Source organism: Rhodococcus sp. BP-160 (assembly GCF_019836205.1).
GTDB lineage: Bacteria > Actinomycetota > Actinomycetes > Mycobacteriales > Mycobacteriaceae > Rhodococcoides.
Map to the genome: position 1 here is coordinate 112893 of NZ_JABUEK010000006.1, position 57671 is coordinate 170563.

Annotated in this window: 50 protein-coding genes, 1 tRNA gene, 1 other RNA gene and 1 pseudogene (2 of these 53 cut by a window edge); 31 read left to right on the forward strand and 22 right to left on the reverse strand. The window is 68.3% G+C overall.

Annotated features, from left to right (window positions below):
• The 4 genes from HQ306_RS20370 to tgt form a co-directional block, all read left to right on the forward strand.
• Positions 1-326, forward strand: partial view of an MMPL family transporter gene (locus HQ306_RS20370; RefSeq protein WP_222633292.1) — the 3' end only. It extends 2005 nt beyond the left edge of the window; only the last 326 of its 2331 coding nucleotides appear in the window; its start codon lies beyond the left edge, outside the window; it ends in the stop codon at positions 324-326.
• A gap of 66 nt (positions 327-392) precedes the next feature.
• Positions 393-2126: an ABC transporter ATP-binding protein gene (locus HQ306_RS20375; protein ID WP_222633293.1), complete on the forward strand. Its 1734-nt coding sequence runs from the start codon at positions 393-395 to the stop codon at positions 2124-2126.
• Positions 2123-4057 carry an ABC transporter ATP-binding protein gene (locus HQ306_RS20380; RefSeq protein WP_222633294.1) on the forward strand — a complete coding sequence of 645 codons (1935 nt, stop codon included), beginning with the start codon at positions 2123-2125 and terminating at the stop codon, positions 4055-4057. The genes HQ306_RS20375 and HQ306_RS20380 overlap by 4 nt, the downstream gene beginning before the upstream one ends.
• Positions 4054-5271 (forward strand): tRNA guanosine(34) transglycosylase Tgt, encoded by a 1218-nt coding sequence (gene tgt / locus HQ306_RS20385; RefSeq protein WP_027506617.1) that lies wholly within the window; start codon positions 4054-4056, stop codon positions 5269-5271. Before HQ306_RS20380 ends, tgt begins: the two co-directional genes overlap by 4 nt.
• Before the next feature lie 88 nt (positions 5272-5359).
• Here tgt and HQ306_RS20390 read toward each other — a convergent pair whose 3' ends face one another.
• The 4 genes from HQ306_RS20390 to HQ306_RS20405 all read right to left on the reverse strand — a co-directional run bounded on the left by HQ306_RS20390 (position 5360) and on the right by HQ306_RS20405 (position 8822).
• A complete protein-coding gene (locus tag HQ306_RS20390) occupies positions 5360-6103 on the reverse strand; it encodes a queuosine precursor transporter (RefSeq protein ID WP_222633295.1) in 744 nt (247 codons plus the stop codon).
• A gap of 78 nt (positions 6104-6181) precedes the next feature.
• Positions 6182-6877: an RDD family protein gene (locus HQ306_RS20395; protein ID WP_222633296.1), complete on the reverse strand. Its 696-nt coding sequence runs from the start codon at positions 6875-6877 to the stop codon at positions 6182-6184.
• A gap of 104 nt (positions 6878-6981) precedes the next feature.
• Positions 6982-7872, reverse strand: coding sequence for a tRNA glutamyl-Q(34) synthetase GluQRS (gluQRS, locus tag HQ306_RS20400; RefSeq protein WP_222633297.1), 891 nt, complete (start codon positions 7870-7872; stop codon positions 6982-6984).
• Complete coding sequence (locus HQ306_RS20405; RefSeq protein WP_261770339.1) at positions 7869-8822, reverse strand: LysR family transcriptional regulator; 954 nt, start codon at positions 8820-8822, stop codon at positions 7869-7871. The genes gluQRS and HQ306_RS20405 overlap by 4 nt, the downstream gene beginning before the upstream one ends.
• Positions 8823-8950: 128 nt before the next feature.
• Here HQ306_RS20405 and HQ306_RS20410 point away from each other — a divergent pair, with 128 nt between their 5' ends.
• Positions 8951-10336, forward strand: coding sequence for an MFS transporter (locus HQ306_RS20410; RefSeq protein ID WP_027506622.1), 1386 nt, complete (start codon positions 8951-8953; stop codon positions 10334-10336).
• 60 nt (positions 10337-10396) lie between these two features.
• On the opposite strand, the gene HQ306_RS20415 is transcribed toward HQ306_RS20410, so the two are convergent.
• Positions 10397-11299, reverse strand: a complete 903-nt coding sequence (locus HQ306_RS20415; RefSeq protein ID WP_027506623.1) for an alpha/beta fold hydrolase — start codon at positions 11297-11299, stop codon at positions 10397-10399.
• 140 nt (positions 11300-11439) lie between these two features.
• On the reverse strand, positions 11440-11979 hold the full coding sequence (locus HQ306_RS20420; protein ID WP_027506624.1) for a hypothetical protein: 540 nt from the start codon (positions 11977-11979) through the stop codon (positions 11440-11442).
• A gap of 33 nt (positions 11980-12012) precedes the next feature.
• Here HQ306_RS20420 and HQ306_RS20425 point away from each other — a divergent pair, with 33 nt between their 5' ends.
• A complete protein-coding gene (locus HQ306_RS20425) occupies positions 12013-12921 on the forward strand; it encodes a DUF2797 domain-containing protein (protein WP_261770338.1) in 909 nt (302 codons plus the stop codon).
• 50 nt (positions 12922-12971) lie between these two features.
• The gene (locus tag HQ306_RS22415) at positions 12972-13106 is read left to right on the forward strand and encodes a hypothetical protein (RefSeq protein ID WP_261770337.1); all 135 of its coding nucleotides are present in this window, start codon (positions 12972-12974) and stop codon (positions 13104-13106) included.
• Positions 13107-13149: 43 nt separating this feature from the next.
• Here the strand turns inward: HQ306_RS22415 and HQ306_RS20430 are convergent.
• Positions 13150-13234: transfer RNA gene (locus HQ306_RS20430), tRNA-Ser, on the reverse strand.
• 82 nt (positions 13235-13316) lie between these two features.
• On the opposite strand from HQ306_RS20430, the gene ffs reads away from it, so the two are divergent.
• The 7 genes from ffs to HQ306_RS20465 all read left to right on the forward strand — a co-directional run bounded on the left by ffs (position 13317) and on the right by HQ306_RS20465 (position 22203).
• Positions 13317-13411: signal recognition particle sRNA small type (ffs, locus tag HQ306_RS20435), an RNA gene on the forward strand.
• Positions 13412-13452: 41 nt separating this feature from the next.
• Positions 13453-14739 (forward strand): aminotransferase class I/II-fold pyridoxal phosphate-dependent enzyme, encoded by a 1287-nt coding sequence (locus tag HQ306_RS20440; protein WP_222633299.1) that lies wholly within the window; start codon positions 13453-13455, stop codon positions 14737-14739.
• Between the two features lie 133 nt (positions 14740-14872).
• Positions 14873-15778: a type IV toxin-antitoxin system AbiEi family antitoxin domain-containing protein gene (locus tag HQ306_RS20445; protein WP_222633300.1), complete on the forward strand. Its 906-nt coding sequence runs from the start codon at positions 14873-14875 to the stop codon at positions 15776-15778.
• 12 nt (positions 15779-15790) lie between these two features.
• Positions 15791-16375 (forward strand): HhH-GPD-type base excision DNA repair protein, encoded by a 585-nt coding sequence (locus tag HQ306_RS20450; protein WP_027506627.1) that lies wholly within the window; start codon positions 15791-15793, stop codon positions 16373-16375.
• A gap of 46 nt (positions 16376-16421) precedes the next feature.
• The gene (locus HQ306_RS20455) at positions 16422-18656 is read left to right on the forward strand and encodes a DNA polymerase III subunit gamma and tau (RefSeq protein ID WP_222633301.1); all 2235 of its coding nucleotides are present in this window, start codon (positions 16422-16424) and stop codon (positions 18654-18656) included.
• A gap of 176 nt (positions 18657-18832) precedes the next feature.
• Complete coding sequence (locus tag HQ306_RS20460) at positions 18833-20044, forward strand: acetyl-CoA C-acetyltransferase (RefSeq protein WP_027506628.1); 1212 nt, start codon at positions 18833-18835, stop codon at positions 20042-20044.
• Positions 20045-20052: 8 nt separating this feature from the next.
• Complete coding sequence (locus HQ306_RS20465; protein WP_027506629.1) at positions 20053-22203, forward strand: 3-hydroxyacyl-CoA dehydrogenase NAD-binding domain-containing protein; 2151 nt, start codon at positions 20053-20055, stop codon at positions 22201-22203.
• 50 nt (positions 22204-22253) lie between these two features.
• Here HQ306_RS20465 and HQ306_RS20470 read toward each other — a convergent pair whose 3' ends face one another.
• Positions 22254-23393, reverse strand: a complete 1140-nt coding sequence (locus HQ306_RS20470; protein WP_222633302.1) for a lipase family protein — start codon at positions 23391-23393, stop codon at positions 22254-22256.
• A 108-nt stretch (positions 23394-23501) separates the two neighbouring features.
• Between HQ306_RS20470 and HQ306_RS20475 the strand changes: the two genes are divergently transcribed.
• The gene (locus tag HQ306_RS20475) at positions 23502-23690 is read left to right on the forward strand and encodes a hypothetical protein (protein WP_027506631.1); all 189 of its coding nucleotides are present in this window, start codon (positions 23502-23504) and stop codon (positions 23688-23690) included.
• Here HQ306_RS20475 and fadD5 read toward each other — a convergent pair.
• The 3 genes and pseudogenes from fadD5 to HQ306_RS20490 all read right to left on the reverse strand — a co-directional run bounded on the left by fadD5 (position 23687) and on the right by HQ306_RS20490 (position 28037).
• Positions 23687-25221, reverse strand: a pseudogene (gene fadD5 / locus HQ306_RS20480) (fatty-acid--CoA ligase FadD5). The gene HQ306_RS20475 and the pseudogene fadD5 overlap by 4 nt on opposite strands.
• A gap of 87 nt (positions 25222-25308) precedes the next feature.
• Complete coding sequence (locus HQ306_RS20485; RefSeq protein WP_027506633.1) at positions 25309-26628, reverse strand: class I SAM-dependent methyltransferase; 1320 nt, start codon at positions 26626-26628, stop codon at positions 25309-25311.
• On the reverse strand, positions 26625-28037 hold the full coding sequence (locus HQ306_RS20490) for an FAD-binding oxidoreductase (protein ID WP_222633435.1): 1413 nt from the start codon (positions 28035-28037) through the stop codon (positions 26625-26627). The genes HQ306_RS20485 and HQ306_RS20490 overlap by 4 nt, the downstream gene beginning before the upstream one ends.
• Before the next feature lie 228 nt (positions 28038-28265).
• Here HQ306_RS20490 and HQ306_RS20495 point away from each other — a divergent pair, with 228 nt between their 5' ends.
• Genes HQ306_RS20495 through recR form a run of 3 tightly spaced genes read left to right on the forward strand, consistent with a single transcriptional unit; the run spans position 28266 to position 29725 of the window.
• Positions 28266-28700 carry an SRPBCC family protein gene (locus HQ306_RS20495; protein ID WP_222633436.1) on the forward strand — a complete coding sequence of 145 codons (435 nt, stop codon included), beginning with the start codon at positions 28266-28268 and terminating at the stop codon, positions 28698-28700.
• A gap of 58 nt (positions 28701-28758) precedes the next feature.
• Positions 28759-29097 carry a YbaB/EbfC family nucleoid-associated protein gene (locus HQ306_RS20500; RefSeq protein ID WP_204869622.1) on the forward strand — a complete coding sequence of 113 codons (339 nt, stop codon included), beginning with the start codon at positions 28759-28761 and terminating at the stop codon, positions 29095-29097.
• A 16-nt stretch (positions 29098-29113) separates the two neighbouring features.
• The gene (gene recR, locus HQ306_RS20505; RefSeq protein ID WP_027506637.1) at positions 29114-29725 is read left to right on the forward strand and encodes a recombination mediator RecR; all 612 of its coding nucleotides are present in this window, start codon (positions 29114-29116) and stop codon (positions 29723-29725) included.
• Here the strand turns inward: recR and HQ306_RS20510 are convergent.
• On the reverse strand, positions 29722-30390 hold the full coding sequence (locus HQ306_RS20510; RefSeq protein WP_056444251.1) for a response regulator: 669 nt from the start codon (positions 30388-30390) through the stop codon (positions 29722-29724). The genes recR and HQ306_RS20510 overlap by 4 nt on opposite strands.
• Entirely contained in the window at positions 30387-32036 is a 1650-nt protein-coding gene (locus HQ306_RS20515; RefSeq protein WP_308115530.1) for an ATP-binding protein, read from the reverse strand. The genes HQ306_RS20510 and HQ306_RS20515 overlap by 4 nt, the downstream gene beginning before the upstream one ends.
• Before the next feature lie 136 nt (positions 32037-32172).
• Between HQ306_RS20515 and HQ306_RS20520 the strand changes: the two genes are divergently transcribed.
• The 4 genes from HQ306_RS20520 to HQ306_RS20535 all read left to right on the forward strand — a co-directional run bounded on the left by HQ306_RS20520 (position 32173) and on the right by HQ306_RS20535 (position 36178).
• Positions 32173-33159 (forward strand): tripartite tricarboxylate transporter substrate binding protein, encoded by a 987-nt coding sequence (locus HQ306_RS20520; protein WP_222633438.1) that lies wholly within the window; start codon positions 32173-32175, stop codon positions 33157-33159.
• An 88-nt stretch (positions 33160-33247) separates the two neighbouring features.
• Complete coding sequence (locus tag HQ306_RS20525) at positions 33248-34648, forward strand: citrate:proton symporter (RefSeq protein WP_222633303.1); 1401 nt, start codon at positions 33248-33250, stop codon at positions 34646-34648.
• A gap of 31 nt (positions 34649-34679) precedes the next feature.
• Positions 34680-35081: a universal stress protein gene (locus tag HQ306_RS20530; RefSeq protein ID WP_222633304.1), complete on the forward strand. Its 402-nt coding sequence runs from the start codon at positions 34680-34682 to the stop codon at positions 35079-35081.
• Between the two features lie 20 nt (positions 35082-35101).
• Positions 35102-36178, forward strand: a complete 1077-nt coding sequence (locus tag HQ306_RS20535; RefSeq protein ID WP_308115529.1) for an AbrB family transcriptional regulator — start codon at positions 35102-35104, stop codon at positions 36176-36178.
• Here HQ306_RS20535 and HQ306_RS20540 read toward each other — a convergent pair.
• From HQ306_RS20540 to HQ306_RS20555, 4 genes are read right to left on the reverse strand one after another with little or no spacing between them, the layout of a single operon-like run.
• The gene (locus HQ306_RS20540) at positions 36175-36876 is read right to left on the reverse strand and encodes a type 1 glutamine amidotransferase (protein ID WP_222633306.1); all 702 of its coding nucleotides are present in this window, start codon (positions 36874-36876) and stop codon (positions 36175-36177) included. The genes HQ306_RS20535 and HQ306_RS20540 overlap by 4 nt on opposite strands.
• Positions 36869-38155, reverse strand: coding sequence for a MurT ligase domain-containing protein (locus HQ306_RS20545; protein WP_222633307.1), 1287 nt, complete (start codon positions 38153-38155; stop codon positions 36869-36871). Before HQ306_RS20545 ends, HQ306_RS20540 begins: the two co-directional genes overlap by 8 nt.
• A 30-nt stretch (positions 38156-38185) precedes the next feature.
• Positions 38186-39097, reverse strand: coding sequence for an iron-siderophore ABC transporter substrate-binding protein (locus HQ306_RS20550; protein WP_027506646.1), 912 nt, complete (start codon positions 39095-39097; stop codon positions 38186-38188).
• Between the two features lie 38 nt (positions 39098-39135).
• Entirely contained in the window at positions 39136-40095 is a 960-nt protein-coding gene (locus tag HQ306_RS20555) for an EamA family transporter (protein WP_222633308.1), read from the reverse strand.
• 72 nt (positions 40096-40167) lie between these two features.
• Here HQ306_RS20555 and HQ306_RS20560 point away from each other — a divergent pair, with 72 nt between their 5' ends.
• Positions 40168-41061, forward strand: coding sequence for a LysR family transcriptional regulator (locus HQ306_RS20560; RefSeq protein ID WP_222633309.1), 894 nt, complete (start codon positions 40168-40170; stop codon positions 41059-41061).
• Between the two features lie 48 nt (positions 41062-41109).
• On the opposite strand, the gene leuA is transcribed toward HQ306_RS20560, so the two are convergent.
• Positions 41110-42930, reverse strand: coding sequence for a 2-isopropylmalate synthase (gene leuA / locus HQ306_RS20565; protein ID WP_027506649.1), 1821 nt, complete (start codon positions 42928-42930; stop codon positions 41110-41112).
• 168 nt (positions 42931-43098) lie between these two features.
• Complete coding sequence (locus HQ306_RS22695) at positions 43099-44775, reverse strand: FUSC family protein (RefSeq protein WP_222633310.1); 1677 nt, start codon at positions 44773-44775, stop codon at positions 43099-43101.
• Between the two features lie 128 nt (positions 44776-44903).
• On the opposite strand from HQ306_RS22695, the gene HQ306_RS20575 reads away from it, so the two are divergent.
• Both HQ306_RS20575 and HQ306_RS20580 read left to right on the forward strand, forming a co-directional pair.
• Positions 44904-46169, forward strand: coding sequence for an aspartate kinase (locus HQ306_RS20575; protein WP_027506651.1), 1266 nt, complete (start codon positions 44904-44906; stop codon positions 46167-46169).
• Positions 46170-46176: 7 nt separating this feature from the next.
• Complete coding sequence (locus HQ306_RS20580; RefSeq protein ID WP_027506652.1) at positions 46177-47220, forward strand: aspartate-semialdehyde dehydrogenase; 1044 nt, start codon at positions 46177-46179, stop codon at positions 47218-47220.
• Between the two features lie 70 nt (positions 47221-47290).
• Here HQ306_RS20580 and HQ306_RS20585 read toward each other — a convergent pair whose 3' ends face one another.
• Entirely contained in the window at positions 47291-47980 is a 690-nt protein-coding gene (locus tag HQ306_RS20585; protein WP_222633311.1) for a hypothetical protein, read from the reverse strand.
• 291 nt (positions 47981-48271) lie between these two features.
• Complete coding sequence (locus HQ306_RS20590) at positions 48272-48469, reverse strand: PspC domain-containing protein (RefSeq protein WP_027506653.1); 198 nt, start codon at positions 48467-48469, stop codon at positions 48272-48274.
• A 183-nt stretch (positions 48470-48652) separates the two neighbouring features.
• Between HQ306_RS20590 and HQ306_RS20595 the strand changes: the two genes are divergently transcribed.
• The 4 genes from HQ306_RS20595 to HQ306_RS20610 all read left to right on the forward strand — a co-directional run bounded on the left by HQ306_RS20595 (position 48653) and on the right by HQ306_RS20610 (position 53651).
• Positions 48653-49735, forward strand: coding sequence for a glycosyltransferase (locus tag HQ306_RS20595; RefSeq protein WP_222633312.1), 1083 nt, complete (start codon positions 48653-48655; stop codon positions 49733-49735).
• A gap of 69 nt (positions 49736-49804) precedes the next feature.
• Positions 49805-50416 carry a TetR/AcrR family transcriptional regulator gene (locus HQ306_RS20600; RefSeq protein ID WP_056443296.1) on the forward strand — a complete coding sequence of 204 codons (612 nt, stop codon included), beginning with the start codon at positions 49805-49807 and terminating at the stop codon, positions 50414-50416.
• 56 nt (positions 50417-50472) lie between these two features.
• Positions 50473-51948 (forward strand): NAD(P)/FAD-dependent oxidoreductase, encoded by a 1476-nt coding sequence (locus tag HQ306_RS20605; protein ID WP_051613577.1) that lies wholly within the window; start codon positions 50473-50475, stop codon positions 51946-51948.
• The gene (locus HQ306_RS20610) at positions 51945-53651 is read left to right on the forward strand and encodes a GMC oxidoreductase (RefSeq protein WP_222633313.1); all 1707 of its coding nucleotides are present in this window, start codon (positions 51945-51947) and stop codon (positions 53649-53651) included. Before HQ306_RS20605 ends, HQ306_RS20610 begins: the two co-directional genes overlap by 4 nt.
• 72 nt (positions 53652-53723) lie before the next feature.
• On the opposite strand, the gene HQ306_RS20615 is transcribed toward HQ306_RS20610, so the two are convergent.
• On the reverse strand, positions 53724-54872 hold the full coding sequence (locus tag HQ306_RS20615) for a hypothetical protein (RefSeq protein ID WP_027506657.1): 1149 nt from the start codon (positions 54870-54872) through the stop codon (positions 53724-53726).
• 200 nt (positions 54873-55072) lie between these two features.
• Here HQ306_RS20615 and HQ306_RS20620 point away from each other — a divergent pair, with 200 nt between their 5' ends.
• Together HQ306_RS20620 and HQ306_RS20625 are read left to right on the forward strand one after the other, a co-directional pair.
• On the forward strand, positions 55073-56158 hold the full coding sequence (locus HQ306_RS20620) for an SMP-30/gluconolactonase/LRE family protein (protein WP_222633314.1): 1086 nt from the start codon (positions 55073-55075) through the stop codon (positions 56156-56158).
• A gap of 161 nt (positions 56159-56319) precedes the next feature.
• On the forward strand, positions 56320-57671 hold the 5' portion of the coding sequence (locus HQ306_RS20625; protein WP_222633315.1) for a catalase. Its footprint extends 172 nt past the window's final position; 1352 of the gene's 1524 nt are visible here — the first part of the coding sequence; it begins with the start codon at positions 56320-56322; its stop codon lies beyond the right edge, outside the window.

Here is a 57671-nt window from a genome sequence, read left to right on the forward strand (position 1 = left end):
CCATCGTCACGGGCTTCAAGTACGGCGCCCGCGTCGTCGCTGCCGCGGCGGTCATCATGATCTCGGTGTTCGCGGCGTTCATGCTGGAACCGGACTCGTTCATCAAGTCCATCGGTTTCGCTCTCGCGGCCGCCGTGTTCTTCGACGCCTTCATCGTCCGCATGATCCTGATCCCCGCGGTCATGGCGCTGCTCGGCGACAAGGCCTGGTACCTGCCGAAGTGGCTGGACAAGATTCTGCCGAACGTGGACATCGAAGGTGAGAAACTCGTCCGCAGGACGGACGAGACCGCACCGGCGACCCAGCAGCCGGCGAACCGGAGCTGAGTCGATGAACTGCACCCACCACGCCTGTCGTCCGACGGGTCCTGTCGAGAAGGAAGGATGCACGACGTGTTGATCTCACTTCTCCGCCGGTATCTGGCGCCGTACCGCGGCGCGCTGACAGGCGTGGTGGTGCTGCAGTTCGTGGCCACCGTGGCCTCGCTGTACCTGCCCAGCCTCAACGCCGACATCATCGACAACGGCGTGACGACCGGCGACACCGGCTACATCCTGTCGACCGGCTCGATCATGCTGGCCGTCTCCGCCGCGCAGATCGCGTGCTCGATCGGCGGCGTCTACTTCGGAGCACGCGCCGCCATGGCGGCCGGCCGCGACATCCGCGGGGCGCTCCTCGACCGCGTCGGCACTTTCTCGGCGCGCGAGGTCGGGACGTTCGGCGCTCCGTCGCTCATCACCCGCAACACGAACGATGTTCAGCAGGTGCAGATGGTGGTTCTGATGGGCTGCACCATCCTGGTGATGGCGCCCATCATGTGCGTCGGCGGCATCGTCATGGCTCTGCGCGAGGACTTCGGACTGTCGTGGCTCCTCGGTATCGCCGTTCCTGCGCTGGCGCTGAGCATGGGCTTCGTCGTGGTCCGCATGGTTCCGGCGTTCAAGGTCATGCAGAAGCGCATCGACACGGTCAACCGCGTTCTGCGCGAGCAGATCACGGGCATCCGCGTGGTGCGCGCCTTCGTGCGCGAGCCGTACGAGGTGGAGCGTTTCGACGACGCGAACACCGCCCTCACCGCCACCGCACTGCAGGTCGGTCGTCTGATGGCGCTCATGTTCCCGGTGGTCATGCTCATCAGCAACGTCACCAGCGTCGCGGTGATCTGGTTCGGCGGTCACGCCGTCGACGAGGGACGCATGGAGATCGGATCGCTGACGGCCCTGCTGAGCTACATCATGCAGATCCTGATGTCGGTGATCATGGCGTCGTTCATCGCGATGATGATCCCGCGCGCCAGCGTGTGTGCCGAGCGCATCACCGAGGTGCTCGACACGAATTCGTCCGTCGTGCCCTCCGCGAAGCCCGTCGTCTTCGCCTCGGCGCCGTCGACGGTGGAGTTCGACAAGGCCGCCTTCGCGTATCCCGCGGCCGATCACCCGGTGCTCTGCGACGTGTCGTTCCGGGCGACGGCCGGAACCACCACGGCCGTGATCGGCAGCACCGGCTCGGGCAAGACGACGCTGATCAACCTGATCCCGCGTCTCATCGACACGACCGACGGAGTGGTGCGCGTGGGCGGAACCGATGTGCGAGAACTCGATCCGGAGGCGCTGCGAGCGGAGATCGGACTGATCCCCCAGCGGCCCTTCCTGTTCTCCGGCACCATCGCCTCCAATCTTCGCTACGGCAAGGAGGACGCCACGGAGGCCGAGATGTGGGACGCACTCGAGGTGGCGCAGGCCGCCGACTTCGTCCGCGAGATGCCCGAGGGTCTCGAGACCCCCGTCGCCCAGGGCGGCACCACCGTCTCCGGTGGGCAGCGTCAGCGACTGGCCATCGCCCGCGCCATCATCCGGCGGCCGAGCATCTACGTCTTCGACGACGCGTTCTCCGCTCTCGACCTGACGACGGACGCGAATCTCCGAGCGGCCCTGCGCCCCATCACACGTGACGCCTGCGTCATCGTCGTCGCGCAGCGGGTGTCCACCATCCGCGACGCGGACAGCATCGTGGTGCTCGACGACGGCAGGATGGTCGGCCTCGGTACGCACGACGAGCTGCTCGAGACGTGTCCCACCTATGCCGAGATCGTCGACTCGCAGCGCACCGCAGCGGGTGTCGCATGACGCGGCCCGGCGGTCCTCCCGGTCCCGGTGCTCCCGGCACGAAGGCGATGAGCTTCGGACCGTCCGTCAGGCGGCTGCTGCGCCGGCTCCTTCCGCAGCGCATGCTGCTCACGGTGGTACTCGTGTTCGCCGTCGCTAGCGTCGTTCTCACCGTTCTCGCCCCGAACATCCTGGGCAGAGCCACCAACCTCATCTTCGACGGCATCGTCGGCCGTTCGCTCGACCCCTCGTTGTCCAAGGAGCAGGTCGTCGACGGTCTCCGCGCCTCGGGTGAGGGCACACGCGCCGACATGGTGTCGAGCATGGACGTCGTCCCCGGTCGGGGAGTCGACTTCGACGCCGTCGGCAAGGTCCTGGTCCTCGTCCTGATCCTCTACATCGGGTCCGCACTGCTGTCCTGGGTGCAGGGCTACATCCTGAACATCGCGCTGCAACGCGTCATCAAGCGTCTGCGTACCGACGTCGAAAACAAGATCCACCGGTTGCCGTTGCGCTACTTCGACTCCCACAAGCGCGGCGACGTGCTCTCGCGAGTCACCAACGACATCGACAACGTCTCGCAGAGCCTGCAACAGACACTCAGCCAGCTCGTGGTCTCGGTGCTCACGGTCTTCGGCATCCTGGGCATGATGCTGTGGATCTCGCCGCTGCTCGCACTGGTCGCGATCCTGACGGTGCCGCTGTCGATCGTGGTGACGGCGATGATCGCCAAGCGCTCGCAGCCGCACTTCATCGCGCAGTGGAAGCAGACCGGCGCGCTCAACGCACAGGTCGAGGAGGCCTACACCGGGCACGAGCTGGTCAAGGCCTACGGCCGCCAGCACGAGACGGCGCGGGTGTTCCACGAGAGCAACGAGGAGCTGTACCAGGCGAGCTTCCGGGCACAGTTCATCTCCGGAATCGTCATGCCCGCCATCATGTTCCTGGGCAACCTCAACTACGTCGCCATCGCCGTGGTGGGCGGACTGCGCGTCGCGTCCGGCACGCTGAGCCTGGGCGAGGTGCAGGCCTTCATCCAGTACTCCCGCCAGTTCACACAGCCGCTCACGCAGATCGGCTCGATGGTCAACCTGCTCCAGTCGGGTGTCGCCTCGGCGGAGCGCATCTTCGAGATCCTCGACGCCGAGGAGGAGGGCGCCGATCCGTCGGCACCCGTCACCCCCACCACGCGCAGTGGACGCGTCGAGTTCCGGGACGTGTCGTTCCGCTACGAACCGGAGCGTCCGCTCATCGACGGGCTGTCCTTCGTGGCGGAACCCGGCCAGATGGTTGCGATCGTCGGCCCCACCGGCGCCGGCAAGACGACGCTCGTGAACCTCGTGATGCGGTTCTACGACATCGATTCCGGCTCGATCACGCTCGACGGTGTGGACACGCGTGACATGACGCGGGCGACGCTGCGATCGCGCACCGGCATGGTGCTGCAGGACACCTGGCTGTTCGGCGGCAGCATCCGCGACAACATCGCGTACGGCAACAGTGGCGCCACCGAGGAGTCGATCATGGAGGCGGCGCGGGTGAGTTACGTCGACCGTTTCGTGCACTCGCTGCCCGACGGGTACGACACCGTCATCGACGAGGAGGGCAGCAACGTCAGTGCGGGCGAGAAGCAGTTGATCACCATCGCGCGCGCGTTCCTCGCCGACCCGGCCGTGCTGATCCTCGACGAGGCCACCAGCTCCGTCGACACCCGTACCGAGCTGCTGGTGCAGAAGGCCACCGCGGCCCTGCGCAGCGATCGCACAAGTTTCGTGATCGCGCACCGCCTCTCCACGATCCGCGACGCCGATCTGATCCTGGTGATGGAGAACGGGTCCATCGTGGAGAAGGGCACGCACGACGAGCTCATCGCGGCGCGCGGCGCCTACCACCGTCTCAGTGCGTCCGGCCTGCAGGAGCAGCAGTTGGCGTCTGGTTCGATGGGGGCATGACCGACCTCTTCACAGTCGAGACCCGTATCGAGGACCATCTCGGTCGAACCGGCACCCTGCGGACGCCGCACGGCGACATCGAGACCCCCGCGTTCATCGCCGTCGGCACCAAGGCCACCGTCAAGGCGGTGCTGCCGGAGTCGATGAAAGAGCTGGGCGCACAGGCGGTTCTGGCGAACGCCTACCACCTGTACCTGCAGCCGGGGCCTGACATCGTGGACGAGGCCGGGGGACTCGGCACGTTCATGAACTGGGACGGCCCGACGTTCACCGACAGCGGCGGGTTCCAGGTGATGTCGCTCGGCGTCGGGTTCAAGAAGGTCATCTCGATGGACGCCACTCGGGTGGAGTCTGACGACGTCATCGCCGAGGGTAAGGAGCGCCTCGCGCACGTCGACGACGACGGCGTGACGTTCAAGTCCCACCTCGACGGATCGCGGCACCGCTTCACCCCCGAGGTGTCGATGCAGATCCAGCACCAGCTCGGCGCGGACATCATGTTCGCGTTCGACGAGCTGACCACGTTGATGAACACCCGTGCGTACCAGGAACAGTCGCTGGACCGCACGCAGGCGTGGGCGGTGCGGTGCATCGCCGAGCACGAGCGCCTCACGGCCGAGCGCGCCGACAAGCCGTACCAGGCGCTGTTCGGTGTGGTGCAGGGTGCGCAGTACGAGGACCTTCGTCGGAAGGCAGCACACGATCTCGAGACCATCGTCGGCGAGACCGGGCGCGGATTCGACGGCTACGGCATCGGCGGCGCTCTGGAGAAGCAGAACCTCGGCACCATCGTCCGCTGGGTGAACGAGGAACTGCCCGAACACAAACCGCGCCACATGCTCGGGATCAGCGAGCCGGACGACTTCTTCGTCGCCATCGAGAACGGTGCCGACACGTTCGACTGCGTGAATCCGTCACGCGTGGCCCGGAACGCGGCGATCTACACACCGGACGGGCGCTTCAACATCAACACCGCGCGGTTCCGTCGGGACTTCACGCCGATCGACGAGGAGTGCGACTGCTACACCTGCGCGCACTACACGCGGGCGTACATGCATCACCTGTTCAAGGCCAAGGAGATGCTGGCCTCAACCCTCGCCACCATTCACAACGAGCGGTTCACCGTGCGGCTGGTGGACGACATCCGCGCCTCCATCCGCGACGGGCGGTTCCAGGAGTTCAAGAAGGACACGCTGGCGCGCTTCTATTCCTGAGCCGCAACTCCCCGCGAGTACGCCCATAGTGTCGTGAAGTCGTGCTCGACAACGACAGTATCGACGTACTCGCGGGGGCGGGCGGGGGTCAGTCCGGGGAGTAGGTCGGCTCGCGCTTCTTGATGTACGCGATGACGGCGTAGGTGATCGGGAGCACGAGCACCTCGACGAGGGTCTTCCACAGGAAGCCGACGATGACGTAGTTCACGAAGTCGGCGCCCGTCGTGATGCCGATGACGCCGGCCGCGATGCTGCAGAAGATCAGGGTGTCGAAGAACTCGCCGACCACCGTCGAGCCGATGAGGCGGGCCCACAGGTGCTTCTCCTTGGTGCGTTCCTTGATCTTCACCAGCACGATGGAGTTCAACAGCTGTCCGACGGTGTAACCGGCGAGACCGGCGAGGACCAGGCGCGGCACGACGCCGACGACGGTCTCGAGTGCGGCCTGGTTCTCGTAGAACGACGCGGCGGGGAGTTCGATGGCGATCCAGAAGCAGACCGATGTGAGCAGGAGAGAGCCGAAGCCCAGGTAGATGGCGCGGCGCGTCGCCTTGAGCCCGTACACCTCGCTGAGCACATCGCCGAGGATGTACGCGAGGGGGAAGAGGAAGAACGCGCCGTCGGTGTTGATGGGGAGAATCTGGAAGGGCCCGAGCGAGACGTCGGACGCGGCGAAGAAGGCGACACCCTTGCTGGCGGCCACGTTCGAGATCAGCAGCGTCGCGACGAAGAGCGCGACGATGGCGGGGTAGAAGCCACGGCTGATTTGGGCGAACGAGGCCTGTCCAGACGGAGTGTCGTCGTCGGTGGCGGTGGAGTTGGTTGCAGTCACCGGTCGATCCAAGCACCGAGACGACGACGGGCGCGAATCCCCGAAGGGATCCGCGCCCGATGTCGGTGTGTGCGGAGGCTACTTCTTGACCACCTGGGTGCCACCGGCGAACTGATCGTGCTTGCCCTGCTTGGTGGGGCTCGAGTTGACCGTGACGGCGATGACGATCACGGCGATGAACGCGAGCAGGCTACCGAGGAACGGGATGATGTTGAGCAGCGTGAACGCGTTGCGGATCGCGGACTGCTGCAGCGTCGGCCGCGGCGTGCCGGCGGGACCGTGCACCTGGAGTCCGAGGATCTTCTTGCCGAGTGTCGCGCCCTGGCTGACCTCGAGGCCGACGAAGTACGCGAACGTCAGGACGCCGGAGAAGAGTCCGGTGACGAGGATGTTGTCGGTCGCACCGAAGATCGCGGCGAGGATCAGCGCGACGATGCCGACGATGATCCCGTCGATGATGCGCGCGCCCAGTCGAATGCCGAGCCCACCGGGCTGACCGCCGCCGGGCACTCCACCGAAGTTCGAGCCACCGTAGTTGGTGGTGTTGTCGAACTGCGGGGGCGTCGGGTAGCCACCCTGCTGGGGGTAGCCGCCCTGCTGGGGGTAGCCACCCTGCTGTGGCGGGTAGTTGCCCTGCGAGGGCGGGGGGTAACTGCCCTGCGAGGGCGGCGGGTAGGACCCCTGCGACGGGGGCGGGTAGGAACCCTGCTGCGGCGGCGGGTAGCTGCCGGGGTTCTGCGGATCCTTGCTCGGGTCGAAACCGCCTGTGGTCATGATGTCCTTCTCGTACGGGTTGACGTGTCGGAGTCTTCTCGCGGCCACCTTACGTCCGATGCGCCCCGACCGGTGTGCGATGTTCCGTTGCAACGGGGTCTCGATCAGTGACCGAGCACGAACCACGGCTCCCTCGGGAGCAGGTCCAGGGACCAGTGCGAGGCCAGGTCGGACAGCGATTCGTGCGTGCGCTCGGACGGAACCCCGATCGACGACGCGATCTCGGCGCGGACGTCGGACACGGTCTGCCCGGCGGCGAGTCGGTCGCGCAGGGTGACGGCGCCGTCCCGCTTGGCGAGGCGCTTGCCCGTCGGTCCGAGAGCGAGCGGGACGTGCACGTACTCCGGGATCTGCACGCCGAGCAGACCGGCGAGGTAGGCCTGACGCGGCGCCGACGCGAGCAGGTCGTCCGCGCGAACCACCTGGTCGACGCTCTGGAACCCGTCGTCGACGACGACGGCGAGGTTGTAGGCGGGAACGCCGTCCGTGCGCTGGAGGACGAGGTCGTCGACCACGCCCGTGAACTCGCCGACGAGGGCGTCGGTCACGGTGAACGACCGCGTGTCCGAACGCAACCGCAGCGCGGCGCGTCGGCCCTCGGCGCGGCGGGACGCGCGTTGCGCCTCGGTGAGGTTCCGGCAGGTTCCGGGGTACGCACCCTCGGGAGCGTGCGGTGCGGACGCGGCCTGCTGGATCTCGCGGCGGGTGCAGAAACACTCGTAGACACGGCCGTCGGCGGCGAGGGAGGCGATGGCCGCGGCATAGGACTCTCGGCGATCCGATTGCCGCACCACCGGCCCGTCGACGGTGATGCCGACGGCGGCGAGATCGTCGAGCTGACGGTGCTCGGCGCCCGGTCGCACGCGATCGAGGTCCTCGACGCGCAGGACGAATCCGCGTCCGGTTCCGCGGGCGAGGAGCCACGCGAGCACAGCCGTGCGGAGGTTCCCGATGTGGAGGTCGCCGGAGGGGCTCGGTGCGAAGCGGCCGTTCACTCGCCGCGACCCATGAGCTCGTCCCGTCGGGACGCGACCTCCGTCCGCAGCGCGTCGACCACCACCCCGACCTCGGGGCGGCGCAGCGTCTCGCCGCGCACGACCAGCCAGTAGGCCAGGGTGACCGACACCTCCGAGCGCAGGATGCGCACGAGATCGCGGTGCCGGTCGGCCATGAAGCACGGCAGCAGGCCTATACCGGCGCCCGCCCGCGTGGCCTCGACGTGCACGAAGACGTTGGTCGAGCTCACCGAACTCCGCATCACCGGGACGTCCGACGACGGGGGAGCGTCGCCGACGGCGACCGAGCGCGCGAGATCCAGGTCGTCGACGTGGAGCATCGACTCGACGAAGTAGACGAGGGGATGGCCGGCGAGGTCGCGTCGGGTGGTGATGGTGTCGTGGTGCTCGAGGTACTCCGGAGTGGCGTACAGACCGAGGCAGTACTCGCCGAGGTGCACGGCCTCGGCGCGGTGCACCTGAGGCGTGCCGACGACGATCTCGATGTCCATTCCCGACCGTTGTTGCGAGGCGCGTCGCGTCGCGGCGACCAGTTCCACGGACACCTCGGGGTGCCGTTCCTGCACACTGACGGCGGCGGGCGCCGCGATGTAGGCGCTGAATCCGTCCGTCGCGGAGATGCGGACGACACCACGCAGCGACGCACCGCCCGGGTCCACCAGGCCGCGCACCACGCTGTCGACCGTCTCGGCCGCGGCGAGTGCGTGTCGGCCCAGGTCGGTGAGTTCCCAGCCGCCCGAGGTGCGGACCAGTACCCGGCCACCGAGTGATTTCTCCAGTGAGGCGATGCGGCGAGACACCGTCGTGTGATTGACACCGAGGCTGTCCGCGGCGGCGGTGAAGCGGCCGCTGCGCCCGACGGCGAGGAGGACGAGAAGATCGTCCGCGCTGGGCGGCGTGTGCGCCGAGGAGCGTCCGGACGAGGTCATGTGTGCATCTTTGCAGTTCGGTCGTGCGCGCGCGGCCATTGTGCGGCGCGGTGATCTGCGTCGATACTCGACTCAGCGTGTGCCGTGGATCACTGTCCCGGCACCGGAGACTCAGCAAGGAGAATGTCATGTCGGTTGTCGACAGGGTGGATCGCGACGAGGAACCGTCGGGTCTGCGGAAGGTGGTCGCCGCATCCATGGCGGGCACCGTGGTCGAGTGGTACGAGTTCTTCCTCTACGGCACGGCGGCGACGCTCGTGTTCAGCAAGATCATGTTCGCGGAGGGAACCAGCGAACTCGACGCCATCCTGGCGGCCTTCGTCACGTACGCGGTCGGCTTCGTCGCACGACCGCTCGGTGGCATCGTCTTCGGTCACTTCGGTGACAAGTACGGACGTAAGAAGCTCCTGCAGTTCTCGCTGGTGCTGGTCGGCGCCGCCACCTTCCTCATGGGCTGCCTGCCGACGTTCAACCAGATCGGGTACTGGGCGCCGGCACTTCTGGTGACGCTGCGCTTCATCCAGGGCTTCGCGGTGGGCGGTGAGTGGGGCGGCGCAGTGCTTCTCGTCGCCGAGCACAGCCCCAACAAGAGCCGCGGCTTCTGGGCCAGTTGGCCGCAGGCCGGTGTCCCCGGCGGCAACCTGCTCGCGACGGTCGTCCTGTTGGTGCTCACCACCGTGCTCTCGGAGGACGCGTTCCTCAGCTGGGGCTGGCGTGTCGCGTTCTGGCTGTCCGCCGTCATCGTCTTCGTCGGCTACTACGTCCGCACCAAGGTCACCGACGCACCCATCTTCGTCGAGGCGCAGAAGCAGGCCGAGGTCATCAAGGCCGCGTCGTACGGCGTCTTCGAGGTCGTGAAGCGTTACCCGCGTGGCGTGTTCACCGCGATGGGCCTGCGCTTCGGCGAGAACGTCATGTACTACCTGGTGGTCACCTTCTCCATCACCTACCTCAAGGTCGAGGTGGGAACCGACACCAGCACCATCCTCTGGTGGATGCTCATCGCGCACGCCGTGCACTTCGCGGTGATCCCGTTGGTCGGTCGCCTGGCGGACACCGTCGGACGCCGTCCGGTGTACCTCGTCGGTGCGGTCACCGCCGGCACGTGGGGCTTCTTCGCCTTCCCCATGATGAACAGCGGCCACAACGTCGTCATCATGCTGGCGATCATCATCGGACTGGTGTTCCACGCCTTCATGTACGCCACCCAGCCGGCGATCATGTCCGAGATGTTCCCCACGCGTATGCGGTATTCCGGTGTGTCCCTGGGCTATCAGGTGACGTCGATCGTCGCAGGGTCGCTCGCGCCGATCATCGCGGTGAAGCTGCTGGACGTCTACGGCTCGTCCGTGCCGATCGCCTGGTACCTCGCAGCCTCCGCGCTCATCACGCTGATCGCCGTCGTGGTGGCTCGTGAGACCAAGGGCATCGCGCTCGAGAGCATCGACATCGCCGACGCGAAGAACCTGGCCACCGAGGCCGAGCTCGCGAAGGCCGGTATCCCGACGAAGTAGGCACGCACACAGCATCGCGCCCTCTCCCGCATGACGGGAGAGGGCGCGTTCGTGTGTGTGTCAGGCCTCGGCGACGAGGTGCGGACGCGAGGCACCGGCCTCGCAGTCACGCATGAACTCGGTGAATATGCGGTCGAAGCGGTCGGGATTGTCGAGATGCGGGAAATGCCCTGCCCTCTCGAAGATCTCGACGCGGCCGTGCGGCAACTCGGCCCGAGCGTTCTCGGTGTGCGAGTTGGGGATGATGCTGTCGCGCGCACCCCAGACCAGCATCGCCTGGATGTTGGGGAAGTTGGCGAAGTGCGGTGTCGCACTGATGGTCTGACCGCGGAAGCTGATGACGGAGCGGGCGGTCGCGAGGAACGCGCGGCGGGTGCCGGCGTCCTGGACCGACCCGAAGCTGCGCCACGCCTCGGAGGAACTGGCGCTCATCAGGGGGAGTCCCAGCTTGTCGAGCCGATCGATCGCGAGATCGGTGAGGCCGCGCACGGTGCGGTTCGCCATCAGCGGGAGAACGAATTCGCTGCCCGGCAGGGTGGCCGCACGCAGGAGCGGGCTCACCTCGGGGCCGAGTCCGCCGCTGGCGATGAGCACCATGCGCTCGACCAACTCGGGGAACAGGTACAGCGTCTGCATCGCGATGCCACCGCCGAGCGAGTGGCCCACGAACGTCGCCGACGTGATGTCCAGGCTGTGCAGCAGGTCGCGCACCGTCGCGGCGTGGGAACTGATGGAGTAGTCCCCGGCGGGCTTGTCCGATTCACCGTGGCCGAACAGGTCCGGCACGATGACGCGGTACCGCTGCGACAGGGTGTCGATCTGCGGTTCCCAGTTGTGATGGGAGCCCAGCAGTCCGTGGATCAGGATGACCGCGGGGCCGTGTCCGATGTCCAGGTACTTCAGTTCGTTGCCGTGCAGACTGAGTGTCTGCATGTCCGGCTGTGCGGTATCGAGTGCCGCCATGGGAGATCCCTCCGTTGTACTACCGCTCCAGTGTGCACGCTGATGGGCGGCGGGGAGCCGTTCCGCGAGCATGTGATCCCAGACATTCACTGCCCGGCGGCGGTGTCGGTCACAAGAGGTTTCGGTGGCGAACGACGCGATCAGTGTGTCAGATACACCTTCACCGCCACGACGATCGCGGCCAGCACTGCGGTGGCGATACCGGCCAGGACCAGGCGAAACGACAGTCCGCGGCCGCGCAGACGCTCGGCGACCACCGGGATCGACGCGATACGCAACGTCACCAGACCACCCGCGAGCCCCTGCGCGAGTGCGCCGGGCAGGATCTCGAGCCACGCCAGCGCCAGCAGCAACGACGGCGCGACGCCCGAGGAGGCGATCGGCAGCGAGTCCCGCAACTCCTCGCGCCAGTCGACGGTGTCGTCGTCGACGGTGCCGGCCGCGACGGCGTCCGCGAAGATGTGGGCGAGGAAGGTGGTGAGCGTGGTGCCGATCACCAACAACGCCGCCGTACCGTTCGCGATGGACGACGGACTGGCGGCGACCACCACGGTCATCACCAGGACGTTTCCGTAGACGTAGGCCGAGAGACGTCGGGTGGCGCGGTGCGGGGGCAGCACGCCGGCCTTGCGCGTCGTCACTCGGCGGTAGAGGGATCCGACGGGTCCGGGTGTGCTCATCCCGGGAATGCTGCCAGGTGGAGAGGAGTCGCGATGGCACTGGTCGTGCGCGGTGTCGGGTGGCCACGCGGGGAGCCGCTGCTCGGAGTCACCGACACGGACACCGGCGAGGTGACGTCCCGGCCGGTGCTGTCCTCCGCACTGCGATACCGCGCGCTCGATGCGCCGGGTGTGCTGTGGTGCATCGGTCGCCGCGCCGAGGACGGCCGTCCCGTGGCCTGCCCGAACGGTGCGCGCGCCACCTCCGGGGTGCACTGCGACGCCTGTGTCGCGGCGGATCCGTACCGGTTCGTCCACATCGTCCACCGGCAGGACTTCCTGTCGAAGGGGCTCGAGAGCGTCGTGATGCAACCGCACTGGCTCTACGTCGCGACCTTCGCCGACGGGACGGACAAGGTGGGAACGGCGGCGGATCCTCGGAAATGGGGGCGGCTCACCGAGCAGGGCGCCGTGGTCGGACGCTACGTCGCACGGGCGGTCGACGGACGCGTGGTGCGGCACCTCGAGGACGCGATGACCGACACTGCCGGTCTGCGCCAGGCCGTGCGCGCGGCAGCCAAGGCGGCGGGGTTGACCCGCCCGATCGACCTCGCCCGCCTCGACCGATCGAACGCCGACGCGGCGACACTGGCGCGCGAGGTGCTCGCCGACCTCGGTCCCGACTTCTCCGACGACGACTTCCGTGTCGTCGACGAGCAGTGGGAGCCGCCCGCGGGCCGAGAGGCGGCCTTCACGGGTCGGCGCACGGCCTATCCGCTGGACACTGCCGTCGGTGCGCACGGCCTGACCGTGCAGTGGTGCATCGGTTCCGCCGTCGGCGCGACGGTGGCGGAGGATCCGGATGCCGTCTACGTCGCCGACCTGGCCCGACTGCGGGGCCGCCGCATCGAGTGGGGCGAGTTCGACACCGCGCTGCCCGCCATGCAGGAAGCACTGTTCTGAGTTTGTCCCCGGCCGCCGCGTGGCATTCGTGAGCCATGCCGACCTATCGAGTGAGAGACACCAGCGACGACTCCATCCTGGCCACCGCCGAGCACGAGGACGTGTCGACGGCCGAGGCGTGGGCGGCCGGCGTCGTGGAAGGGCTCGACCCGGCTCCCGTGACCTGGGTGCTGGACAGAGAGTGAGAACGAAGAAGACCCCCGTGCAGTGCACGGGGGTCTTTCTCTGCGGAGGATAGGGGATTTGAACCCCTGAGGGCGTTAACCCAACCCGCGTTCCAGGCGAGCGCCATAGGCCACTAGGCGAATCCTCCGTCGACTACCTTACCGGCGACACCCCCGTTGAGACGAATCGGGTCGGTTCGGTGGTGCGCGGGGGATGTGGCTAGACTCGTCCACGGATCCCGCGCGGCGCGCATCCTGTGAACTCCCCCAGGGCCGGAAGGCAGCAAGGGTCAACGGGCTCTGCCGGGTGCGCGGGGTCCCCTTAACTTCCCGCCACGCGCAGTCGCCTCGAAAGGCCCTCCTCGCCATGACCGGCCAAGCTCAACTCGGACTGATGAACCCCGACGAGCTGGCCGCGGAGCACGAGAAGCGCACCGCCGAGTACGAGGCACTGGTCGCACGCGGACTCTCGCTGGACCTCACCCGCGGCAAGCCGTCACCCGAGCAGCTCGATCTCGCGGCCGGCCTGCTCACCCTGCCCGGTGAGGACTACCGGGACGGCAAGGGCACCGACTGCCGCAACTACGGCGGACTGCAGGGTCTGCCCGAGCTGCGCGCCATCTTCGGTGAGCTACTGAACATCCCGGCCGCGAACCTGATCGCGGGAAACAACGCGAGCCTCGAGATCATGCACGACCTCGTGGTGTGGGGGCTGCTGCACGGCACCGTCGACTCGGTGCGTCCGTGGTCGGCCGAACCCGTCGTCCGCTTCCTGTGCCCGAGCCCCGGTTACGACCGGCACTTCGCCATCACCGAGAGCTACGGCATCGAGATGATCCCGGTGACGATGAACGAGGACGGCCCCGACGTCGCCGAGGTCGAGCGGCTGGTCTCGGGCGATCCGCAGATCAAGGGCATGTGGTGTGTGCCGAACTACGCCAACCCCACGGGTGCGGTGTACTCGGAGGAGGTCACCCGCGCTCTCGCGACGATGCCCACCGCGGCCGCCGACTATCGGCTGTTCTGGGACAACGCCTACGCGGTACATCCGCTGGCAGACGAGTTCCCGCCCGCGTACGACGTGCTGAGCCTGGCAGCGGAGACCGGTCACGCGAACCGTCCGTACGTCTTCGCGTCCACGTCGAAGATCACCTACGCCGGTGCCGGCGTCAGCTTCCTCGGTTCGTCGTCGGCGAACCTCGACTGGTACCTGGGCCACTACGGCAAGAAGAGCATCGGCCCCGACAAGCTCAATCAGCTCCGCCACCTGCGCTTCTTCGGTGATGCCGACGGTGTGCGGTCGCACATGGCCAAGCACCGCGAGATCCTCGCGCCCAAGTTCGCGATGGTCCAGGAAATCCTCGACGACAGGCTCGGTGCCTCGAAGGTCGCATCGTGGACCGAGCCCGACGGTGGCTACTTCGTCAGCCTGGACGTGCTCGACGGCACCGCTGCGCGCACCATCTCCCTGGCGAAGGACGCCGGCATCGCCCTCACCGGCGCCGGCTCCGCCTTCCCGTACAAGCGCGATCCCGACGACCGGAACATCCGCCTCGCCCCCAGCTTCCCGTCCACCGACGAGTTGTCCGCGGCGATGGACGGCGTGGCCACCTGCGTGCTGCTGGCCGCGACGGAGAAGCTGCTCGGGTCGTAGTTCGGTCGGGTTCTCACACCGATTCCGGCAGGGTTCACCGGCTGCAACCCCTGTGAGTTGCGGAAACCGGTGACGGTTCGACGCCTGTGGATGGCCATGAGCAGCATTCCTGGATCTCGGCCACGATCGTCACATGAGCGACGAGGGCGAAGCCGCAGAACTGATCCGGCGCGCGGATCTTCTCGGCCGAGGTGTGTCCGACACCGAGATCCGCAGTGCACGCAGGTCCGGGTCCATAGTGGCCGTGCGGCGGGGGTGTTTCGTCGACAAGCGGCGTTTCACCGACTCCGCGCCGGAGGCTCGACACCTTCTCGCAGCCCGGGCAGCCCTGGCCGCAGGCGGACCGGGTCTCACGCTCAGCCACGAGTCGGCCGCGCTGGCGTGGGGCATGTCGTTGTGGCAGGGGCCGCCACCGCTGGTGCACCTGACGGTCGACAGGCCGACCGGCGGACGTGTCGACGCGGTACGGCACCTTCACACGCATCCACTCGCCGATATGGACGTGGTGATGCGTGACGGTGCGAGAGTGACCTCCGCGGCGCGGACCGTGGCGGATCTTGCGTGCGCCTTGAGCTTCGAAGCCGCTGTGTGCGTTGGTGATTCGGCGATGGCATGCACTCCGACATCGATCGACGACATCACCGAGGCCATCCGCGGGTGTGGCCGTCGGCGCGGCGTCGCGGGCGCTCGACGTGCCGCCGCATTCTTGGACGGTCGTAGCGAGAGCGTCGGCGAATCGCGCAGTCGGGTGTACCTCGATCGGCACGGGCTCCCCGCGCCCGAGCTGCAGATCGAGATCGTGATCGACGGGCGCACGTATCGGCCGGACTTCCTGTGGGAGGACCAGCGCGTGCTCGGCGAATTCGACGGACTGGCGAAGTACACACGCAACGGCGAGTCCGCGAACGCAGTCGTGATCCGCGAGAAGCTTCGGGAGGACGCTCTGCGTGCCGCCGGGTGGATCGTCGTGCGGTGGACGTGGGCGGACCTCGTCGACGGTCGGCTGGCGCAGCGCATTCGTGCTGCGCTGTCCGCGTGAAAGAATGACGCCATGGCCACGACGCTGCACTTGGTGGGGGATCCCGACGCCGACGCCCTGCTCGCCTCCGACCCGCTCGCGCTGCTGATCGGGATGTTGCTCGATCAGCAGGTACCGATGGAGTCGGCGTTCGCCGGTCCGAAGAAGCTGGTGGATCGCATCGGGTCGCTCGACGTCCGCGCGATCGCCGAGATGCCGGAGGACGACTTCCTCGCGATCTGCTCCACTCCACCCGCGGTGCACCGGTTCCCCGGGTCGATGGGCAAGCGGATCCAGTCGATGTGCTCGTACATCGTCGACGAGTGGGACGGCCGCGCCGACGCCATCTGGACGGACGGCGACCCGGACGGCAGAGAAGTGCTGAAGCGACTGAAGGCGCTGCCCGGGTACGGCGATCAGAAGGCGCGCATCTTCCTGGCTCTGCTGGGCAAGCAGATGGGTGTGGAGCCGGCCGGGTGGCGCGACGCCGCCGGATCGTACGGCGACGACGGCTCCCGACGATCCATCGCCGACGTGGTCGACGCGACCAGTCTGGGCGAGGTGCGCGAGTTCAAGAAGGCGGCCAAGCGGGCCGCCAAGGAGAGCGCAGGATCGTAGGTTCCCGCCGACCGTTCTGTCGGTCGACGTCGGTACTCTCTCTCGCGTGGCCCTGTACCGGAAGTACCGTCCAGCGACGTTCGCGGAAGTGGTCGGGCAGGAGCATGTCACCGAGCCTCTGTCCGTCGCACTGGACTCGAAGCGCATCAATCACGCCTACCTCTTCTCCGGCCCTCGCGGGTGTGGCAAGACGTCGTCCGCACGCATCCTGGCGCGGTCGCTCAACTGCGTCCAGGGTCCGACGTCGACGCCGTGCGGAGTGTGCGGCTCGTGTGTCGCGCTCGCTCCCGGCGGCCCGGGCAACCTCGACGTCATCGAGCTCGACGCGGCCAGCCACGGCGGCGTGGACGACACCCGTGAGCTGCGTGACCGCGCGTTCTACGCGCCTGCGGAATCGCGCTACCGCGTCTTCATCGTGGACGAGGCCCACATGGTCACGACGGCGGGCTTCAATGCGCTGCTCAAGATCGTGGAGGAGCCGCCCGAGCACCTGATCTTCGTGTTCGCGACCACGGAGCCGGAGAAGGTGCTGCCGACCATCCGCAGCCGCACCCATCACTACCCCTTCCGGTTGCTGCCTCCGCTCGCCATGCGCGGCCTGATGGAGCGCATCTGTGCGGAGGAGAAGGTCACCGTGCAGGATGCGGTGTACCCGTTGGTCATTCGTGCCGGTGGTGGCTCCCCGCGCGACACCCTCAGCGTGCTGGACCAGCTGCTCGCCGGAGCAGGTGACGAGGGTGTGCAGTACGCCCGCGCACTCACTCTGCTCGGTGTCACCGACGTCGCGCTGATCGACGAGGCCGTCGACGCACTGGCCGCCCGGGACGGTGCCGCTCTGTTCGGCACCGTCGAGAAGGTCATGGACGCGGGCCACGATCCCCGCCGGTTCGCGGTGGACCTGCTCGATCGACTCCGCGACCTCATCCTCATGCGCGCGGTCCCCGATGCGGGGGAGCGCGGACTCGTCGACGCCCCCGCCGACATGCTGGAGCGGATGCGCGACGAGGCGGAGCGCATCGGCCCGGCCACGCTGGCCCGATTCGCGGAGACGGTGCACGCCGGACTCGGTGAGATGCGCGGCGCCACGGCTCCCCGGCTGTTGCTGGAGGTCATGTGTGCGCGGATGCTGCTGCCGGCGGCGTCCGATGCGGAAAGTGCTGTGCTGCAACGGTTGGAGCGCCTCGAACGGCGCCTCGACGTGACCCTGCCCGCAGGCGAGGCCGCTGCGGTCGAGGCCGAACATCAGCACGACCGCCTCGAGGCGGCGGCGCAGCAGCAGACGTACCGCCGTCCGTCCGAGCGGGCGGCCGAGCCGGCCGCCGCTCCCGCGCCCGTCGTCGACGCCCCCGCAGCCAGAGTCGCTGCACCGGAACCGGTCACACCCGAATCTGCGCGTCCCGAACCGGCCGCAGCACAGCCGCCCGCAGCGCAGCCGGCCACCCCTGAACCCGAGCCGACCCCTGAACCCGAGCCGACCCCGGAGCCCACCCCCGTAGCCGTGGAACCCCCGGCCGCCGAACCGACGGCACCCGAGCCCGCCGAGAGGGCACCCGAGCCGGCAGAGACCGCCCCCGAGCCGGCAAAGACCGCCCCCGAGACAGCACCCGAGCCCGCCGCGCCGAGTCCCGCCGCGGCGGAGGGTCCGGATGCCGCGGACGTGCGCGCCGTCTGGTCCGAGGTGCGGACGAAGGTGCGGGAGCGCAGCCGCACCGTCGAGGTGATGCTCTCGGGCGCCACCGTGAAGTCTGTCGGCGACGGGGCGATCGTGTTGGCGCACGACTCGGTACCGCTGGCCAAGAGGCTGGTCGAGCCCCGCAACGCCGAGGTCATCAAGGACGCGCTGCGTGACGTCTTCGGCGTCGAGTGGACCGTGGTCTGCGAGGCGGGCGACGGCACCGCTCGGTCGGCGGCACCGGCGCCGGCATCCACCCCGGCCGAGCGCCCGGCGTCCACCGGCCCTCGGTTCTCGCGCCCGAGCAGGTCGGCGCCCACCCCGGAGCCGGCACGGCCGGCGCAGTCCGGCAGCGCCCCGGCGCGGTCGACGCCCTCGCGCCCGTCCGACGACGACATCCCCCCGCCGCCCGAGGAGCCCGACTATCCGGACGACCCGGGTCCCTCGCCGTACGACGGTCCACCTCCCCCGGAAAGCCCGGAGGAGCAGGAAGAGCTCATGAAGCAGGCGAAGGAGCCGGTCGATCCGTCGACGCGTCGCGATCCGGACGAGGTCGCGCTCGAGCTGCTGCAGTCCGAGCTGGGTGCCACCCCGCTGAAAGACGTCTGACCTGCTGCTGACGGTGTGAAACACCGGCAGGAGTGTCACAGTGCGCGCTCGTTTCGGTCCTTTCGGCAGCGCGGCTCCATGCCTAGGGTGAATGGCGTCGAGGTCTGTCCTCGTGGGCGCCGGTGTCTCCAGTGCACCGTGCTGCCCGAGTCTCACGTCGGAAGGAACTGTGTTCAGTGACCACAGAGGCATACATCTACGAAGCCATCAGAACACCGCGAGGTAAGGGCAAGAACGGGTCGCTGCACTCGGTCAAGCCGATCTCGCTGGTCACCGGGTTGATCGACGAGCTCCGCCGTCGTTTCCCCGACATGGACGAGGATCGCATCTCCGATCTGATCCTGGGCGTCGTCTCGCCCGTGGGAGATCAGGGTGCCGACATCGCCCGTACCGCGGTGCTCGCCGCGAAGATGCCCGACACGGTCGGCGGCTTCCAGCTCAACCGTTTCTGCGCGTCCGGCCTCGAAGCCGTCAACCTCGCCGCGCAGAAGGTGCGGTCGGGCTGGGACGAGCTCGTCATCGCCGGTGGCGTGGAGTCGATGTCCCGCGTTCCCATGGGATCGGACGGCGGCGCGTGGGCCATGGACCCGCAGACCAACTACGACACCTACTTCGCCCCCCAGGGCATCGGCGCCGACCTCATCGCGACGATCGAGGGCTTCACCCGTGAGGACGTCGACGCGTACGCCGCGCAGTCCCAGGAGCGCGCTGCAGCCGCATGGTCGGGTGGCTACTTCACCAAGTCCGTCGTGCCGGTCACGGACCAGAACGGTCTGCTGATCCTCGACAGTGACGAGCACATGCGCCCCGGCACCACCGTCGAGTCGCTCGGCAAGCTCAAGCCGGCCTTCGAGGGCATCGCCGCGATGGGCGGGTTCGACGACGTCGCGCTGCAGAAGTACCACTGGATCGAGAAGATCGATCACGTCCACACCGGCGGCAACTCGTCGGGCATCGTCGACGGTGCGGCCCTGGTCGTCGTCGGCAGCGAGGACGCCGGCAAGTCGATGGGCATGACGCCGCGCGCTCGCGTCGTCGCGACCGCCACCAGCGGCGCCGACACCACCATCATGCTGACCGGGCCGACGCCCGCGTCGAAGAAGGTACTGGCCGCGGCCGGCCTGACGGTCGACGACATCGACCTGTTCGAACTGAACGAGGCATTCGCCTCCGTGGTCCTGCGCTTCCAGCGCGACCTGAAGATCCCGGGCGAGAAGCTCAACGTCAACGGTGGCGCCATCGCGATGGGCCACCCCCTCGGTGCCACGGGCGCCATGATCACCGGCACCGTGCTCGACGAGCTCGAGCGTCGGAACGGCCGCTACGCACTGATCACCCTGTGCATCGGCGGCGGCATGGGCGTGGCCACCATCATCGAGCGAGTCTGAGGAACAGCATGAGTGACAACATGATTCAGTGGGACCAGGATGCCGACGGCATCGTCACCCTGACGATGGACGACCCGAACCAGGGCGCCAACACGATGAACGAGCTCTACAAGACCTCGATGGGCGCCACGGTCGACCGCCTCGAGGCCGAGAAGGACTCCATCACCGGTGTCGTCGTCACCTCGGCGAAGAAGACCTTCTTCGCCGGTGGCGATCTCAAGAACATGATCAAGGCCGGCCCCGCCGACGCCCAGCAGATCTTCGACGAGGTGCAGACGGTCAAGTCGCAGCTGCGTCGGCTCGAGACGCTCGGCAAGCCTGTCGTGTCCGCGATCAACGGCGCCGCACTCGGTGGCGGCCTGGAGATCACGCTCGCGACGCACCACCGCATCGTCGCGGACGTTCCCGGTGTCCAGCTCGGCCTGCCCGAGGTGTCGCTGGGCCTGCTGCCCGGCGGCGGCGGCGTCACCCGCATCACCCGCATGATGGGTATCCAGAACGGCTTCATGTCGGTGCTGTCCCAGGGCACGCGATTCCGCCCGGCCAAGGCGCTCGAGCTCGGTCTGGTGCACGAGGTCGTCGGCAGCGTCGAGGAACTCGTTCCCGCTGCGAAGGCATGGATCAAGGCCAACCCCGAGGGCGGCGTCGCCCCGTGGGACGTCAAGGGCTACAAGATTCCCGGCGGCACGCCGTCCAATCCCAAGCTCGCGCAGATCCTTCCGGCGTTCCCGTCGAACCTGCGCAAGCAGATCAAGGGCGCGCCGATGCCGGCACCGCTCGCGATCCTGTCCGCCGCGGTGGAGGGTGCGCAGGTCGACTTCGACAACGCGTCCACCATCGAGTCGCGCTACTTCACGTCCCTCGTCACCGGCCAGGTGTCGAAGAACATGATCCAGGCATTCTTCTTCGACCTGCAGGCGATCAATGCCGGCAAGTCCCGCCCGGACGGCTACGAGAAGACGCAGTTCACCAAGGTCGCCGTGCTCGGCGCCGGCATGATGGGCGCCGGCATCGCCTACGTCTGTGCCAAGGCCGGAATCGACGTCGTCCTCAAGGACGTCGAGCAGGCGTCCGCAGACAAGGGCAAGGCGTACTCCGAGGCCATCGAGGCCAAGGCGCTCTCACGCGGCAAGACCACGCAGGAGAAGTCGGACGCGCTGCTGGCGCGTATCCACCCGACTGCCGATCCGAAGGACGTCGAGGGTGCAGACCTCGTCATCGAGGCGGTCTTCGAGTCGCAGGACCTCAAGCACAAGGTCTTCCAGGAGATCGAGGACCTCGTCGCTCCCGATTCGCTGCTCGGCTCGAACACCTCGACGCTGCCCATCACCGGTCTCGCGACGGGTGTCAAGCGCCAGGAAGACTTCATCGGAATCCACTTCTTCTCGCCCGTCGACAAGATGCCGCTGGTCGAGATCATCCGCGGTGACAAGACCTCGGATGCCGCTCTGGCCAAGGCATTCGACCTCGTGCAGGCCATCAAGAAGACCCCGATCGTCGTCAACGACAGCCGTGGCTTCTTCACCTCGCGCGTGATCGGCACCTTCATCAACGAGGCCATCGCCATGCTGGGCGAGGGCGTCGAGCCCGCGACCATCGAGCAGGCCGGTCTGCAGGCGGGCTACCCGGCGCCGCCGTTGCAGCTCTCCGACGAGCTGACGCTGACGCTGATGCAGAAGATCCGCAAGGAGACCTACGACGCGATCGTCGCAGCCGGCGGAACTCCTCCCGAGGATGCCGCGGGCGCGGTCATCGACAAGATGGTCGACGAGTTCGAGCGTCCGTCGAAGGCCAAGGGTGCCGGGTTCTACGAGTACGTCGACGGCAAGCGCACCGGCCTCTGGTCGGGTCTGCGTGACGCCTTCAAGTCGGGTACCTCGGAGTCGTCGTTCGAGGACCTCAAGGAGCGCATGCTCTTCATCGAGGCGATCGAGACACAGAAGTGCTTCGACGAGGGCGTGCTGAACACGACGGCCGACGCCAACATCGGCTCGATCTTCGGTATCGGCTTCCCGGCGTGGACCGGTGGCGTGCACCAGTACGTCGTCGGCTACGAGGCCGCGGACGGCTCGATCGGCAAGGAGGCGTTCGTCGCCCGTGCCGAGGAGCTGGCCAAGCAGTACGGCGAGCGGTTCACTCCGCCTGCGTCTCTGCGCTAGTCACGAGTACACGACAGCCCCGCACCTCCTGGTGTGGGGCTGTCGTCGTCTCAGCTCAGGACGCGCGCGGCGAAGTCGAGTGATGCGGGCATGGAGGCCATCAGGGTGCCGATGTGATCGGGCGTCGGAAAGGTGACCAGCTGGAAGTCCGTACCGGCAGCGGTCATCCGGGCCGTGTGGACGAACGTGAGCGGAGCCGGAACCGTCTGATCGGAGAGGCTCTGAGTCACGAGGAGCGGCCGGTCGTAGCCGCTGACGGGGACGGCCTGCATCTGCGCGAGCACGGGGGCCAGCGGCGTCAACGGGCGCGTGAGGAGCTCCCCGAACTGGGCCGGGTGCGCCGAGCGATAGTCGCGGAACTCGGTGCCGCACAGCGTGGTCGCAGCGTCGAGATACTCGACGCCCTTCGGCGTCAGGTACTGCCGGACGTCGACTTCCGGACGCTGGTCCGCCAGTCCGGCGAGGGTGTAGAAGACGTAGCCGAGAAAGCCGCTGGGGACGACCGGCGGGAGAACCGGACCGACCAGCGGGAGCACGGTGTCGAGCCCCGTCGGGCCGGCCACGGACACGGCGCCGCGGAAGTCGAGGTCCGGTGCGCGGGTGGATGCCGCTGCGGCGGTGAAGAAGGACGTGTTGCCGCCCTGGGACAGGCCGGTGGTGATCCATTCCGGCGAGAGCCGATCGCCGAGCATCGTGTGTGCTGCGCGGACGATGTCGATCGCGTTGGCACCGGCGGCGGGTCCGTCCAGATAGGCGTGCACACCCGGAGTCCCCATGCCCGCGTAGTCGGTGGCCACCACGGCGTGGCCGGCGGCCAGCCACGCCTCGATCGCCGGACGCTCGTACTGTGCGGTGCCCGTCGCCGACGGTGCACACGAGTCGGCGACACCGGTGGTGCCGTGGGCGTAGGACACCACCGGCCATCCGTCGGCGGGAGCATCGCCTGTCGGCACGAACACCGTGCCCGTCGACTCCCCGGCCTGCTCGGCCGTCCGCAGCGTGGAGTAGCGCACCACATAGCTCTCCGCGGCGCCGGCGGGTGCCAGCGCGGGATCGAGCGCGGTGCTGGAGAGCACCGTGCCCGCGGCCGTCTCGGCGGACGCGGGAGCGGGGACGAGAAGGACGCACGACGCGAGTGCGACACACGCGACGAGGACCGGTGGACAGAATCGTCGGGGAAGAGAAGTCACGGACAGCAGTCCATCATGTCGAGCGGCGTCCGTGGTGTGTCCCGTCGCGACGATGTGTCTCGTCACGAGAACGGGCCCGACGCGGCATCAGGGGACTAGGTTCGACAGGTGAAGACTCCCGTTGTCACCGTCATCGGTGCCGTGATCGCCGTCATGGGCCTGCTGTTCAGCCTCCAGGGATTCGGGGTGATCGGTGGCAGTGCGATGAGCAACACGACCACCTGGTCGATCCTCGGCCCCGTCATCCTGATCGTCGGAGTGGCGATCGTGGTGGTGAGCAGGCGCCGAGGGGTCTAGTCGGAGAAACGCCGGCGCAGGTCGACCTTCACGACCTTGCCGCCGGCGTTGCGGGGGAGCGCCTCCACCAGCACCAGGTGGCGCGGGTGCTTGTAGTGCGCGAGGCGTCCGTCCAGCCAGCCGACGAGGTCGGGAAGCGTGAGGTCCGGCTCGTCGGTGCCGCGCTGCGCGACGACGGCGACGGGCACCTCACCCCAGCGGTCGTCCGGGCGGCCTATCACTGCTGCCTCGAGGATTCGGGGGTGGGAGAACAGCACGTTCTCGACCTCGGCGCAGTAGATGTTCTCGCCGCCGGAGATGATCATGTCCTTCTTGCGGTCGACGACGAAGACGAAGCCCTCCTCGTCCTGACGCACCAGGTCGCCGGAATGGAACCAGCCACCGTGGAACGCGTCCGACGTGGCGGCAGGGTTCTCCCAGTACCCGTGCATCAGCGTCGGCCCGCGATAGACGATCTCGCCGATGTCGCCCTGCGGGACGTCGACCATGTCGTCGCCGACGACCCGAGCCTCCACCATGGCGACGACGCGTCCCACGGATCCGAGTTTGCGCAGTGCGTCGCCGCCGTCGAGGACGCAGGTGATCGGCGACATCTCGGTCGACCGAAGACGGCCACGGTGAGGGCGTCGGGGAAGGTCTGCGACATCGCCCGCAGGACGGTGTCCGACGCCGGCGCCGCACCCCACGAGATCACTCGCAGCGACAACGTCCTGGGGCGGCGCGCCTGTTCCGCGCAGACCGCCTGCCACTGCACCGGCACGAGGAACAGGGTGGTCACCGCCTCGGCCTCGAGGACGTCGAGCAACGCGGCCGGATCGAACGCGCCGACGGGGTGGACGACGGTCGGGATGCCGAGCTTGAGGCTGGGGGCGATGCTGCCCAAGGCGGCGATGTGGAACATCGGTGACGCACAGAAGTTGATCTCGTCGACTCCGTACATCTGCAGGGCGCGAATGCAGGTCAGCGCCTGAGCCTGCATGTTGGAATGAGACAGCACAGCACCTTTGGGGCGGCCGGTCGTTCCCGAGGTGTACATGATCAGAGCCGGTGCGTCGTCCGGGACGTCGGTGTCCGGCGCGGGCGCGCCCTCGCGGATCAGAGCCTCGTAGGTGTCCCCGTCTCCGCCCACCACGATCGTGTCCGCGACGCCCACCGCCGCGGCGAGCGGCGCCAGAGCGTCCTCCACGACGATGAGGCCGGCGCCGCTGTTCTGCGCGAGGTAGGTGATCTCCGGGGCGCTCATCCGAAAGTTGACGGGCACGGCGATCGCACCGATGGCAGTGATCGCGAGCACCGATTCGATGTACTCGGGCCGGTTGAGCATGAGGATCAGCACCCGGTCCCCGGCCGTCACGCCACGGTGGGACAACCCGCCGGCGAGTGCGTCGACACGATCGCAGAGGCCGCGCCAGGTGTGCGTCGTCCCACCGAAGCGCAGCGCCACGCCCGCGGGATCCATCAGTGCGTGTCGTCGTACCTGGTTGTTCCAGTTGTCCCGCCGTGCACGTCCGGGCTGCGACTGATCCGCCATCTCGGGTGTCCTCTCGTGGAGTCGCACCCACTCGGGTGTCGACAGTCCCCGTGATTCGACACCCGAGACGGCGTCCGTGTCAGTGGATCAGCCGATCCACCAGGGCCGCAACGGAAGACCCGCGTCGTTGTTCTCGTCGAGCTTGACGGCGAGTACCTGGTGCAGCTGGACCACGTTGCGCTCGAAGCCCAGGCGTGAGCCCGCCATGTAGAGGCCCCACACGCGCGCGGTGCCCTCACCGACCTCCGCGACGCAGGCGTCCCAGTTGTCGACGAGGTTGCGGCACCAGTCCCGGAGCGTCATCGCGTAGTGCTCGCGCAGGTTCTCCTCGTGACGCACTTCGAGGCCCACGTCCTGCATCTCGGTGATGATGCGGCCGGATCCCGTCAGCTCGCCGTCGGGGAAGACGTAGCGGTCGATGAAGCCGCCGGCCCGCGCCGACGAGCGGTTGTCCGGGCGGGTGATGCAGTGGTTCAGGACGCGGCCACCCGGGCGCAGCTTTCCCTTGATGAACTCGAAGTACGCCGGGTAGTTCGAGACGCCGATGTGCTCGGTGAGGCCGATCGACGACACGGCGTCGAAGTCGCCCTCGACGATGTCGCGGTAGTCGCTGTGACGCACCTCCGCGAGATCGCTCAGACCGTCGGCGGCGATGGCGTTCTGCGCCCACTCTGCCTGCTCGCGCGAGAGCGTGGCGCCGATGACGTGGACGCCGCGACGGGCCGCGTAGCGCACCATCGAGCCCCAGCCACAACCGATGTCGAGCAGTCGGTCGCCCGCCTTCAGGTTCAGCTTCTCGAACACCAGGCGGTACTTGTTCTCCTGCGCCTCCTCGAGCGACGCCTCGAGAGTCGGGTAGGCGGCGCAGGTGTAGGTCATCGACGGGCCGAGCACGTACTCGTAGAACGTGTTCGACACGTCGTAGTGGTGGTGGATGCTCTCGGCGTCCCGAGTCTTGCTGTGCCGCAACCCCTCGGCGATACGCCGCCAGCGTGGGAGGGACTCCTGGGGCGGGGGAGCGATGGGACGCAGCAACTCCCATCCGAGAGACCGGGTGACGGTCGCCAGTGCGCGCGCGGACGGACGTTTGAAGTGCAGGTCGTCGCCCAGCATCCGGAGCACGTCGTACGGGTCACCCGGGTGGGCACCCTCGATCTCCAGATCGCCTGAGACGTAGGCGCGAGCCATGCCCAGGTCGCCGGGGGCGGTCGCGAGGTAGGTGGTGCCGCGGGGTGAGGTGAGCCTGAGCCCGTACTCGGAATCCTCGGCACCGGCCGTACTGCCGTCGTACGCCGAGAATCGAACGGGCAGATCACCTTCGGTGAACTGCTCGAGAATCTCGGCGATGGAGAGTTTGGGGGAACCGCCGGACAGGCCGGGGTTCCGTTGATCTTTGAATGTCGTCATCGACGATGCACCGCCTTCGAATACAGATCCAACAACCGCGAATCGGGGTCGTACTTCTCTTTGAGTCGGCGGTAACCGTCACCGCCGTAGAGGGCATCGAACTCGTCCCTGTCGTAGAACGAGTCCGAGTAGAGGGACTTGTGACCGTCGAACTCGGTCACCTTCTTCTCGATCCGACGGTTGGCTGCCCCGTCGGGTTCACCGGGGACCACGGGCACCGACGACCAGAAGCCGACGTTGACGTAGGTGCGGTGAGGTTCGAGCGGATAGAGGGGCCACCCGCGTACTCCGGCGTCGGAGTCCTGCGCGTCGGCGTACCCGTCGGGTTCGCGAAGTCGCAAGGGACACAGCCACAACGGCTCGATCGGGATCTCGTCGAGGAACCACGAGACGAACGCGGCCGTGTTCTCGATCGGCACCTCGATGTCCTGCACCACGCGCTCGCGGATCGGGTTGCCCTTGCGCTTTTCGAGACGGTCGGCGATGTCGTACTTCTGGTCGAGCGCGATCAGCTTCCAGTAGAAGCTGCTGCGCAGGTACTTCTTCGGCCAGAGACGTCGGATGCGCGGGTTCTGCGCACCGAAGGCGCGCGAGCACCAGAACCAGTCGGTGTCCCACCGCCACAGGTAGTCGCGCACCGTCAGGCGGTCCGTTCGCGGTGCGGTGCCGTCGTGCTGGATGGACCGGTAGAAGATCGCCGAGTCGGTGTAGTCGCTCACCGGTCCCGGCTCGTCGGTCTGCCGGCCCAGGGTCAGATAGGCCTCGGTCCCGGAGAACACCACCCCGTCGAGGTAGTCGACGCGGTCACCCTCGTACTCCCGCTCCGCGACGATGCGCGCCATGACCGTCTGCACCGACTCGAGGTCGTGGAACCGGACGTGGCGCAGGGCGACGTAGGGGAGGACGGGCTCGAGTTCGATGCGCAACCGTGTCGAGTAGCCGAGGGTGCCGTAGGAGTTGGGGAACCCTCGGAAGAGGTCGCCGTACTCGTTGTCGGGAGTGGCCGTGACGACGTCACCCGATCCGGCGAGAATGTCGATCTCGAGGACGGACTCGTGCGGAAGGCCGCTGCGGAACGACGTCGACTCGATGCCGAGGCCGGTGACCGCGCCGCCGAGCGTGATGGTCTTGAGCTGCGGCACCACCAGGGGAGCGAGCCCGTACGCCAGGGTGGCGTCGACGAGGTCCTCGTAGGTGCACATTCCCTGCACGTCGGCGGTCATGGCGTCGGGGTCGACCGAGATGACGCCTCCCAACCCGGAGACGTCGAGTCCGGGGGCGGAGTTCTTCGGCCTGGCCCGGAAGAGGTTGGAGGTCTTCTTCGCCAGGCGGACGGTCGCGTCCCGGGGAATGGCACGGTAACTGGCCAGAAGCCGTTCCACACCCGCCCGATGTCCCGCTTGTCCGATCTCGTGCGGACGGTTGCCGCCCCCGCCGGGTTCCCGCGCTCCCCCGAGCGCCGCATCGACTGTCTGAGCCACGCGAGAACGCTATACGGAGGTTGTTCGCAACGCTATGGAAGGTGCCTCCCGACGAGGAAACTTCACACGATCGTTGCGCTCGATTCGCCCGGGCGTGGACGTGAAACAATGAATGTCACCGTCCGTCCCACCCCGACATCAGGAGTTCTCCCCGTCATGGCCAAGGTCAGCGCGAGCAGTTCCCTCACCATCAGTGCGGCTCCCGACAAGGTCCTCGCGGCACTGTCCGACTACGAGACGGTGCGTCCGCGCATCCTGCCCGAGCAGTACCGCGACTTCGCGGTCGTCGAGGGTGGCCAGGGCGACGGCACCGTCGCTCGCTGGGTCCTGCAGGCGACCGAGAAGCGCTCGCGGAGCGTGCTCGCGACCGTGTCGGTGTCCGGCGCGACCGTCACGGAGAAGGACGCCAACTCGTCGATGGTGACCACGTACCTCGTCGCCCCGAGCGGTAGCGGGTCGTCGGTCACCACCACCACGGAGTGGACGGGCGCCGGCGGTGTCGGCGGCTTCTTCGAGAAGACGTTCGCGCCCCTCGGACTGAAGAAGATTCAGGCGCAGCTCCTGCAGAACCTCTCGCGCCAGGTGGAGTGAGGCACGCGGCTACGCTCGACCGACACGATCTCGTCACCACTTCGGAAGGACACCCGCCGTGCAACCCGGTGAACAGCCCGACATGTCCCAGCTGCTGCAGCAGGCCCAGCAGATGCAGCAGCAGTTGATGGCAGCCCAGGCGGAGATCGCCGCGACGGAGGTCACCGGCCGCGCCGGCAACGGTCTCGTCGTGGCGACGGTGAAGGGCAGCGGCGAGGTGGTCGGTCTGACCATCGACCCCAAGGTCGTGGATCCCGACGACGTCGAGACCCTGCAGGACCTGATCATCGGTGCGATCGCCGACGCGTCCCGCGCCGCGGGTGAGGTCGCGTCGCAGAAGCTCGGTCCCCTCGCCGGCCTGGGCGGCGGCGGACTCCCCGGCCTGCCCGGCTTCTAGAACCGGGTCGAGAAGCGTGTACGAAGGTCCGGTCCAGGATCTGATCGACGAGCTGGGCAAACTTCCCGGTGTCGGACCGAAGAGCGCGCAGCGCATCGCCTTTCATCTGTTGGGGGTCGAGGCGCCCGAGATCGACCGCCTGCAGAAGGCATTGCAGCGCGTCCGCGACGGGGTGCAGTTCTGCATCGTCTGCGGCACCGTCTCCGACAAGGAACTGTGCCGCATCTGTGCGGACCCGCGCCGCGATCGGACGAAGATCTGCGTCGTCGAGGAACCCAAGGACGTGCAGGCCGTCGAACGCACCCGCGAGTTCAAGGGCAGATACCACGTGCTGGGCGGCGCGCTGGATCCGCTGAGCGGGGTCGGTCCCGATCAGCTGCGCATCCGGGAGTTGCTCACCCGTATCGGCAATCAGGAGGACGGCGTCGACGTCTCCGAGGTGATCATCGCGACCGACCCCAACACCGAGGGGGAGGCGACGGCCACCTACCTGCTGCGCATGATGCGTGATTTCCCCGGCCTGTCCGTCACCCGGCTGGCCTCCGGACTGCCCATGGGCGGCGACCTCGAGTTCGCGGACGAGCTCACGTTGGGCCGTGCGCTGTCCGGCCGCAACGTGATGAATTAGCGCTCGAGCCGATAGAGGCGCTCGGGTCGCCCCACGTTGCCGTAGTCGAGCGAGACGGTCACCCGGTCGACGTCGCTGAGGTATTCCAGGTAGCGGCGAGCGCTCGACCGCGACATCCCGGTCCTCTCGGCCATAGTGCTCGCCGAGGTCTCGCCGGGATTCTCCCGCAGTTGGTGCTCGACCATGGCCAGCGTCTCGGCGCTCAGGCCCTTGGGGAGCCGTGTCGCGGTCCCGCGCACGCCGAACGCCTTGTCGACGGCGTCCTGCTCCGCCTCGTCGATCGCGGCCAGCGACTCCCGTGTGCGGCGGTAGTGCTCGAGGCGCTCCTGCAGTGCCTGGAACTTGAACGGCTTGATCAGGTAGTGCACGGCGCCCGCGCGCAGTGCCTTGCGCACCGATTCGGCCTCGCGCTCGCTGGTGATCACCAGAACGTCGAGGTCCGGGATGATCTCCCGGAACGGGCCGATGAGATCGAGCCCGGTGACGCCGGGCAGATGGACGTCCAGCAGCACCAGATCGGGACGGGTGGACTCCACTTTCTCCAGCGCTTCCTGCGCCGTGTGCGCCACCCCGCACACCTCGAATCCGGCCACCTTGGTGACGAAACCGGTGTGCACCCGCGCGACCATGAAGTCGTCGTCCACCACCAGCACCCTGAGTGTCATCGCGTCCTCCCCCCGGATCCGGTGACGGCCCGGAAGACCGTCCACCGCGTACCGTCCTCGACTCTGTCACTCACGCCGACCTCACCGCCGCGTCGGCGGCACACGACACGCACGAGGGCGAGGCCGAAACCGTGCCCGTCGAACGACGTCCCCTTGGTGCTCCACCCCTGCTCGAACACGCGATCCGCATCCTCCGTGCCGATGCCGGGGCCGTTGTCGGCCACCTCGACCTCGATCCCGTCCGCGTCCGCGACGATCCGGACGCGCACCACCGCGTCCACGGTCTGATTCTCGAGGACTGCGTCCACAGCGTTGTCGACGAGGTTGCCGACGACGGTGCAGAGGTCTCGGGAGGCATCGTCGTCGAGTCGTGGGAGATGTGAGGCGTCGTCGAGCGCCACGGTCACCGAGCGGGCCGCGGCGGCGCCGATCTTGGCGATGAGCAGCGCCGCGACCCCGAGATCGTCGATGCGGTCGGTCACGGTGGACGTGAGGCGCTCACGATGCTCGGTGATGCCGTCGACGTACCGCTCCACCTCGTCGTACTCACCGAGCTGGACCAGTCCCGAGATGGTGTGCAGCTGGTTGTCGAACTCGTGGATGTGCTCCCGCAGTGCCGTCGAGCTGGTGCGGCTGATGTCGAGTTTGCTCTGGACCTCGCTCAGTTCGGTGCGGTCACGGAACGTGGTCACCGTGGCCACCTTCCGTCCCGACGCCTCGATCGGCACCGTGTTGAAGACGAGGATGCGATCTCCGGTGAGGACGAGCTGGTCGCCGTCGTCGCTCGGGTGACGCAGGACGTCGAGGACCCGGTCGTCGAGTCCGAGCTCCTCCACCCGCCGGCCCACACCGTCCTCGTCGAGGCCGAGCATGTCGTGTGCGCTGCGGCTCAGCAGGACCACCCGACCCGACGGATCCAGCGCCACCACGGCCTCCTTGAGGCCCTCGAGCATCGCCTGCCGCTGGCGCACCAGGTCGACGATCTCCCCGGCCTCCATTCCCATGGTCTGCCGCTTGACGCGTCGGGCCAGCAGGATCGACCCGACGGCGCCCAGAACGGAGGCCACGGCAAGGTAGATGACGAGGTCCGGGGTCGCCTGCGCGAGGCGCTCCCACACCGACGGGTACTCGCGGCCGACGATCGCCACACCGACGATGCGGCCGTCGGCATCGAGCACCGGGACCTGTGACTGCACGGACGCGTCGGGGGACACCGCGGTGTTGGCGCTCGTCTCGGCGAGACCGGTCCAGGATCGGCCCGTCCGCGCGCCCGCTCCCTCGGCCGCCGATTCCTGTCCCACCCGCGACGGGTCGGTCGCGACGACGATGATGCCGTCGGGGTCGGTCAGTTGCGCGTAGTCCAGACCCGAGACGGCCCGCACCGACTCGACTGCACCCTGCAGCGCCGTACGAATGCGGGGCTGGGCGGAGGCGAGCAGTTGTCGCACGGTGGGACTCGCGGCGAGGTTCTCGGCAGCCGACTGGACGCGCAGACCCTGTTCGCGCTGGAAGGTCGCCGACGCCTGGGCCAGCGACAACCCGCTGATGACGACGAGCACCGCGACGATGATGAGAAGCTGCAGTGCGAGCAGTTGCGACGAGAGGGTGCGGCGTGTTCCGAAGATGCGCAGTCGCCGCCCGATCACGAGGTGAACCGTACCGCCGGGCGAGCGCGGAATTCGTGCATCTGCGTGCGCTACGGACGCTCACAATGAACACAATCCCGTTTGTGCACCAAAGGGTGACCACAGTCACAGGATCCGACACAGTGAGACCGTGCCCATGAACCGACGCCTCCGCATCAGCGCTCTCGCAGCGTTGCTCGCGGTGCTCTGCACGGCGACCGCGTGCAGTGCGGGGGTGTCGGCCATGGTGACCGGGGCGGAGGAGCCGGGACTTCGTGTCATCGCTCCGTCGGTCGCCGGTGGCGGTTACGACCTGACCGCTCGCAGTCTGGCCCGAGGTTGGGCCGCGGAGGGCGTCGTGGTGGACGACGTCCTCGTACTACCCGGATCGGGTGGTGTCGTGGGACTCAATCGTCTCGCTCTCGAACAGGGCAACGATCGACTCCTGCTGGTGATGGGGCTGGGTCTGGTGGGCGCACTGTCCACCACCCCGTCCGATCACGAGATCGCGGACGTCACCCCGATCGCCCGACTCGTCACCGAACCCGAGGTCGTCCTGGTGCCGGCAGCATCCCCGCTGCGGACTCTGGCCGATCTCACGAACGCCTGGCGACAGGATCCCGCGGCTCTGCAGTTCGCCGGCGGCTCCGCGGAGGGTGGGCCGGACGGGTTGTTCCGGACGCAGCTCGCCCGCACCGTCGGTGTCGACCCGCGAGCATCCGAGTACCGCGTCTTCGACGGCGGCGGCGAGTTGCTGCCGGCCCTGTTGACCGGCGAGGTCGACGTCGCCACCACCGGCGTCAGCGAATATCTGGACCAGATCGCGTCCGGTACGGTCCGGGCGCTCGCCGTCTCGAGCTCCGAGCGCGTCGACGGCATCGACGCGCCCACTCTGCGGGAGCAGGGAGTCGACCTCGACTTCGACAACTGGCGCGGCATCCTCGCCCCGCCGGGCCTGCCACCGGAGCGCGTCGACCGCCTGATCGCCGACGTCACAGCACTGGTCGGGTCGCCGCTCTGGCAGGAGATCCTGGCGCAGAACGGGTGGCGGGACGCGCTGCTCACCGGAGACGACTTCGCGTCGTTCCTCCGCGAGCAGGCCGACCTGGTCCGCTCGACCATCGATCCACCCACCGACGGCTGACGCCGCACACCTCCGTACTGCGCCACACCTGTGCCCGCAGCCTGCCTCGACACACCCTGCACTATTCGAACAACGAGGAGTAGTAACCATGTTGGTGATACTCGGCTTCCTCATGGTTGCCGCTTTCATGTTCCTGATCCTGACCAAACGAGCGACCCCGGTGGTCGCCCTCATCCTGGTCCCGGTCATCTTCGGCCTGTTCGCCGGCGCCGGGCTCGGCATCGGCGACATGATCACGGACGGTATCAAGTCGCTCGCCCCCACGGCAGCGCTGCTGTTCTTCGCGATCATCTTCTTCGGCATCATGATCGACGTGGGTCTGTTCGACCCGCTGGTGCGCGGCATCCTGCGCCTGGTGCGCAACGATCCGATGAAGCTGGTCGTCGGCACCGCGGTGCTCGCCATGGTCGTGTCCCTCGACGGTGACGGCTCCACCACGTTCATCATCGTGACGTCCGCGCTGCTGCCGCTCTACCTGAAACTCGGTGTCTCACCGGTCATCCTGACGGTCGTCGCCGGCCTCGCCAACGGCACCATGAACATCATCCCGTGGGGTGGCCCGACCGTTCGCGCCGCGTCCGCACTGGGCATCTCGCCCTCCGACGTCTTCATCCCGATGGTGCCGTCGATGATCGCCGGCCTGATCATCGTGCTGCTCTTCTCGATCCACCTCGGCCTCATGGAGCGTCGCCGCCTCGGCTCGCTGATCTACGACACGGAGCTGGTGGGTGCCGGCGTCGGCACCGACGGCACCGGAACCGGCAAGACCCGTCGCAGCACCGGAAGCGCCGACATCACCACCGGCGACGACGAGAACGACGGCAAGGCCGGCCAGTTCATCGACGGCCTGGACCCCAACCGCGACACTCTGCGTCCGAAGCTGCTGTGGTTCAACGCGATCCTGACCGTCACGCTGCTCGTGATCCTGGTCATGGACATCCTCCCCATCCCGGTGCTGTTCATGATCGCCGCCTCCATCGCGCTCACGTTCAACTTCCCGAAGGTCAAGGAGCAGGGCGAGGCCATCGCACGCCACTCCGCCTCGATCGTCTCCGTCGTCGCCATGGTGCTCGCAGCTGCCGTCCTCACCGGCGTGTTCTCCGGTACCGGAATGGTCGAGGCCATGGCCGAGTGGCTCCTCGGCGTCATCCCCGACGCGATGGGTCCGTTCCTGGCCGTCATCACCGGAATCCTGTCGATCCCGTTGACGTTCTTCATGACCAACGACGCCTTCTACTTCGGCATCCTCCCGGTCCTCACCGAGACCGCCGCCCAGTACGGCATCGAGCCGGTCGAGATGGCCCGCGCCTCCATCACCGGACAGCCCGTCCACCTGCAGAGCCCGCTGGTCCCCGCCATCCTGCTGCTGGTCACCCTGGCCGGCGTCTCGCTCGCCGACCACCACCGCAAGGTCCTGTGGCGTGCCACCGTCGTCTCCCTGACGATGCTCGCCGTCGGCGTCCTCCTCGGCCAGATCCCCTTCGGCTGATCAGCATCCACCAGAGAGAGGAGTCACCGACATGAGTGTCGCCGTCGTGCACAACAGTTCCGAGGAAGGCCGCAAGGCACTCGGATCGGCAGTCCAGCAGGCCCGGTCCGCAGGAACCGAACTGGTCGTCCTCCACGCCTTCTCCGGATCCGCCGATCCCTCCTCGGAGGCGAAGGAGACCACCGCCGTCGAGGACTCGATCCGTATGTCGCTCGCCGCGCTCGGAGAGTCCGAGGCGCAGTGGACTCTCGCTGCGGCCCAGCCCGATCCGGACGCGACCACCACACTGCTCGCGCTCATCGACAAGGCGGACGCCGAGTTGCTGGTCGTCGGGTCGCGGCATCGGTCGGCCGTCGGCAAGTTCCTGATGGGACAGGCTGTCCAGCGCCTGCTTCTCGAAACACCGGTACCGGTGCTGCTCGTCAAGTCGTGAGCGGAGTTCGTACCGTCGCTGTGAGCGCCACCCGCTGGGTGGCGCTCACAGCCGTGTCCGTGGCCGGATGGTTCGCCCTCGACGCCGTCGGCCTGACGGCGCCGTCGTTGTTCGCGGCACTGGTGGTGGCGGTGGTCTTCGCCCTCACCGGAGTGGGGCCGCGCGCCGTCCCGCGCGCGGGATCCATGGCGGCGCAGGGAACGTTGGCCGTCACCATCGGTCTCATGGTGGATGTCGAGACGCTGAGTGCGCTGGGGGACAACTGGTTTCCCGCGGTCGCCATCGGGATCGCGACGCTCGTCGTCAGCGCCGGCTGCGGTGCACTGCTCGCACTGAACAAGGATGTCACCGCGGCCACCGGGATGCTGGCGCTGATCGCGGGCGGGGCCACCGGTCTCGTCGCGACAGCGAGAGAGCTCGGCGGCGACGAACGTGTGGTCGCGGTGGTGCAGTACCTGCGGGTGGCACTGGTGGTGGTGACCATGCCTCTGGTGGTCACGTTCGTGTTCCACGCCGACACCCACTCGGTCGCGGCGGCCGCACCCGACGAGAATGCGCTGCCGTGGTGGGTGGGTCTGCTGTTCCTGCTCGGCGCTGTTCTCGTCGGCATCGCGGTGGGGCGGCTCGCGCGGCTTCCTGCACCGGCCACGCTGGGTCCGCTGATGGTGTCCGGCGCCTGCGCGCTGCTGGGCTGGCCCGTGGGCATCGAGGTTCCCATGATCGTGCTGCCACTCGCGTTCCTGGTCATCGGATGGCAAGCGGGACTGGCGTTCACGATGTCGAGCCTGCGCCTGATCGGCCGACTCTTCCCCTACGCGTTCGCGCTGGTGCTCGGCATCGGCGTGATCTGTGCGCTGCTCGGATGGGCGCTGTCGGCGTGGACCGGAACTAGCCTGCTCACCGGCTACCTGGCGACGACCCCCGGCGGGTTGGCGGCAGTGCTCGCGGTGTCCGCGTCCACCGGGTCCGACGTCACGTTCGTGGCGTGCGTGCAGCTCATCCGGCTGGTCTCGATGCTCGTGGCGGCACCGCTCATCGCCCAGCTCCTGATGCGCCGGGCGGCGCGGAGGCCGGCCGAGGATCCGGTCTCGGTCTAGCGGCGCAGACGCTCGGTGCGCAGCTGCTCGACGTCGGCCAGGTGCAGCGGCTCGAGGGAGTGACCCAGAGCTGTCTCGAGCAGATGGTCCGCCAGTTCGGGATTGCGGGCCAGCGCCGGTCCGTGCATGTAGGTGCCGATCACCGAGCCCTGCACGACGCCCTCGTTGCCGTCGCCGACACCGTTGCCGATGCCGTGCTCGACGCGCGCGAACGGTGCGGCATCGGGACCGAGAGTCGTACCGCCGCGGTGGTTCTCGAAGCCGGTCAGCGTCTGGGTCAAGCGGTCGGACACCGGGCGGGTGATGACCTCACCGATCGACCGGGTCTTCTGCGGCGCCGTGGTGACGTTCAGCATCGAGACACCGTCGACGCGTTCGCCGGAGCTCGTCTCGTACCACTCGCCCAGCACCTGGATCGCCGCGCAGATGGCGAGCACCGGTGCACCGCGCTCGGCGGCGCGCTGCAGTCCGGGGTAGCGCGCGAGGTGCTTCGTCGCGAGTCGCTGCGCCGAGTCCTCCGCTCCGCCGAGCACGTAGACGTCGAGGGACTCGGGCACCGGATCGGCGAGGGTGATCGACACGATCTCGGCGTCGAGTCCGCGCATCAGCATGCGCTGGCGCAGGACGAGCGCGTTGCCGCTGTCGCCGTACGTGCCCATGACGTCGGGCAGGACGAGCCCGATACGGAAATCAGACACCGGGTGCCTCCTTCGCGGTCTCGCGCGCCAGCGCCCGGCCGAGGTCACGGAAGGCCGTGTAGTTCGCCAGGACCTCCACGCGCCCGGGTGGGCAGGAGGCGATGGCCCGCAACGGGTTCGGCACCACGGTGTGGTCGGCTCCGGCGTACGTCAGGCGGACTCCCAGGTCGGTCGCACGTTCACCGGCCGCCACCACCGTGGTGTTCTCGAAGTGCTCGAACCGCACGTCCCACAGCCACGACAGGTCCTCGCCGTCGGGCACCTGGCCGTTGACGGCGATCACCAGGCCGTCGGCGGCCGGGTCGATCATCGACAGTGCTTCCTGCCATCCGGCGGGGTTCTTGGCCAGCAGCATGCGCACGGTGTGGGATCCGTACTGGATCGAGCTGTAGCGGCCCGCCACCTCGTCGACTGCGGACACCGCGGCGACGGCCTGCGCGGGATCGGCGCCCATCGTGACCGCGGCAGCGACGGCCTGCGCCGCGTTTCCGCGGTTGGCCCGGCCGGGCAGCGTCAAACTCATGGGGAGCACGAGACCGTCCGGGCCGTACAGGTTCTCGTCGTCGAGCCACCACTGCGGCTCCGGCCGCGAGAACTCCCGCCCGCTCTCCAGCAGACCTGTGCTGCGCCAGTGCGTGCCGTTCCACTCGATGGGTTCCCCGGTGCGGGGGCAGCTGACCGAGTCGCCGACCCACCCGCCGCCGGCGGCCACCCACACAGTCCGCCGAGCGTCGTACGCCGCGGACGTCATCAGCACGTCGTCGCAGTTGGCGACGACGACGGTGTCGGGATGGGCGACGATGCCCGCGCGGAGCTTGCGCTCGATCATGTTGATCTCGCCGACGCGGTCGAGCTGATCACGGCTGAGGTTCAGCAACACCAGGACCTCGGGGTTCACGGCGTCGCACACGTGCGGGACGTGCAGCTCGTCGACCTCGAGGGCCGCCAGCGGCGCGGTGCGCCGTGAGTTCAGCGCGGCGACGATGCCCGCGTCCATGTTGGCGCCGTCGGCCTGCGTCGCCACCTCGCCCAGGGTCGCGAGCGCCGCCGCGGTCATCCGGGTGGTGGTCGACTTGCCGTTGGTACCGGTGATGACGGCCGTGCGTCGATTCGCGCCCAGGCGCGACATGAGGGCCGGGTCGATCTTCAGCGCGACGAGACCGCCGATCATCGATCCCTTGCCGCGACCGGCCTTCTGCGAGGCCCACGCGGCCGCGGAGGCCGCCGACAGTGCCAGGCGTCCGCGGGCTCCGAGGTGCCGTCTGCTGCTGTCGATCATGGTGTCCGATCCTCCCACACGGGAAGGAACTCAGGACGCCCCGAGGATCCGTTCGATGTCGTCGAGCACGGCCTGTCCGCCGCGAGGTCCCACGCCGGTGATCCAGTACGACTGGTCGACGAGGTGCGGATTCGGGAACGCCGTCGTGTTCGACGTGACGGACGTGGGCATCGACGCCGGATCGTCCGGTGTCGCCGACGTCACGACCACGAGATCGGCGCGGGCCTCCGTCGCCAGTTCGGGGGAGACGTCGACACTGATCTCGTTCGACCACTCCGGGCGGGGCGGCGTGGTGAACCCGGCGCACTCGAGGGTGCTGCCCGCGAAGGACAGCGGTCCGTAGAGCGTGAGCTCCTCGTTGCGTGGCCGGATGAGCTGCGCCGTCGACCCGGCGGTGTCGAACCTGTCGGCGATCTCGTCGCACCGCGCGTCGTACTCGCCCAGCAACGGCTCGGCGTCACGTCCGAGGGCGCGCCCGACGAGGCGGACGTTGTCCTGCCACGGGTCGCTCTGCGACGCCATGAACACCGTCGGAGCGATCGCGGACAACCGCTCGTACAGCTCCGAGTGGCGCGTCTCCGTTCCCAGGATCAGGTCCGGCTGCAGAGCCGCGATGGCCTCGACGCGAGGCTCCGCGACGGTGCCGACGGTCTCGATGCGCGACGCCTCGTCGCCCAGATACGGGGGCACCCCCGTCGCCTCGCTCAGCACCGACGTGCCCACCGGAACGACGCCGAGCGCGACACTCGTGTCGAGCTGGACGGGTTCGAGAGTGACGACTCGCAACGGCGACGAGGGCACCTCCGTGTCCCCGCGCGCATGGGTCACGGTCCGGGTGCTGTCCGCGGCGTCCTCGGCTGTCGCATCGGTCGAACACGCCGAGGCCACGAGGGCCGTCGCGGCGAGCAGGGTCGCCAGGACAGTACTTCTTCTTCCGAACACGCTTGCCGAGCCTCCGTCACAGTTATGGTGAGGGGACCCTAACCGACGGTGGCTCCGGGCGGGGGAGTCACGATCCGGGGCTCGGTCGGTGTGGTCGTCGCGGATCGCGGCGAGCGGCTCAGACCCCACGTGCAGCCGCCGATCACGACGGCCGCACCGACGAGGGAGAGGACGCTCGGCGTCTCGTCGAGCACGAGCCAGGACGCACCGATGCCGACGACCGGGACCAGCAACGAGAACGGCGCGACGACGCCGGCGGGGTACCGGCTGATCAGGACGGTCCACAGTCCCGAGCCGGCGATCGTGCCGATGACCACGATGTAGGCGAGCCCGATCAACCCGGAGAACTGCCCGGCCGACACCACGTCGCCGATGGCGGTCCATCCCGTGGTCGGACCCTCGACGACGGCCGACAACGCGAACATCGGCAGCGGGGGAACCACCGTCATCCACAGCATGAGTCGCATCGGCTCGACGGGAACGCCGGAGGCCGGTCGAGATGCTCGAGTCGCCAGTCGGTTTCCGAGATTGCCGAAGGCCCAGCTGAGGCCTGCCAACAGCGTCAGCAGCACGGGCAGGAGGGTGGCGTTGTGGGCACGATCCCACCCGATGAGAATCATGCCCCCGACGGCGATGCCGATCCCGATCCACTGGCGCGGCCCGACCTTCTCCCGCAGCAGCAGCGCGCCGAGAACGACGGTGAACGGCGCCGACGACTGGAGCACCAGCGAGGCCAGGCCGGTGGGCATGCCGGCGTTCATCGCGGCGAAGAGGAACGCGAACTGCAGCAGGCCGAAACCCGTGCCGTACAGCAGGAGCCAGCGCACCGGCACGGTCGGTCGGCGGACGAAGAGGACGACCGGAACGGCAATCACCGCGAACCGCAGCGCAGCGAAGAAGAACGGCGGGAACTGGTCGAGCCCGGCGCGGATGGCGAGGAAGTTCAGTCCCCAGACCACCACGACGATCAGTCCGAGCAGGCGGTCGCGAGTGGTCATGACCTCGAGTGTTCCGGGTGCGACTGCTAAGAACAATCGAATTGTGGTGACCGGTAGCTGTAGCGTTGCTACATGAATGTCGACCGGTTGCGCGTCCTGCGGGCGCTGGCGGATCGCGGCACGGTCGCCGCGGCCGCCGACGCGCTGTCGATGACACCGTCCGCGGTGTCGCAGCAGCTCAAGGTGTTGGCGAGGGAGGCGGGAGTCGCCCTGCTCGAACCCGACGGGCGCCGCGTGCGGCTCACCGCGGCGGGACGCGCGCTGCTTCCTCACGCCGACGACGTGCTCGCCGCCCTCGACCGGGCGTCGGAGGAGATGGCGTCGTACCGCGGCAGCGCACGCGGAACCGTTCGACTGGCGCTCTTCCCCTCGGGCGCCGCACTGTTGCTGCCGGGGGTTCTGGACCGGCTCACCGAGGCGGGTGTGGATGTCGACGCCCGGGACGAGGACGTGCCTGCGTCGGCCGTGCCGGCGTTGCTCGCGGACTACGACGTGGTGCTGACGCATCGGGACGAGCGCGCACCGAGCATCGCGTCCGAGCGGGTGGAGGTGCGTTCACTGATGCGCGAGCCCATCGACCTGGTGCTGCCGCCGGGGCACCCGCTGGCGGAGCGTGATGCCGTCGACATCGAGGATCTGGCGGACGAGCGGTGGATCAGTGTCCGCGGAGGGTTCCCGGTGGACGACGTGCTGCTCTCCATCGCGACGGTCACCGGGGTGGCGCCGCGAGTCAATCTGCGGATCAACGACTTCCGGCTCATGGAGGAGCTGGTGGCCCACGGCCACGGGATCGCGCTGATGCCGCGCCACGCCTCGACGCACCCGGGTGTCACGCAACGCCGGTTGGCCGGGGTGCGCGCGGCCCGCATCTACGACCTGGCGACCCGACCCCGCGCCGCGGAGCGTCCGGCCGTGCGGGCCGTGGTGGACGCGTTCGCGGCGCGGGTCGCGGAGGTCACTGCGTGACCCGTGCGCCTTTTGCGTATCCCTGGATGCGCAGAAGGCGCACGAGGGCTACGCCCCGGATCGTGCCGCCCGGTTCACGGCCGAGACCACGGCGCGCAGTGATGCCGTGGTGATGGAGGTGGCGATACCGACACCCCACACGATGGTCTCGCCGCCGCCGGGCAGCCGCACGGCCGCCTCGACGTAGGCCGCGGCCTGGGCGTCGTCGCCGGCGGACATGGCGTGCTCGGAGTAGTCGAGGACGCTGACGTCGTACCCGATGGAGCCCAGCGCGTCGACGAAGGCGGCGAGTGGACCGTTACCGTCGCCCGTGATCTCCTGCTCGGCGCCGTCGACCTTGACGATCGCGGAGATCGAGTCGATCCCGCCGTCCTCCTCGGCCGCGGTGACGCGCTGCCGGATGCGCTCGAGAGGAACGATCGGGGCCAGGTACTCCTCGGAGAACACGTCCCACATGGCCTTGGGCGACACTTCGCCGCCCTCGCCGTCGGTGACGCGCTGCACGGCCGAGGAGAACTCGATCTGCAGTCGGCGCGGCAGCACCAGACCGTGGTCCGACTTCATGATGTAAGCGACGCCGCCCTTGCCGGACTGCGAGTTGACGCGGATCACGGCCTCGTACGTGCGGCCGACGTCCTTGGGGTCGACGGGCAGGTACGGAACCTGCCACAGCACGTCGTCGACGTCCTGATCCTGTTCGTCCGCAGACACTTTCATCGCGTCGAGGCCCTTGTTCACGGCGTCCTGGTGGCTGCCGGAGAACGCGGTGTAGACCAGGTCGCCGCCGTACGGGTGGCGCTCGTGGACGGGCAGCTGGTTGCAGTACTCGACGGTGCGCCGGATCTCGTCGATGTTGGAGAAGTCGATCTGCGGGTCGACTCCGCGAGTGAAGAGATTCAGGCCCAGCGTGACCAGGCAGACGTTGCCGGTGCGCTCACCGTTGCCGAAGAGGCAACCCTCGATGCGGTCGGCGCCGGCCTGGTAGCCCAGTTCGGCTGCGGCGACGCCGGTCCCGCGGTCGTTGTGCGGGTGCAGGCTCAGCACGATCGAGTCGCGACGTTCGAGATTGCGGTGCATCCACTCGATGGAGTCGGCGTAGACGTTGGGGGTTGCCATCTCGACGGTCGCGGGCAGGTTCAGGATCATCGGGTTCTCCGGTGTGGGAGCGATGATCTCGGTGACCGCGTCACAGACCTTCTTGGCGTACTCGAGCTCCGTGCCGGTGTAGGACTCGGGCGAGTACTCGTAGCGCCAGTGCGTGTCGGGGAACTTCGTCGCCTCCTCGAGCACCTTGCGGGCACCGTCGGTCGCGATCTTCTCGATGGCGTCGCGGTCCGCGCGGAAGACCACGCGGCGCTGCAGGATCGACGTGGAGTTGTAGAAGTGGACGATGACGCTGCGGGCGCCCTCGCACGCGACGAACGTGCGCTCGATCAGTTCCGGCCGGCACTGGGTGAGCACCTGGATGGTGACGTCGTCGGGAATCGCACCGTCCTCGATGATCTCGCGGACGAAGTCGAAGTCGGTCTGGCTCGCGGACGGGAAACCGACCTCGATCTCCTTGTAGCCCATACGAACCAGCAGTTCGAACATGCGGCGCTTGCGCGCGGGGCTCATCGGGTCGATGAGTGCCTGGTTGCCGTCACGCAGGTCCACGGCGCACCACTGGGGTGCGCGATCGATGACCTTGTCCGGCCAGGTGCGGTCGGGGAGGGTGAGCGGCTCGACCTCCTCGGCGAACGACCGGTACCGGAACGTCGGCATCGACGAGTTCTTCTGGGTGTTCCACGAGGGCTGATCGGCGGGCGCAGGCTTGGTGGGGGTGGTGACCGTGCGTGAGCCGGATACGAAAGCGTCGGCGGGTGACATCGATGATCTCCGTTGTGAGGAAGGGGACGACCGGCGCCGAAAAGACCCGCGACAGGGAGCCGGTCTGTGAATCAGACCCCGTCGCGGCGACGAAGGAGGAGGGCGAACCCGGCGCCGAACATGCGGGTCACCCTACTCCGTCGCCCGCGCGGACGACACCGGCACGTCTCACGGGCGCGGTGCCACGTCCGCCCACCGCTCCGGTTCCGCCAGCATGGCGCCGTCCGCGGTGCGCCAGCAGGCGGACAGGAGGTCGTACCCGGCCGCGTCGACTCGCAGGTGCGACTCCCACCTCGCCGACGTCCACTCCCGGTCGTCGCTGACGGCGTGCTCGGCGGCGAAGGCGGCCCCGACGAGCTCGAACTGCACGTCTCGCCGCGCGGTCATGGCGTGCGGATGGGTGGGTGTCACGGTGCGCAGCAGATCCGCCGTCCGGCGACAGGCGTCGAGAACGCGCCCGTCGCACCACAGCAGGCACCGCCGATGAGCGTGACGAGCGACCACCCACATCGACGCCAGCGCGCACACCACACCGATGCACGTCTCGACGAGACGTTCGGTCGCGAGCGGCCACGCCTGCGCACCCGGATGGGACGCGTCGCCGATGAGCAGCGCCAGGGGCGTGATGAACATGACGGCGATGCCGTAGTTCCGAGCGATGACCAGTTCGATGAGGAACTGCAGTGCCATCAGCAGCAGGACCAGCACGAACCCGCTCGGTGACAGTGAGAAGACGATGGCGAAGAGCACCACTCCGACGGCCGTGCCCACCAGGCGGTGCAGGGCGCGGACGGTACCTCGTGGTCGGTCGAGGCCCTGTTGCAGCACGAGGACCGCGCCGATGACAGCCCAGTCGGGCCGCCCGAGCCCGGCGACGACGGCGATCGCGCCCGAGGCCGCGGATGCGCAGAAGACGCGGAGCGCCGTGGTGGTGGCGTGGGAATCGACGTGCAGGGCCCGGAGCAGCCGGAACCTGATCGTCGGGCGCGACATCGGGACGGAGGGCGTGTGATCCGGAGTGACGTGCACGGTGTCCGACGCGTGCTCGGGATCGAGCGGTGCGTCGCCGATGATGCGCGCGAAGTCGAGGTGGACCCTCCGTAGTCGCAGGACCAGCGGATCGTCGATCCGGCGAGCCGGGATCCCGGCGTCGTGCAGCGCGGCCCAGGCGCGATCGACCGCGACGGCGGCGCGGTGCCGGGCACCGACCGCGGGATCGCCCGCGGTGCGCGCCTCACCGAAAGCGGTCACGCTCCGCTCGGCGGCTGCCACGGCGTCGCGTTCCGGTTTCGACGCGTCGCGCAGTGCCGGTGCCATCGACACGACCAGGGCCCACAGCGCTCCGAGCGCGACGCAGGCGGAGTTGACCCACGCCGTCACCCCGCTCTGCGGGACGATGGTGGCGATCGCGCAGGTCAGGACGAAGAAGAAGGCACCGGGCGGTCCGAGACGGAGCGCATCCACCACGAAGGTCGCGACGGTGCCCAGGACGGTGAGCACCACGACGACGAGGACGGCGCCCACCACGGAGTTCCGCGGGTCGGCGTACTGGCCCACGAGGCCGCCGACGGTGGCGGACAGCACGAGTGCGAGACCGGCCCACAGGACGACCGACCAGCGGGACCGGAACGGCCGGCCCTCGCCGTAGACGACGGCGAATCCGCCTGCCGCGGTCAGCAGGGCCTCGGTGGGAAAACCGAGCGCGAGCAGCGCGAGTGCCGGAACACCGAACGCGAGCGCGGCGCGGAGGCCGCCGGGCCAGCGCGGCCCCACCGACGGCACCGCGACGAAGAGTCGTCGGCGCCGAGGACGAGGCGGTAGAGCGGACGGGTCCGGGGCTGTCACCACCTGATGGTAGGCACGCGATTCCCCCCGGACCCCCGCAGGTCGGTAGGCTGCTGACCGTTCCGGCGGCACCCGTCGCACCAGTGGATGTCCAGCGGGACGTTCTCGACTCGGGAGGTAGCACCAGCGTGGCACTCGTCGTTCAGAAGTACGGAGGATCCTCGGTGGCGACCGCCGAGCGGATCCGGCGCGTCGCTGAACGGATCGTCGAGACCAAGCGCAAGGGCCACGACGTGGTCGTGGTCGTCTCCGCGATGGGAGACACCACCGACGAACTGCTCGACCTCGCGCAGCAGGTGTGCCCCGCGCCGCCCGCGCGCGAGATGGACATGCTGCTCACGTCGGGCGAACGCATCTCCAACGCGCTCGTCGCCATGGCCATCCACTCCCTCGGCGCCGAGGCCCGATCCTTCACGGGATCGCAGGCCGGCGTCGTCACCACCAGCGTGCACGGCAACGCCAAGATCATCGACGTGACGCCCGGGCGCGTCCGCGACGCACTCGACGAGGGCTCGATCGTCCTCGTCGCCGGTTTCCAGGGCGTCAGCCAGGACAGCAAGGACGTGACGACGCTCGGGCGAGGTGGGTCGGACACCACCGCCGTCGCGCTCGCCGCCGCGCTGAACGCCGACGTCTGCGAGATCTACACCGACGTCGACGGCATCTTCACCGCCGACCCACGGATCGTTCCCGACGCCCGTCACCTCGAGAAGGTTTCTTTCGAGGAGATGCTCGAGATGGCGGCGTGCGGCGCCAAGGTCCTGATGCTGCGGTGCGTGGAATACGCCCGCCGCTACAACGTTCCCGTCCACGTCCGCTCGTCGTACACCACCAAGCCAGGGACCATCGTGTCCGGATCCATGGAGGACATTCCAGTGGAAGAAGCCATTCTGACCGGTGTCGCGCACGACCGGAGCGAAGCGAAGGTCACGGTCGTCGGCCTGTCCGATCAGCCGGGCTTCGCCGCCAAGGTCTTCCGGGCCGTCGCGGACGCCGAGATCAACATCGACATGGTGCTGCAGAACGTCTCGCGCATCGACACCGGCAAGACCGACATCACGTTCACGTGCCCCAAGGCCGACGGACCCACCGCGGTGGAGAAGCTGACCAAGCTGCAGGGCGAGATCGGCTTCACCAAGGTGCTGTACGACGACCACATCGGCAAGGTCTCGCTCATCGGCGCCGGCATGAAGTCGCACCCCGGCGTCACCGCGACGTTCTGTGAAGCGCTCGCCGACGCGGGCATCAACATCGACCTCATCAGCACCTCGGAGATCCGTATCTCCGTGCTGACCAAGGACTCCGAGCTCGACGAGGCCGTGCGCGTGCTGCACGCCGCCTTCGGCCTCGGCGGCGACGAGATCGCCGTCGTGCACGGCGGAACCGGAAGGTAGGAGCACCATGACCACGAATTCCACCGGCCTCCACATCGGAGTCGTCGGCGCGACCGGCCAGGTCGGCGCCGTCATGCGAACCTTGTTGGCGGAGCGTAAGTTTCCCGTCGCCTCGATCCGTTTCTTCGCGTCCGCCCGGTCCGCCGGCAAGACCCTGCCGTGGGGCGACGGCGAGATCACCGTGGAGGACGCGTCCACCGCGGATCCCACCGGGCTCGACATCGCGCTGTTCTCGGCCGGCGCCACCATGTCCCGCGAGCAGGCGCCGCGCTTCGCCGCCGCCGGCGTCACCGTCATCGACAACTCCTCCGCGTGGCGCAAGGATCCCGACGTCCCGCTCGTGGTCAGCGAGGTGAACCCCGAGGCGACGAAGAATCTCGTCAAGGGCATCATCGCGAACCCCAACTGCACCACCATGGCGGCGATGCCGGTGCTCAAGGTGCTGCACGACGAGGCCGGGCTGCAGCGGCTCATCGTCTCGAGCTACCAGGCAGTGTCCGGCAGCGGTCTCGCCGGTGTCGAGGAACTGGCGACGCAGGCGCGCGCCGTGGTGGCCGACGCCGAGAAGCTGGTGCACGACGGCAGCGCCGTCGCGTACCCCGATCCGACGGTCTACACCGCGCCGATCGCGTTCAACGTCCTGCCGCTCGCGGGCTCTCTCGTCGACGACGGAAGCGGCGAGACGGACGAGGACCAGAAGCTGCGCAACGAGTCCCGCAAGATCCTGGGTCTGCCGGACCTGCTGGTGAGCGGCACGTGCGTCCGCGTTCCCGTGTTCACCGGCCACTCGCTGTCGATCAACGCGGAGTTCGCGAACCCGCTGTCCGTGGAACGGGCGACGGAACTGTTGTCGTCGGCTCCCGGCGTGCGCGTGGTGGCCGTGCCGACGCCTCTGCAGGCGGCCGGCGCCGACGAGTCGCTCGTCGGACGCATCCGGCAGGATCCCGGTGTGCCGGACGGTCGCGGACTCGCGCTGTTCGTGTCCGGCGACAACCTGCGCAAGGGTGCTGCCCTCAACACGATTCAGATCGCCGAACTCTTCGTTCGGTAGTGCGGGAAGGCCGGAGGCCGGTCGGATCAGGCGGGAAGGCCGGAGGCCGGTCGGGTTCGATCCCGCGCGCTCAGCTCTCGAGGGCGCGCAGGGTGCGGTGCGTGTCGCGTGACGGCACGTACCCACCCAGGATTGAACTCCAGGTCCACAGGCGTCCGTCGAGTCGGTAGCGCCCGTGGGGGAGACCGGCGTCGAGCGCTGTCGCCTCGCCGCTGACCACGGCCGAGAGCATCACGCTCTCGTCGACGACACCGACCACCATCGCATCGACCGTGGACACCGGCTCGTCGGCATCGCGGCCCGACGAGTCGACCAGCGGCTCCATGACCGCCTCGGTGCCCTCGGGAGCGTGGAGGAAGCCGGAGTCGTGCGAGCACCCGTCGGCCTGACACTGTTCGAATCCAGCGATCACCTCGAGCCGCTCGATCAGTGGCCACAGGTCCTGCGAATGCCAGCGGGACAGTCCGCTCTCGCCGCCGTAGGCCTCGCTCCAGGACGCGAACACGGCGGTGAACTCCTCGACCACCGGTCCGTGCCGGTACCAGCAGCGGGGGATGCGCTCGGTCAGCTCGTACCGGTCACGCAGCCACCACACCCAGTCGGTCACCTCGTCCCACAGGCGGGCGGCGTCGTCGGTGTCGAGATAGCGCCACGTGTAGCGACCGCGGGCGCGATCGGGACCGGGGAGAGTGCCCGGACGAGGTCGAGCGCCGCGGCCCGAAGGATCACCGTGGTGCGGGAAACCGCCGTTGTAAGACATCGTGTCCTTGCCGGCCGCGCGCCAGGGTGGTGGCGAACAGCCTGCTCGAGAGTGGCCGTGTGGTGCCGGGCGCCCCGGGGCTCGAACGCCTCGCACTTCGACGTGAGCGCACGGTGGACGAGGTGACGACACCGCACGTGCGACGAATCGACTTCGACAGTAGGTGCAGGTCAGTCGTGCCGCAAGTAGACCCTGTCCAACCGTTGGTCAAAGATGTTGTCGGTGATCGGAATACGAACCCGCCACGGGAACGGCGCCCGATGTGCACTCACTCTCGAACTGATCGGACGATCAGTAGGACGACTTGGGGATCGCGATCCACAGGACCAGGTAGATCACGAACTGCGGTCCCGGAAGGATGCACGAGAGGACGAACAGCAGGCGCACGAGTCCTGCGCTCAGACCGAAGCGCTCGGCGAGACCGCCGCACACTCCGGCGATGAGCTTGCTCTGACGTGAACGGGTGAGCCTGCGGGCCGGGCTGGTCATCGTGGGACCTCTTCTTCGTCGGTGACGTGTCGTCGCGGGTCGGACACCACGGCAACGTGCGGCGCCGGTGCCGGGTTCCCGTGCCGCCGTCGTGCGACGACGGTGAATGCTCGACGTGAGTGTTCGTGCGACGTTCTCGGCGCGGTCCTCGTCCGTACACGGCTCACCTCGACACTGGGCCGCATGCGCATCGTGCAGGTGGCCAACTTCTACGGACCTCGTTCGGGCGGTCTGCGGACGGCCGTGGACCAACTCGGAGCCGGCTATGTCGCTCGCGGCCACGAGGTGACGGTCATCGTGCCCGGCGACGTCCACTCCGAGACGATGTCTGCCACCGGGGTGCATCGCATCACCGTCCCGTCCACCCGGCTCCCGATGACCGGTGGCTACCGGGTGGCGAGGCCGTCCGTGACGGCCGATGTCGCGGCGAGTCTGCGACCGGACGTGCTCGAGATCTCGGACCGTCTGACCCTGCGTGGCCTCGGAACGTGGGCGCGCCACAGAGGGATTCGCAGCGTGATGATCTCCCACGAGAGGCTGGACCGACTGCTCGGACAGGTGTTGCCCGTCCCGGTGGCGCGCGCGGCGGCGGACGTCGCCAACAGGCGGTCCGTCCTCGGTCACGACGCGGTGGTGTGCACCACCGCGTTCGCGCAGGAGGAGTTCGACCGGATCGGCGCAGACGCACACCGCATCGCACTCGGGGTGGACCTCGAGTTGTTCCACCCGTCGCGTCGCCATCGCAACGAGGGACGGATGATCCGGCTCGTGCACTGTGGACGGCTGTCGGTGGAGAAGCACGCCGAGCGGAGCGTCGACGCCCTGGCACACCTGCGCCGCGAGGGCATCGACGCACGCCTGGTGGTGGTGGGCGACGGTCCGCGGCGGTCCGCGCTCGAGCGGCGCGCCCAGGGTCTGCCCGTGCACTTCGCCGGGTTCGTCTCCGACCGCGAGCGCGTCGCACGGTTGCTCGCCGAGGCGGACGTGGCGGTCGCTCCCGGACCGCACGAGACGTTCGGGCTGGCGGCGCTGGAGGCACTGGCGTCGGGCACACCCGCGGTGGTCTCGGGAACGTCCGCGCTGGCCGAGATCGTCACCCCGGACTGCGGCGCAGCAGTGGCCAATCGCTCTCGCGACTTCGCCGAGGGCATCGCCGCGACCCTGGCGCTCCCCTCGGGCGGACGGCCCACGGCCAGGGCGAGGGCGGAGCAGTACGGCTGGCCGACGGCGGTGGAATCGATGCTCGAGGTCCTGTCCGGGCGGTGACGGTCGGCCCGCCCTGAACTCCGGCTAACTCACTTACATTCAGTCTGGACTGTTTGTAAGAAAGCCGATATGGTCGCAGATGTGACCGAGACCACCGCCGTGACCGAGCCGGCTGCCCAGCCCGCCCGCCGGACGCAGGCCGAGCGCACCGCCGGCACGCGGGCCAAGCTTCTCGACGCCGCCATCGACACGTTGGTGGACGTCGGATACTCCCGCGCCAGCACTCAGGAGATCGCACGTCGGGCCGGTGTGTCCCGCGGTGCTCAGCTCCACCACTTCCCGACGAAGGAAGCGCTCGTCGTGGCGGCCGTCGAGCGGCTCGTCGAGCGACGCCTCGACGAGCTGGTCGGGGTCCACCGCGGTGGGCCCGTCGGCCCGGCGCTCCTGCTCGACGCCTTCTCCGGCCCGTTGTTCCACGCGGCGCTCGAACTGTGGGTCGCCGCCCGCACGGATGCGGCACTGCACGCCGCGGTGGAACCACTCGAGCGTCGAGTGACCGAGGTGTTGCAGGAAGGCGGCCGAGAGCTCTACGGGGACAGCATGTCTCCCGCTGCCTTCGACCTGAGTATCGAACTCGCACGAGGGATGGCCGTGTCGGCCATCTTCCGAACCCCCGAGGAGGAACACGCGATGCGTGCACGATTGTTGCCGGAGTGGGAGCGGGCGGTGACGGAGCTGTGACGACCACACTGCCCGCGCACGTCGATGTTCTCGTCGTCGGATCGGGATTCGCCGGTATGGGTGTGACGGCGCGGGTGCTCCGCGAGGACCCGTCCGCCGACGTGCTCGTGATCGAGCGTGCAGACGACGTCGGTGGGACCTGGCGCGACAACACGTATCCCGGTGTCGCGTGCGATGTTCCGACGTCGCTGTACTCGTTCTCCTTCGCCCCGCACTCCGACTGGAGCCACACCTTCGCTCGTGGACCGGAGATCCATCGGTACCTGCGCGGGGTGGCCGACGACTTCGGGATCCGAGACCGTCTCGTCACGGGTTGCGCGCTGCTCGGGGCGCAGTGGGACGAGGAACGCTGCGTCTGGGACGTCACCACGGAGAAGGGTGATCTGACCTGCCGAGTGTTGGTCGCGGCCACGGGAACGCTCTCGACGCCGAAGCTGCCCGCTGTGCCGGGCCTCGACACATTCGCCGGCCACACCTTCCACTCCGCGACGTGGGACCACGACTACGACCTGCGCGGCAAGCGTGTCGCCGTCGTGGGCACCGGTGCGTCGGCCATCCAGTTCGTTCCCGAGATCGCCCCGGTCACGTCGCAACTGCACGTCTTCCAGCGCACCCCGGCGTGGGTGATCCCGCGCATGGACCGCACGCGCGGTCCGATCGAGCGATGGTTCTACCGCCGCGCGCCGTGGACACTCGAGGCGCAGCGCGGTGCGATCTACGCCTACCGCGAGATGTACGTCGAGATGATGGCCAAGCGGCCCAAGCTTCTGTCGATCGCGCACACGATAGCCACGGGTTTCCTCCGACTGAAGGTGCGCGACGGCGGACTCCGGAAGCGCCTCACGCCGGGCTACACCATCGGCTGCAAGCGCATGCTGTTGTCCAACGACTGGTACGACACGTTGCAGCGACCGGACGTCGAACTGGTGGACAGCGGTCTGGCCTCGATCACGCCGACAGGTGTGGTGGACGCCGCGGGACGCGAGCGCGAGGTCGACGCCATCGTCTTCGGTACCGGCTTCACCCCCACCGAGCCGCCCGTCGCACATCTGTTGCGCGGCAGCGACGGTCGAACTCTCGCCGAGCGGTGGGGCGGCAGCCCGCGCGCCTACCGAGGTACGACGATGGCCGGCTTCCCGAATCTCTTCCTCATGTACGGGCCGAACACCAACCTGGGACACAGCTCGATCGTCTACATGCTCGAGTCCCAGTCGGCGTACGTCGAATCCGCTCTGCGCGAGATGACGCGTCGCAGCGTCGATGCCGTCGACGTGAGTCCGTCCGCGGTCGACGAGTGGAACGCGTCTCTCGACGCCGACCTGGCCGGCACGGTGTGGAACACCGGTGGGTGTTCGAGTTGGTACCTGGACGCGAGTGGACGGAACTCGGCCATGTGGCCGACCTTCACGTGGAAGTTCCGCAAGGCGACCGCCGCGTTCGACATCGAGAACTACCGCACGATGCGGGCGCGCGGAGGGCCGGACGTCGGCCGAACTGTGGGAAGTACACCGTCGGAGAAGGCAGCAATATGAAGAACACCTACGACGTCATCGTCGTCGGATCGGGTTTCGGCGGCAGCGTCTCCGCCCTGCGTCTGACCGAGAAGGGATACCGAGTCGGTGTCCTGGAATCCGGTCGTCGTTTCGAGGACGACGAGCTGCCCAAGACGAGCTGGCGACTGCGGAAGTATCTGTGGGCGCCCATGATCGGGTGCTACGGACTGCAGCGGATCCACCTGCTCCCCAATGTCCTGGTGATGGCCGGAGCCGGTGTCGGCGGCGGATCGCTGAACTACGCGAACACTCTGTACCAGCCCCCGAGCCGCTTCTTCGAGGATCCGCAGTGGGGTGACATCACCGACTGGGAAGCGGAGATGACGCCGTACTACAAGCAGGCGCGTCGGATGCTGGGCGTCGAGGACAACCCGACCATCACCCCCGCGGACAAGGTCATGCGCGACATCGCCGAGGAGATGGGCGTCGGTGACACGTTCAGCACCACACCGGTCGGCGTGTTCTTCGGTCAGCCGGGGCAGAAGGGTCGCGACGTCCCGGACCCGTTCTTCGGTGGCGTCGGACCCACCCGGACAGGCTGCACCGAGTGCGGTGCGTGCATGACGGGCTGCCGTGTCGGCGCCAAGAACACCCTGGTGAAGAACTACCTCTACCTCGCCGAGAAGGCCGGTGCCATGGTGCATCCGCTGACCACGGTCACCTCGGTGCGTCCCCGCGAGGGCGGTGGATACGAGGTGCGGACGCGTCGCACCGGTGCGAAGCTGCGGCGCAAGGAGACCGTGATGACGGCCGACCACGTCGTCTTCGCCGCCGGCACCTACGGGACCCAGAAGTTGATGCTGGCGATGAAGGAGACCGGAGATCTGCCCCACCTGTCGGACAAGCTCGGGTCCGTGGTGCGTACCAACTCCGAAGCGGTGCTGGCCGCGACGGCGCGTGACCGGCAGATCGACTACACGGAGGGCGTGGCGATCACCTCGTCGTTCCACCCCAACGATCACACGCACATCGAGCCGGTGCGATACGGCAAGGGCAGCAACGCCATCGGACTGTTACAGACCGTTCTCAGTGACGGCGGCGGCAGGCTGCCGCGACCGCTGAAGACGCTGGGCGTCGCGCTGCGCCACCCGGCCGCCACCGTGCGCAGCCTGTCGGTGAAGAACTGGTCGGAACGCACCGTCATCGCGCTCGTCATGCAGACCGACGACAACTCGCTGGAACTCGGTTCCAGGAAAGGTCGATTCGGTCGGCGTCTGACCTCTCGCCCGGGAGGTGGCAGCCCGCCGCCGAAGTGGATTCCGGAGGGGCACATCGCGATCAGGAAGGCCGCGGACAAGATCGGCGGCGACCCGGGTGGCTCGTTCGCGGACGTGTTCGACATTCCCATGACCGCGCACTTCCTCGGTGGTTGTGTCATCGGTGCGACGCCGGAACGGGGCGTCATCGACGCGTACCACCGGGTGTTCGGGCACGAGGGTCTGCACGTCGTCGACGGATCGGCCGTGAGCGCGAACCTCGGCGTCAATCCGTCGCTCACCATCACCGCCCAGGCTGAGCGGGCGATGGCCCTGTGGCCGAACAAGGGAGAAAACGATCAGCGTCCGCCGGTCGGCACAGGGTACGAACCCCTCGCCCCGGTCCGCCCCGTCGCTCCCGTGGTTCCCGCCGAAGCACCCGGCGCACTGCGACTCCCGCTCACCGTGGTGGGTCGGAACCGCTGACTCGCGCGGGCTCGACCCCGAGACGACACAGGCCCCGACCTCCTCGCGGAGATCGGGGCCTGTCCCGTTCGGTCACTTGCCGGAGATGGGTCCCAGCAGCGAGGTGGTCCAGATCGCCGAGTTGGCGGACCCTGCCGGGTCACCGGCCGGCACCAGTCCGTTGATGGTCACCTGTCCGCCGGCCAGTCCGCGTGCGGGGTTCGGCGGGAGGGTGAGGCCGCAACTCTGCTGCACGTCGGCGATGCCGGGCAGCGAGTTCTGGCGGCACTGACCGCGTCCCTCGACCGTCAGCGGGCCACCGGGCAGGTTGTCGTACGTGACGGTCAGGGCAGCACCGAATTCGGGCTGCGCCGTCGGGGAGTAGCAGACACGCGCCGTCGCGGCCGTGATCTCGCTGGGCGAGGTCGAGGCCGCGCCCGTGGCCGGATCCACACTCGCCGCGTGCAGTTCGGTGGTGCGCTCGCCTCCCGCACAGGACGGCGACGATCCCACCGATCGGGAGTTCACCTCGCGTGTCACGTTGTAGGCGATCGGGCCCGTCGGCTGCGGGATTCCGGCGGGCGGAGCCGAATCGACGGGCGCGGTGCCCTCGCCGAGCGAGTACAGCGTCCACACCGATCCGGTGCGTCCACCGGGCAGACGCAACGGGTTGGCCACCGAGTTGCTGGTGGCGACACCGGCGCTCACACCGGACGCGTTGGGCTGGATGCGGAGAACGCAATCGACGGCGCCGCGTCCGGGCGATCCGGGGTAGAGCTCGAAGCCGCACGGTCCGCGCATGTCGAGACGGCCGAGGCCGGGAGCGTCGAGAGTGCCCCACTGGTCGAGGATCTGGGTTCCGTCGAGCCCCAGCCCGTCGCACACGTAGATAGGTCCGACGTTGCGCGCCGTCTCGGCGGTCAGCACGCCGGACGCGGGGTCCGACTGGAACGTGTACATACGGGCGTCGAGACGTTCGACGAGGAGGTACTGGGCCGGAACGCCGTACTGGGCGTTGCACCGCGCGGTGTCCTCGGCAGTCGGCCGATTGCCGCTGTCCACCGTGCGGAAGACGTGGAACTGGCCGGGGCCGTCGCTGATCGATCCGAGAAGGGTCGACGGTGCCACCGGTCCCGGGTCGGCCGAGGCGGTGCCCGTGAAGGAGGCGACCGCGGTGACGGCCGCAGCGGCGACGAGTCCCGCCCGCCGCAGAAGACCGGATCTGCTCGAACGACTGTGCATTGTTGTATTCCCCCCATAACTGCTGCCATCTCGACGACCGAAGAGTGCCACACGAATCCCCCATCTCCGACATGTGTGTGACCTGGCACAATGCCCGCTACGCGGCCCTGGACGAGTGGACACGAGGGGACGGTCGGACTGACCGTAGTGTCCACCGGAGCAGCACAGTGCTGCGCAATTCGTGCCGGGGGGCTCCTGACGTGTCGACGTTCTCTCTGACCAGAGTCATGGTCACCGTGGTGGCAGTGGCCGCCATGACCGTGTTCGGGAGTGCCACGGGGAGTGCGGATCCCGCCGTACAACCGTCGCCGGCGCCCGGTGGCGCACGAACGTTCTCCGAGCTTCCGCTGCCCGGACAGCCGGAGGGCATCGCCGTCGACCCGTCCGACGGCAGCGTGTGGACGGGATCGAATCGGCCCCGATCGACGGGAACGGTCTGGCATCACGACGGATCCGGTGCACTGATCGGCACCTACGATCTCGTGGGGCATTCCCCGGACGCCGAGCACGGGGTCAACGGCATCGCGCTGGACGGTGCGGGCCGGGTGTACGCGCTCGACTGGTCGGGTGCGCGTGCGGTACGACTCGATCCTGCATCGGGAGCCCAGTCGGTCTACGCGACGTTCCCCGATCTGCCGTCCTGTGGTCGGGGGATCGTCCCGTGCGAGCCGAGCCCTGTCGATCGACCCGCGTGGCCCAACTACCCGGTGTTCGACGCGGCGGGCAATCTGTACGTGAGCGATCTGAACCAGGCCACCATCTGGAAGGTGCCGGCCGGCGGCGGTGAGGCTCGGATCTGGTACCAGAGTCCAGATTTCGTGTCGCTGTACAGCGTCAACGGCATGCAGTTCGACGCGCAGGGCCGCCTCGTCTTCGTGGTCACGATCTCCCTGACAGCGGACCCGTCGATCTTCCGCGGGAAGCTGTTCCGCCTCGGCGTCGACGGGAACGGTGGTCCGGGTACTCGCGAGGAGATCGCCACGACGTCACAGGGTGACGGCATCGCCATCGGGGAGTCGGGCCGCGTCTACGTGGCGGTCGCGAACCCGATCATCAACGACGTCGAGATCGTGGAGCCCGGACGTGGCGTCGTCGGCGCGCTCCCGTCCCCCGAAGCGAGGGCGGCGCTGGCGGTGCCTCTCGTCACTCCCGCATCGTTGGCCTTCCGCGGCACGTCGGTGTTGGCGACCAACCATTCCCAGTACGCGATCGACCCCCGCGAGTGGTCGATCCAGGAATTGGGCGTGGGGGAGCGGGGACTGCCCCTCCTGTACCCGACGCCCTGACACCACGAACGTAACTGGACTGATTCCAGAAAAGGGGTCATACTGGAACGGATCGACATTCTGCGTGTGCGCGAGTCGATGCCCGGGTATGCGGGTACGACGGACGTTCTGCGTCACACCGCGACGCTTCGCGTCTGCCACGAACAGGAGGCACTGGACTCATGACACAGCCGAGGCCCACGACCAACAACGCCGGTATCCCGGTTCTCAGCGACGAGCACTCCCTCACTGCGGGTGCGCAGGGACCGATCCTGCTGCACGATCACTACCTCATCGAGAAGATGGCGCAGTTCAACCGTGAGCGGGTCCCGGAGCGTGTGGTGCACGCCAAGGGTGCAGGCGCCTTCGGCACGTTCGAGGTCACCGGTGACATCTCGCAGTACACGCGGGCGGCGGTGTTCCAGCCCGGCGCGAAGACCGAGATGCTGGCGCGCTTCTCCACCGTCGCGGGCGAGCAGGGCAGCCCCGACACGTGGCGCGACCCCCGCGGTTTCGCGCTGAAGTTCTACACCACCGAAGGCAACTGGGACATGGTCGGCAACAACACGCCGGTGTTCTTCGTGCGCGATCCGTTGAAGTTCCAGGACTTCATCCGCAGCCAGAAGCGCATGCCCGACTCCGGTCTCCGAGACAACAACATGCAGTGGGACTTCTGGACCCTGTCGCCCGAGTCGGCACACCAGGTGACCTGGCTGATGGGTGACCGCGGAATCCCGAAGTCGTTCCGCCACATGGACGGTTTCGGTTCGCACACGTACCAGTTCATCGCTGCCGACGGCACCAAGTCGTGGGTCAAGTTCCACTTCAAGACGGATCAGGGCATCGACTACCTGACACAGGACAAGGCCGACGAGCTGGCGGGCACGTCGCCCGATCATCATCGTCAGGACCTGTTCGGATCGATCCGCAACGGCGACTTCCCGAGCTGGACCGTCAAGGTGCAGATCATGCCGTACGACGATGCCGAGACGTACAGGTACAACCCGTTCGATCTGACCAAGGTCTGGTCGCAGAAGGACTACCCGTTGATCGAGGTCGGCACGATGACCTTGAACAAGAACCCGGAGAACTTCCACGCCCAGATCGAGCAGAGCTCGTTCGAGCCGTCCAACCTCGTTCCGGGCATCGGTGCGAGCCCGGACAAGATGTTGCTCGGACGCATCTTCAGCTACGCGGACGCGCACCGGTACCGCATCGGCACCAATTACGCGCAGCTGCCGGTCAATCGGGCGAAGGCGGAGATCAACTCCTACTCCAAGGAGGGTGCGATGAACATCCACTACAACTCCGCGGAGACGCCCGTGTACGCCCCGAACTCGTACGGTGGTCCCGCCGCCGACACGAACGCGTACGGCGACGACGGTGCCTGGGACTTCGAGCCCCGATTCGTGCGCACCGGGTACGTGCAGCATCCCGAGGACGGCGACTTCGTCCAGGCCGGCATTCTCGTGCGCGAGATCATGGACGACGACGCCCGCGAGCGTCTCGTGGGCAACATCGTCGGCCACGCGCT

Bases quoted from the DNA above. Each gene is read 5' to 3' on its own strand.
- HQ306_RS20495 (WP_222633436.1), top strand. From the start codon at position 28,266: ATGGCCAAGGTCAGCGCGAGCAGTTCCCTCACCATCAGTGCGGCTCCC.
- HQ306_RS20590 (WP_027506653.1), bottom strand. From the start codon at position 48,469: ATGACCAGCCCGGCCCGCAGGCTCACCCGTTCACGTCAGAGCAAGCTC.
- HQ306_RS20440 (WP_222633299.1), top strand. From the start codon at position 13,453: ATGACCGGCCAAGCTCAACTCGGACTGATGAACCCCGACGAGCTGGCC.
- leuA (WP_027506649.1), bottom strand. From the start codon at position 42,930: ATGTCACCCGCCGACGCTTTCGTATCCGGCTCACGCACGGTCACCACC.
- HQ306_RS20585 (WP_222633311.1), bottom strand. From the start codon at position 47,980: ATGTCTTACAACGGCGGTTTCCCGCACCACGGTGATCCTTCGGGCCGC.
- HQ306_RS20595 (WP_222633312.1), top strand. From the start codon at position 48,653: ATGCGCATCGTGCAGGTGGCCAACTTCTACGGACCTCGTTCGGGCGGT.
- HQ306_RS20600 (WP_056443296.1), top strand. From the start codon at position 49,805: ATGGTCGCAGATGTGACCGAGACCACCGCCGTGACCGAGCCGGCTGCC.
- HQ306_RS20605 (WP_051613577.1), top strand. From the start codon at position 50,473: ATGGGTGTGACGGCGCGGGTGCTCCGCGAGGACCCGTCCGCCGACGTG.
- HQ306_RS20525 (WP_222633303.1), top strand. From the start codon at position 33,248: ATGTTGGTGATACTCGGCTTCCTCATGGTTGCCGCTTTCATGTTCCTG.
- HQ306_RS20415 (WP_027506623.1), bottom strand. From the start codon at position 11,299: ATGGCGGCACTCGATACCGCACAGCCGGACATGCAGACACTCAGTCTG.
- HQ306_RS20410 (WP_027506622.1), top strand. From the start codon at position 8,951: ATGTCGGTTGTCGACAGGGTGGATCGCGACGAGGAACCGTCGGGTCTG.
- HQ306_RS20405 (WP_261770339.1), bottom strand. From the start codon at position 8,822: ATGACCTCGTCCGGACGCTCCTCGGCGCACACGCCGCCCAGCGCGGAC.
- HQ306_RS20555 (WP_222633308.1), bottom strand. From the start codon at position 40,095: ATGACCACTCGCGACCGCCTGCTCGGACTGATCGTCGTGGTGGTCTGG.
- HQ306_RS20530 (WP_222633304.1), top strand. From the start codon at position 34,680: ATGAGTGTCGCCGTCGTGCACAACAGTTCCGAGGAAGGCCGCAAGGCA.
- HQ306_RS20560 (WP_222633309.1), top strand. From the start codon at position 40,168: ATGAATGTCGACCGGTTGCGCGTCCTGCGGGCGCTGGCGGATCGCGGC.
- HQ306_RS20420 (WP_027506624.1), bottom strand. From the start codon at position 11,979: ATGAGCACACCCGGACCCGTCGGATCCCTCTACCGCCGAGTGACGACG.
- HQ306_RS20580 (WP_027506652.1), top strand. From the start codon at position 46,177: ATGACCACGAATTCCACCGGCCTCCACATCGGAGTCGTCGGCGCGACC.
- HQ306_RS20485 (WP_027506633.1), bottom strand. From the start codon at position 26,628: ATGACGACATTCAAAGATCAACGGAACCCCGGCCTGTCCGGCGGTTCC.
- HQ306_RS20445 (WP_222633300.1), top strand. From the start codon at position 14,873: ATGAGCGACGAGGGCGAAGCCGCAGAACTGATCCGGCGCGCGGATCTT.
- HQ306_RS20520 (WP_222633438.1), top strand. From the start codon at position 32,173: ATGAACCGACGCCTCCGCATCAGCGCTCTCGCAGCGTTGCTCGCGGTG.
- HQ306_RS20450 (WP_027506627.1), top strand. From the start codon at position 15,791: ATGGCCACGACGCTGCACTTGGTGGGGGATCCCGACGCCGACGCCCTG.
- HQ306_RS20610 (WP_222633313.1), top strand. From the start codon at position 51,945: ATGAAGAACACCTACGACGTCATCGTCGTCGGATCGGGTTTCGGCGGC.
- tgt (WP_027506617.1), top strand. From the start codon at position 4,054: ATGACCGACCTCTTCACAGTCGAGACCCGTATCGAGGACCATCTCGGT.
- HQ306_RS20615 (WP_027506657.1), bottom strand. From the start codon at position 54,872: ATGCACAGTCGTTCGAGCAGATCCGGTCTTCTGCGGCGGGCGGGACTC.
- HQ306_RS20395 (WP_222633296.1), bottom strand. From the start codon at position 6,877: ATGACCACAGGCGGTTTCGACCCGAGCAAGGATCCGCAGAACCCCGGC.
- HQ306_RS20425 (WP_261770338.1), top strand. From the start codon at position 12,013: ATGGCACTGGTCGTGCGCGGTGTCGGGTGGCCACGCGGGGAGCCGCTG.
- HQ306_RS20465 (WP_027506629.1), top strand. From the start codon at position 20,053: ATGAGTGACAACATGATTCAGTGGGACCAGGATGCCGACGGCATCGTC.
- HQ306_RS20510 (WP_056444251.1), bottom strand. From the start codon at position 30,390: ATGACACTCAGGGTGCTGGTGGTGGACGACGACTTCATGGTCGCGCGG.
- HQ306_RS20545 (WP_222633307.1), bottom strand. From the start codon at position 38,155: ATGATCGACAGCAGCAGACGGCACCTCGGAGCCCGCGGACGCCTGGCA.
- HQ306_RS20380 (WP_222633294.1), top strand. From the start codon at position 2,123: ATGACGCGGCCCGGCGGTCCTCCCGGTCCCGGTGCTCCCGGCACGAAG.